General features: G+C 31.2%; 60 protein-coding genes and 1 riboswitch (2 of these 61 cut by a window edge). Of the genes, 49 read left to right on the forward strand and 11 right to left on the reverse strand.

Going from position 1 to position 57671, the window contains the following annotated elements; genetic code table 11:
* Nucleotides 1-229 carry the end of a DnaD domain protein gene (locus DP68_RS14750; RefSeq protein WP_052085829.1) on the forward strand. It extends 563 nt beyond the left edge of the window, so 229 of the gene's 792 nt are visible here — the last part of the coding sequence; the start codon falls outside the window, past its left edge; it ends in the stop codon at nt 227-229.
* 64 nt (nt 230-293) lie between these two features.
* Here the strand turns inward: DP68_RS14750 and DP68_RS14755 are convergent, their stop codons facing one another.
* A complete protein-coding gene (locus DP68_RS14755; protein ID WP_035310809.1) occupies nt 294-1088 on the reverse strand; it encodes a TIGR00266 family protein in 795 nt (264 codons plus the stop codon).
* Between the two features lie 88 nt (nt 1089-1176).
* Entirely contained in the window at nt 1177-1779 is a 603-nt protein-coding gene (locus DP68_RS14760) for a DUF1836 domain-containing protein (RefSeq protein ID WP_035310810.1), read from the reverse strand.
* A gap of 341 nt (nt 1780-2120) precedes the next feature.
* Between DP68_RS14760 and DP68_RS14765 the strand changes: the two genes are divergently transcribed.
* The gene (locus DP68_RS14765; RefSeq protein ID WP_035310812.1) at nt 2121-2771 is read left to right on the forward strand and encodes a hemolysin III family protein; all 651 of its coding nucleotides are present in this window, start codon (nt 2121-2123) and stop codon (nt 2769-2771) included.
* Nucleotides 2772-2878: 107 nt separating this feature from the next.
* Here DP68_RS14765 and DP68_RS14770 read toward each other — a convergent pair whose 3' ends face one another.
* Nucleotides 2879-3958, reverse strand: coding sequence for a hypothetical protein (locus tag DP68_RS14770; protein ID WP_035310814.1), 1080 nt, complete (start codon nt 3956-3958; stop codon nt 2879-2881).
* 278 nt (nt 3959-4236) lie between these two features.
* On the opposite strand from DP68_RS14770, the gene DP68_RS14775 reads away from it, so the two are divergent.
* Both DP68_RS14775 and DP68_RS14780 read left to right on the forward strand, forming a co-directional pair.
* Nucleotides 4237-4866, forward strand: coding sequence for a bifunctional 4-hydroxy-2-oxoglutarate aldolase/2-dehydro-3-deoxy-phosphogluconate aldolase (locus tag DP68_RS14775; RefSeq protein WP_035310815.1), 630 nt, complete (start codon nt 4237-4239; stop codon nt 4864-4866).
* 528 nt (nt 4867-5394) lie between these two features.
* On the forward strand, nt 5395-6627 hold the full coding sequence (locus DP68_RS14780; RefSeq protein ID WP_035310818.1) for a Zn-dependent hydrolase: 1233 nt from the start codon (nt 5395-5397) through the stop codon (nt 6625-6627).
* A gap of 102 nt (nt 6628-6729) precedes the next feature.
* Here the strand turns inward: DP68_RS14780 and DP68_RS14785 are convergent, their stop codons facing one another.
* Nucleotides 6730-8157, reverse strand: a complete 1428-nt coding sequence (locus DP68_RS14785; RefSeq protein WP_035310820.1) for a cation:proton antiporter — start codon at nt 8155-8157, stop codon at nt 6730-6732.
* A gap of 112 nt (nt 8158-8269) precedes the next feature.
* Nucleotides 8270-8446 (reverse strand): hypothetical protein, encoded by a 177-nt coding sequence (locus tag DP68_RS19725; protein ID WP_291549539.1) that lies wholly within the window; start codon nt 8444-8446, stop codon nt 8270-8272.
* A 123-nt stretch (nt 8447-8569) separates the two neighbouring features.
* Between DP68_RS19725 and DP68_RS14790 the strand changes: the two genes are divergently transcribed.
* Nucleotides 8570-9349 (forward strand): hypothetical protein, encoded by a 780-nt coding sequence (locus DP68_RS14790; protein WP_035310821.1) that lies wholly within the window; start codon nt 8570-8572, stop codon nt 9347-9349.
* Between the two features lie 69 nt (nt 9350-9418).
* Here the strand turns inward: DP68_RS14790 and DP68_RS19730 are convergent, their stop codons facing one another.
* On the reverse strand, nt 9419-9556 hold the full coding sequence (locus DP68_RS19730; protein WP_291549543.1) for a hypothetical protein: 138 nt from the start codon (nt 9554-9556) through the stop codon (nt 9419-9421).
* A gap of 207 nt (nt 9557-9763) precedes the next feature.
* On the opposite strand from DP68_RS19730, the gene DP68_RS19035 reads away from it, so the two are divergent.
* The 3 genes from DP68_RS19035 to DP68_RS14805 all read left to right on the forward strand — a co-directional run bounded on the left by DP68_RS19035 (nt 9764) and on the right by DP68_RS14805 (nt 13297).
* Nucleotides 9764-10435 (forward strand): FHA domain-containing protein, encoded by a 672-nt coding sequence (locus DP68_RS19035; protein ID WP_052085830.1) that lies wholly within the window; start codon nt 9764-9766, stop codon nt 10433-10435.
* A gap of 219 nt (nt 10436-10654) precedes the next feature.
* The gene (locus DP68_RS14800; protein ID WP_035310823.1) at nt 10655-12727 is read left to right on the forward strand and encodes a methyl-accepting chemotaxis protein; all 2073 of its coding nucleotides are present in this window, start codon (nt 10655-10657) and stop codon (nt 12725-12727) included.
* Between the two features lie 234 nt (nt 12728-12961).
* Nucleotides 12962-13297, forward strand: coding sequence for a hypothetical protein (locus DP68_RS14805; protein ID WP_035310826.1), 336 nt, complete (start codon nt 12962-12964; stop codon nt 13295-13297).
* Nucleotides 13298-13383: 86 nt separating this feature from the next.
* Here the strand turns inward: DP68_RS14805 and greA are convergent, their stop codons facing one another.
* On the reverse strand, nt 13384-13848 hold the full coding sequence (gene greA, locus DP68_RS14810) for a transcription elongation factor GreA (protein ID WP_035310829.1): 465 nt from the start codon (nt 13846-13848) through the stop codon (nt 13384-13386).
* A 236-nt stretch (nt 13849-14084) separates the two neighbouring features.
* A riboswitch (THF riboswitch) is annotated at nt 14085-14196 on the forward strand.
* 53 nt (nt 14197-14249) lie between these two features.
* On the opposite strand from greA, the gene DP68_RS14815 reads away from it, so the two are divergent.
* The 3 genes from DP68_RS14815 (at nt 14250) to DP68_RS14820 (ending at nt 16941) form a co-directional block, all read left to right on the forward strand.
* On the forward strand, nt 14250-14765 hold the full coding sequence (locus DP68_RS14815) for a folate family ECF transporter S component (RefSeq protein WP_035310831.1): 516 nt from the start codon (nt 14250-14252) through the stop codon (nt 14763-14765).
* A gap of 67 nt (nt 14766-14832) precedes the next feature.
* Entirely contained in the window at nt 14833-14967 is a 135-nt protein-coding gene (locus tag DP68_RS19735; RefSeq protein WP_278281162.1) for a hypothetical protein, read from the forward strand.
* Between the two features lie 228 nt (nt 14968-15195).
* A complete protein-coding gene (locus DP68_RS14820; protein ID WP_035310833.1) occupies nt 15196-16941 on the forward strand; it encodes a 5'-nucleotidase C-terminal domain-containing protein in 1746 nt (581 codons plus the stop codon).
* A 46-nt stretch (nt 16942-16987) separates the two neighbouring features.
* On the opposite strand, the gene DP68_RS14825 is transcribed toward DP68_RS14820, so the two are convergent.
* Nucleotides 16988-17851 carry a formate/nitrite transporter family protein gene (locus DP68_RS14825; protein ID WP_052085831.1) on the reverse strand — a complete coding sequence of 288 codons (864 nt, stop codon included), beginning with the start codon at nt 17849-17851 and terminating at the stop codon, nt 16988-16990.
* A gap of 340 nt (nt 17852-18191) precedes the next feature.
* Here DP68_RS14825 and ssb point away from each other — a divergent pair, with 340 nt between their 5' ends.
* From ssb to DP68_RS14975, 31 genes are all read left to right on the forward strand, one after another.
* Nucleotides 18192-18533, forward strand: a complete 342-nt coding sequence (gene ssb / locus DP68_RS14830; protein ID WP_035310835.1) for a single-stranded DNA-binding protein — start codon at nt 18192-18194, stop codon at nt 18531-18533.
* A gap of 75 nt (nt 18534-18608) precedes the next feature.
* Complete coding sequence (locus DP68_RS14835; protein ID WP_035310837.1) at nt 18609-19274, forward strand: TVP38/TMEM64 family protein; 666 nt, start codon at nt 18609-18611, stop codon at nt 19272-19274.
* A gap of 71 nt (nt 19275-19345) precedes the next feature.
* Nucleotides 19346-20209 (forward strand): flagellin, encoded by an 864-nt coding sequence (locus DP68_RS14840; RefSeq protein ID WP_035310840.1) that lies wholly within the window; start codon nt 19346-19348, stop codon nt 20207-20209.
* Between the two features lie 420 nt (nt 20210-20629).
* Nucleotides 20630-21031 (forward strand): flagellar basal body rod protein FlgB, encoded by a 402-nt coding sequence (gene flgB / locus DP68_RS14845; RefSeq protein WP_035310844.1) that lies wholly within the window; start codon nt 20630-20632, stop codon nt 21029-21031.
* 77 nt (nt 21032-21108) lie between these two features.
* Nucleotides 21109-21540, forward strand: a complete 432-nt coding sequence (gene flgC / locus DP68_RS14850) for a flagellar basal body rod protein FlgC (RefSeq protein WP_291549555.1) — start codon at nt 21109-21111, stop codon at nt 21538-21540.
* Between the two features lie 10 nt (nt 21541-21550).
* Nucleotides 21551-21859, forward strand: a complete 309-nt coding sequence (fliE, locus tag DP68_RS14855) for a flagellar hook-basal body complex protein FliE (protein ID WP_035310848.1) — start codon at nt 21551-21553, stop codon at nt 21857-21859.
* Nucleotides 21860-21875: 16 nt separating this feature from the next.
* A complete protein-coding gene (gene fliF, locus DP68_RS14860) occupies nt 21876-23441 on the forward strand; it encodes a flagellar basal-body MS-ring/collar protein FliF (RefSeq protein ID WP_035310850.1) in 1566 nt (521 codons plus the stop codon).
* Between the two features lie 5 nt (nt 23442-23446).
* Nucleotides 23447-24469 carry a flagellar motor switch protein FliG gene (fliG, locus tag DP68_RS14865; protein ID WP_035310852.1) on the forward strand — a complete coding sequence of 341 codons (1023 nt, stop codon included), beginning with the start codon at nt 23447-23449 and terminating at the stop codon, nt 24467-24469.
* Entirely contained in the window at nt 24453-25250 is a 798-nt protein-coding gene (locus DP68_RS14870; protein WP_035310854.1) for a hypothetical protein, read from the forward strand. The genes fliG and DP68_RS14870 overlap by 17 nt, the downstream gene beginning before the upstream one ends.
* Nucleotides 25251-25273: 23 nt before the next feature.
* A complete protein-coding gene (fliI, locus tag DP68_RS14875) occupies nt 25274-26581 on the forward strand; it encodes a flagellar protein export ATPase FliI (protein ID WP_035310855.1) in 1308 nt (435 codons plus the stop codon).
* A 25-nt stretch (nt 26582-26606) separates the two neighbouring features.
* Nucleotides 26607-27044 (forward strand): flagellar export protein FliJ, encoded by a 438-nt coding sequence (fliJ, locus tag DP68_RS14880; RefSeq protein ID WP_035310856.1) that lies wholly within the window; start codon nt 26607-26609, stop codon nt 27042-27044.
* 5 nt (nt 27045-27049) lie between these two features.
* Nucleotides 27050-28420, forward strand: a complete 1371-nt coding sequence (locus DP68_RS14885; RefSeq protein WP_035310857.1) for a flagellar hook-length control protein FliK — start codon at nt 27050-27052, stop codon at nt 28418-28420.
* 12 nt (nt 28421-28432) lie between these two features.
* Nucleotides 28433-28963: a flagellar hook capping FlgD N-terminal domain-containing protein gene (locus DP68_RS14890; protein ID WP_052085832.1), complete on the forward strand. Its 531-nt coding sequence runs from the start codon at nt 28433-28435 to the stop codon at nt 28961-28963.
* A gap of 35 nt (nt 28964-28998) precedes the next feature.
* On the forward strand, nt 28999-30003 hold the full coding sequence (locus DP68_RS14895; protein ID WP_035310859.1) for a flagellar hook-basal body complex protein: 1005 nt from the start codon (nt 28999-29001) through the stop codon (nt 30001-30003).
* A 123-nt stretch (nt 30004-30126) separates the two neighbouring features.
* Nucleotides 30127-30336, forward strand: a complete 210-nt coding sequence (locus DP68_RS14900; protein WP_035310861.1) for a flagellar FlbD family protein — start codon at nt 30127-30129, stop codon at nt 30334-30336.
* The gene (locus DP68_RS14905) at nt 30333-31160 is read left to right on the forward strand and encodes a motility protein A (RefSeq protein WP_035310863.1); all 828 of its coding nucleotides are present in this window, start codon (nt 30333-30335) and stop codon (nt 31158-31160) included. The genes DP68_RS14900 and DP68_RS14905 overlap by 4 nt, the downstream gene beginning before the upstream one ends.
* Nucleotides 31153-31893: a flagellar motor protein MotB gene (locus tag DP68_RS14910; RefSeq protein WP_035310866.1), complete on the forward strand. Its 741-nt coding sequence runs from the start codon at nt 31153-31155 to the stop codon at nt 31891-31893. Before DP68_RS14905 ends, DP68_RS14910 begins: the two co-directional genes overlap by 8 nt.
* Complete coding sequence (locus DP68_RS14915) at nt 31890-32420, forward strand: flagellar basal body-associated FliL family protein (protein WP_035310868.1); 531 nt, start codon at nt 31890-31892, stop codon at nt 32418-32420. Before DP68_RS14910 ends, DP68_RS14915 begins: the two co-directional genes overlap by 4 nt.
* 26 nt (nt 32421-32446) lie before the next feature.
* Complete coding sequence (locus DP68_RS14920; protein ID WP_035310869.1) at nt 32447-32815, forward strand: flagellar biosynthetic protein FliO; 369 nt, start codon at nt 32447-32449, stop codon at nt 32813-32815.
* A complete protein-coding gene (gene fliP, locus DP68_RS14925) occupies nt 32796-33581 on the forward strand; it encodes a flagellar type III secretion system pore protein FliP (protein WP_035310870.1) in 786 nt (261 codons plus the stop codon). Before DP68_RS14920 ends, fliP begins: the two co-directional genes overlap by 20 nt.
* A 12-nt stretch (nt 33582-33593) precedes the next feature.
* Nucleotides 33594-33863: a flagellar biosynthesis protein FliQ gene (gene fliQ / locus DP68_RS14930; RefSeq protein ID WP_035310872.1), complete on the forward strand. Its 270-nt coding sequence runs from the start codon at nt 33594-33596 to the stop codon at nt 33861-33863.
* 18 nt (nt 33864-33881) lie between these two features.
* Nucleotides 33882-35714 carry a fused FliR family export protein/FlhB family type III secretion system protein gene (locus DP68_RS14935; RefSeq protein ID WP_035310874.1) on the forward strand — a complete coding sequence of 611 codons (1833 nt, stop codon included), beginning with the start codon at nt 33882-33884 and terminating at the stop codon, nt 35712-35714.
* A gap of 42 nt (nt 35715-35756) precedes the next feature.
* Entirely contained in the window at nt 35757-37820 is a 2064-nt protein-coding gene (gene flhA / locus DP68_RS14940) for a flagellar biosynthesis protein FlhA (RefSeq protein ID WP_035310875.1), read from the forward strand.
* Nucleotide 37821: 1 nt separating this feature from the next.
* Complete coding sequence (gene flhF / locus DP68_RS14945; RefSeq protein WP_035310877.1) at nt 37822-38940, forward strand: flagellar biosynthesis protein FlhF; 1119 nt, start codon at nt 37822-37824, stop codon at nt 38938-38940.
* Nucleotides 38934-39806, forward strand: a complete 873-nt coding sequence (locus tag DP68_RS14950) for a MinD/ParA family protein (protein ID WP_035310879.1) — start codon at nt 38934-38936, stop codon at nt 39804-39806. Before flhF ends, DP68_RS14950 begins: the two co-directional genes overlap by 7 nt.
* A 30-nt stretch (nt 39807-39836) precedes the next feature.
* Entirely contained in the window at nt 39837-40496 is a 660-nt protein-coding gene (locus DP68_RS14955; protein ID WP_035310881.1) for a flagellar brake domain-containing protein, read from the forward strand.
* 4 nt (nt 40497-40500) lie between these two features.
* Entirely contained in the window at nt 40501-41235 is a 735-nt protein-coding gene (locus DP68_RS14960; RefSeq protein ID WP_035310882.1) for a FliA/WhiG family RNA polymerase sigma factor, read from the forward strand.
* A gap of 27 nt (nt 41236-41262) precedes the next feature.
* The gene (locus DP68_RS14965; RefSeq protein ID WP_035310883.1) at nt 41263-41772 is read left to right on the forward strand and encodes a hypothetical protein; all 510 of its coding nucleotides are present in this window, start codon (nt 41263-41265) and stop codon (nt 41770-41772) included.
* Nucleotides 41773-41849: 77 nt separating this feature from the next.
* A complete protein-coding gene (locus DP68_RS19740) occupies nt 41850-41972 on the forward strand; it encodes a hypothetical protein (RefSeq protein WP_278281164.1) in 123 nt (40 codons plus the stop codon).
* Entirely contained in the window at nt 41969-42709 is a 741-nt protein-coding gene (locus DP68_RS14970) for a flagellar hook-basal body complex protein (protein ID WP_035310885.1), read from the forward strand. Before DP68_RS19740 ends, DP68_RS14970 begins: the two co-directional genes overlap by 4 nt.
* A gap of 92 nt (nt 42710-42801) precedes the next feature.
* Nucleotides 42802-43575, forward strand: a complete 774-nt coding sequence (locus DP68_RS14975; protein ID WP_035311035.1) for a flagellar hook-basal body complex protein — start codon at nt 42802-42804, stop codon at nt 43573-43575.
* A gap of 67 nt (nt 43576-43642) precedes the next feature.
* Here the strand turns inward: DP68_RS14975 and DP68_RS14980 are convergent, their stop codons facing one another.
* Both DP68_RS14980 and DP68_RS14985 read right to left on the reverse strand, forming a co-directional pair.
* A complete protein-coding gene (locus DP68_RS14980) occupies nt 43643-44410 on the reverse strand; it encodes a hypothetical protein (protein ID WP_035310888.1) in 768 nt (255 codons plus the stop codon).
* A 132-nt stretch (nt 44411-44542) separates the two neighbouring features.
* A complete protein-coding gene (locus DP68_RS14985) occupies nt 44543-44782 on the reverse strand; it encodes a hypothetical protein (RefSeq protein ID WP_035310889.1) in 240 nt (79 codons plus the stop codon).
* A gap of 215 nt (nt 44783-44997) precedes the next feature.
* On the opposite strand from DP68_RS14985, the gene DP68_RS14990 reads away from it, so the two are divergent.
* Nucleotides 44998-46992 carry a carbohydrate-binding domain-containing protein gene (locus tag DP68_RS14990; protein WP_035310890.1) on the forward strand — a complete coding sequence of 665 codons (1995 nt, stop codon included), beginning with the start codon at nt 44998-45000 and terminating at the stop codon, nt 46990-46992.
* A 95-nt stretch (nt 46993-47087) separates the two neighbouring features.
* On the opposite strand, the gene DP68_RS14995 is transcribed toward DP68_RS14990, so the two are convergent.
* Nucleotides 47088-48725 (reverse strand): putative manganese-dependent inorganic diphosphatase, encoded by a 1638-nt coding sequence (locus tag DP68_RS14995; protein WP_035310893.1) that lies wholly within the window; start codon nt 48723-48725, stop codon nt 47088-47090.
* Between the two features lie 198 nt (nt 48726-48923).
* On the opposite strand from DP68_RS14995, the gene DP68_RS15000 reads away from it, so the two are divergent.
* From DP68_RS15000 to DP68_RS15025, 6 genes are all read left to right on the forward strand, one after another.
* Nucleotides 48924-51479: a calcium-translocating P-type ATPase, PMCA-type gene (locus DP68_RS15000; RefSeq protein ID WP_035310895.1), complete on the forward strand. Its 2556-nt coding sequence runs from the start codon at nt 48924-48926 to the stop codon at nt 51477-51479.
* 221 nt (nt 51480-51700) lie between these two features.
* Nucleotides 51701-53422: a sigma-54-dependent Fis family transcriptional regulator gene (locus DP68_RS15005; RefSeq protein ID WP_052085833.1), complete on the forward strand. Its 1722-nt coding sequence runs from the start codon at nt 51701-51703 to the stop codon at nt 53420-53422.
* A gap of 281 nt (nt 53423-53703) precedes the next feature.
* Nucleotides 53704-55413, forward strand: coding sequence for a urocanate hydratase (locus tag DP68_RS15010; protein WP_035310897.1), 1710 nt, complete (start codon nt 53704-53706; stop codon nt 55411-55413).
* Between the two features lie 104 nt (nt 55414-55517).
* Nucleotides 55518-56819, forward strand: a complete 1302-nt coding sequence (gene hutI / locus DP68_RS15015; protein ID WP_035310899.1) for an imidazolonepropionase — start codon at nt 55518-55520, stop codon at nt 56817-56819.
* 1 nt (nt 56820) lies between these two features.
* Nucleotides 56821-57408 carry a cyclodeaminase/cyclohydrolase family protein gene (locus tag DP68_RS15020; protein WP_035310900.1) on the forward strand — a complete coding sequence of 196 codons (588 nt, stop codon included), beginning with the start codon at nt 56821-56823 and terminating at the stop codon, nt 57406-57408.
* A 12-nt stretch (nt 57409-57420) separates the two neighbouring features.
* On the forward strand, nt 57421-57671 hold the 5' end (the start) of the coding sequence (locus DP68_RS15025; protein WP_035310902.1) for an SLC13 family permease. 1057 nt of this gene lie beyond the right edge of the window; only the first 251 of its 1308 coding nucleotides appear in the window; the start codon lies at nt 57421-57423; the stop codon falls past the right edge of the window.

A 57671-nucleotide genomic window follows, 5' to 3' on the forward strand; every position in this document is an offset into this window, starting at 1 on the left:
TGATGTTTATAGGGATTCAGTTGATGAAGTGGAAGATGCAGGCATCAGTGAAGTTGTAGAGGTGTTCAATAACAATATGCACCCAATAACTCCTATAGAGTTTGAAAGTCTTCAGGATTGGAGTCAGGATATGAGCTGTAATTCCATAATTTTGGAAATTAAAGAGGCAGCCTATCATAATGCTCGAAGCATGAAATACATAGATTCAGGGGGGATAACCAGAAACTAGGTATACCAGCTGCTGGTTATTATATTTCTTATCAGAAAATATTACAAAATAAAGAAGAGTTTATTTAATTATCACCATCAAAGAAGTTGCCAAGACCACCTAAAATACTTCCTTCTTCTTTTCTTCCACCAGTATGAGGGGAAGCTGCAAATACACGCTCTGCAAGTCTGCTAAATGGAAGAGATTGAATCCATACACTGCCAGGGCCTGTTACAGTAGCGAAAAATACACCTTCACCGCCAAAGAGGGTATTTTTAATTCCGCCTACAAATTCTATATTGTAGCGTACATCTCTTGTCATAGCAACTAGACAACCGGTATCTACTCTTAAAGTTTCACCAGGAAGTAAATCTTTTTTTACTAGTGCACCACAGGAGTGGATAAATGCTAGGCCATCTCCCTCTAGCTTTTGAAGTATAAATCCTTCGCCGCCGAAGAAACCAACACTTAATTTTTTTCTAAAATCTATGCCTACAGAAACTCCCTTTGCTGCACATAGGAAAGAATCCTTTTGGCATATAAGTTTTCCACCAAGCATACTTAAATCCATAGGAAGTATTTTACCAATGTATGGTGAGGCAAAACTGACCTTTTGTTTTCCATAACCTACGTTAGTAAAGGCTGTCATAAATAAGCTTTCACCTGTTAGAATTCTCTTTCCAGCTCCAAAGAGCTTATCCATAAATCCTCCCGCAGATTGAGATGAACCATCTCCAAATATTGTTTCCATTTGAATGCTCATATCCATCATCATCATGCTTCCGGCTTCAGCTACCACAGTTTCTCTAGGGTCAAGTTCTATTTCAACGAATTGGGTATCGTCTCCATAAATCTGATAATCAATTTTATGTGAACTCATAAATTATCCTCCATTCCATAATTTTATTTTTAGTATATTCAATATACAATATAATTATTTTACTCTAAGTGCGTAGATTTTTCCATTTTTATTTAAATTCATAATTAGTAAAGAAGTTATCAATAATTTTTTCTGATAACCTTTTGTAGGTGTTTGCTTCGTTTATAAGAGTAAGAACAGTTATAAGCATCTGTGAAAATTCTAGGTTTTCAGGTGGCAAGTTTTTTGTATTCTGGAGTACTAAATTAACCTTTTTATTTAAATCCTCCTGTAAAGTACTTGAGTCAGCTTTTTTTACATGTAAAAAAGACTGATATATCTTTTCAATTTCTAAGCTTTCATTCTTTGTAGATTCCACGGTTTTAATCATATCTTTAAATAATAAACTTATGTCACTTATAGATAAGTTTTGCTTTAGATAATATATAAGTATCAACAAAATAATATGATCTTTTGAGTACTTCTTTTTAGTAGAAGGCATAAGTATTTTAGCCTTAGTGTAGTTATTTATCATAGTCTTAGTTAAAATCTTATCTTCTTCATTTCGTCTTAGATGAGATAACTTGCTATCAAATAAAGTGATAACTTGATCCATATACAAATCTAAGTTTGGAATATCTGAAAGTTCAATATCTTCATAGGAAGAAATCCCTTCAATTAATGAACCTAATTTATGTATATCAAATTCCATTTACAGCACCTCTAATTGTAGTTATTTAAGAAAATGTTACCACATGTATATTGGTATTTCAACATAAAGTATACAAAACTAGATTATAAGGTGAGTTAAATGCTAAGTTAGATAAATTTAGCAAATTAAAGAAAAAATAGATATGATTTATAAAACTTAGGGAATACTTAAGAATATGGGTAAAAATCATTCCGTAAAGCAGTTATAATTTATTTAAAATTGTGGTATTATAATAACATGATATAAAGTAGTTTTAAAAACTACATAACATAGTTATAGATAAGTAATGTATCCTTATAAGATGCATAGATAAATAAATTATTAAAATGGAGTGATGATATATGCTTACAAAATTTAGGGAACCTATAAGTGGATTAACTCATTTAATTGGAGCTGTAATTTCTCTTGTAGGAATGATACTGCTTATCTTACGTGAAAGTACGGTTCCAAAACCTGAACCATTGGCTTATGTTGCTATAGCTATGTTTGGGTTAAGCTTAATACTTCTGTACACAGCAAGTACGGTATACCATTTAGTAAGAGCTTCAGAAAGGGTAATAAAGTTTTTAAGAAAACTGGATCATTCAATGATTTTTGTTCTAATAGCAGGAACATATACTCCTATATGCTTGATAGCCTTGCATGGGACTTTAAGATGGGCAATGTTTATAGGTATTTGGGCTTGTGCTATCATGGGTATTGTATTTAAGATGGTATGGTTTAATGCTCCAAGATGGATATCTACTTTGTCTTATGTACTTATAGGATGGATTTCCGTATTTCTAATTCCAGCTCTTTCAAAGACCATGATGGCAGGAGGAATTGTTTTATTGTTTCTCGGTGGTGTTTCCTATACTTTAGGTGCAGTTATATATGCCACAAAATGGCCAAGAATAAAATCTAATGTATTTGGATTTCATGAGATATTTCATTTGTTTGTTTTACTAGGAAGTTTTTTTCACTATTTTATGGTATTCAAGTATATAGTATAGTTATGCGAGGGAAATAAAATTAAAAAATTATATAAAAATAGCATAATAGATAAAATCATATTTATCTATTATGCTATTTCTGCTTAATTAATTGTTAAATTATAAAATTACAGGCTTCCAGGAATTGAAGGTTCTAATTTTCCATTAAACATAGATATCAAATCTACTAAGTCAATGGATTTAACATCTTCTTTATTTGGAACTTTTATATCTATCTTTTTATTGATATCAAATACATCATAACTAAGATTAAAGGTTATTGAATCTTTTTCAGCTATAAGGTCTGCATTTATTTTTTGCTGAACTATATAACCATCTTTAACGGCAAAGCTTATTAGTAATCCGTTTTTCCCAAATATGTCTTCCATTTCATCAATTTCCTTATTTAATTCTTCAATATTAATTTTTTCATTTTCTTTAGAACCTTCAGGCGCTAAAGCTGTAAAATAATCTTGAAGTTCTTTAACTCTTTTTTCATCTTTTACATAAGCTTTTAAAAGTTTTTTAAGTCCTTCGTTATTTAACTTAATTTCATAAGTTTCAAGTTTTTCTTCAGCTTCATTAATTGTTATAGGATTCTTACCTGTGTATTTTATCAAGTCCTTACCATCTTTTTTTGTATAATCCTTTAAGAATAATAATGAGGATTTTTGAATATTTGCAGCATTTGCAGCAATTTTATTCATATCAATATTTTGTGAAGTTTTTGCATCTGGATTTTGTGCCTTTTCCATCTGTTGTAGTTTTTCAAGACCCTTTGAGTCAATATAAATATAGTCAGTATTTTGAAACATAGGGCCAGCTTGAGCTTTCAACATTTCAGGTACTTCTAAAAGCATTTTAAGGTCTGCATTATCCTTATCTAGTGATATCTGCTGAATTAAATCTAAATCAGTACTTACACCCATAACTCCAACTTTTATATTTGCTTGGGATTTAGCTAAGGTTTTGCCTTCTGTAACAGATTTACCAGTTAGCTCTAAGTTAAATCCACTAAATCCACCCATTTCTTGAGCTGCTTGGCCGCTAAACTTAAAATCCGCATTAGCCTTATAGCTTAATGACTTGATAGTGCTGGTTTTTTCTAGTGCTTTTATTAGCTTGTCCTCTTTTGAAACACATCCTGTCAAAGAGAATAAGCTAATACCAATTAATAATGTACCAATAAGTCCTTTGAATTTTTTCATGTTTTCCTCCTATGTAATAAACTATGATTAGTCCTGTTCTTATCAGAAAATAGGACCATATAAAATTAATTATATGTATATTTTAAGTTAAACACAATGGGGTTAATTGGCAGAAAAAGAGCAAATACTTTTTATGATTATAATTAACAGGGGTTAGATTTTTAACATATATGAGGGGTATAGCTATAAATTTTTCGTTTCATATTTAAAGCTGATTCTTCATATATCTGTATAAAGGCGCAGAATTTATACAGATGAAGGAGGAGATGACTAATATTATGGATAAAAGAGATATTAAAAATAGATTCAAAAACAATATAGTGACAGTAATAAGAGAAAAGGATTTAGATTTTGCTGAAGTACTTTGTAAAAATATAATATCTTCAGGTATAGATATAGTTGAGGTTACTTGTATAGTCAAGGAAGCACCAATACTTATAGACAGACTTAAACGTAAATATCCAAATACTCTTATTGGGGCAGGAACTATAGTAGACAAAATACAATTAAAGCAAGTTTTAAATAGTGGAGCAGATTTTATTGTATCTCCATGCATAATAGAAGATGTGGGAAAGTACTGTAAATCCCATGGAATATTTTTTTCACTAGGGGTTGCCACTCCAACAGAGGCATTTAAAGCATATAGCTTAGGCTCAGACATCATAAAGGTGTTTCCAGGAGAATCGCTAGGTCCAGAATTTATCAAAGCTTTAAAGGGACCATTTCCATACATGGATTTAATGCCAACAGGAGGAGTAAGAGATGATAATATGGAGAAGTGGTTTGAAGCAGGGGCCTATACATTAGGAGTAGATGAAACTTTAGTTCAAGACATAACAGCAGATAATTTAGATGAACTAAGAAATAGATGCGATAGACTAGTGAGAGCAGCTTGTGAATTTATGTAGAAATAAAATGATGTTGCGACATTTTTAATGTTGAACGGGTCGTAAGAAATTAAATACTCTATTTTTCATCAGAAATCTTTTATTGTGCTACCTTATCTTTAACTTGTAAATTTCTTTATTTATTTAGTGTAAGTTCTTGTAACGTTAAGGACTGCCGTCCTAAAAGATCTTAGAAATTCAGTTATCTGAATTTCTTCCTTCAGCAGTTAACATGAAGAACTTTTTAATGCTCTGGGAGTATAGAATTTTCATCGTAGAAGACATTGAATAAGCTTTAAAAGGGCTTTATTTATAAATTTAAAATTCCGTTAAGAACCTCCTACTGTCTGAGCGGCAGCGAGTTTAGGAGGTTTAGGAATTTTTAATTTATAAATATTAGCCGTTTTTAGCGAAATGAACGTCTTCCTAGATGAAAATTCTATGCAACACAGAGCATTAAAAACCGTCGAAATATTTCTGTATTTTGAAGGATAATGTGTATAGTAGTAGAATATATAAAGTTAATAAAAAGCAAGGGGGCTAATTTTTATGAATACAAATCTTGAAAGAATTAAAAGAGACATTGAAGCATTAGGGGAATTTACATCTACACCAGGGGCAGGAAATACTCGTCTTTCATTTAGTGAGGAAGACAGAAAAGCTAGGGAATATATAAAGGGGCAAATGAAAGAAGCAGGACTTCAGGTTTATGAAGATGCAGCAGGAACTATAGTTGGCAGACTTGAAGGAGAACTTAAAGATGCACCAGTAGTTATGATAGGTTCGCATTATGACTCAGTTAAAAATGGAGGCATATTTGATGGACCAGCTGGAGTAGTTACTGCGCTTGAATCAGCAAGAGTATTTAAGGAAAATAATATAAAGCCTAAATATCCTGTAGAGTTTATTGCAATGATAGAAGAGGAAGGCTGTAGATTTGGGGGAGGTCTTTTTGCAAGTAGAGCAATGGCTGGAAAAGTAACAAGAGAAGAACTTGATAAATATAAAGATACACAAGGAATAAGCATAGCACAGGCTATGAGAGAGTTTGGGTTTAATCCAGATGAAATAAGTAAAGCAGTAAGAGATCCTAAAGATATAAAGGCGTTTTTAGAACTTCACATTGAACAAGGACCTATCCTTGAATCTAATAATAAAGATTTAGGAATAGTTCAATATGTAGTTGGTATAAGAGAATTTGAAGTTATAATTAAGGGAAGAGCTGATCATGCAGGAACAACTCCTATGGATATGAGATTAGATGCTTTAGATGCTGCAGCATCAGTAATATCAAAGATAAGTGAATTTGCAAAAGAAGCAGGAGAAGGAACTGTAGCTACTATAGGGAAATTTCAATTGCTTCCAGGAGCTGCAAATATAGTTCCGGAAGAGGTTAAATTTACTGTGGATATAAGATCAAAGAGTCAAAATCTTATAAATGAAGTTTCAAATAAAATAAGTAAACAGCTTCAAAATATGGCTGAAACTAAGGGTGTTAAATATGAAATTACAGACAAGCTTAATGTAAATCCAGTAAAGCTTTCAGAAAATATAATAAGCATAATGAAAAGCAAAGCAGATAATATAGGTTTTACAACAGAAGATATGTTGAGTGGAGCAGGACACGACGCTATGATTATGGCTGGAGTTACAGAGGTAGGCCTTTTATTTGTGCCAAGCAAAAATGGAAGAAGTCATTGTCCAGAAGAATGGACTGATTATGACAAGCTTCAAAAGGGCGTAGAAATCATGTGTGGAACACTTGAAGAACTTTGTAAGTAGGTACTAGGTTTAAGGCAATAGGTACTAGGAGTGGGTGAAATTTTGCTTAGGCAAAATTTCTACATTTTCTAGATCCTAGCACCTTTAGCCTAGTACTTATTACTATATGGATTCATTTACAAGATGAAGCATTTGGCTTTCAAATTCTTTAACTCCTGCAAGAAGAAGTATGTCTCCAGGTTGTAATATTGTATTACCATTAGGAATTATTTCTTCATCATTACGGATGAGTAATACTATTCTGCAGCCTTCAGGAAAATTTATTTCCTTTAAAGATTTATGATACAATGATTCATTATTTACTACAGTCTCTCTTATAGATATTTTATTTAAAGCTGAAGTCTTCTTTTTAGCTATTCCTTCTGAATTAAAAGTTTTATCAAAAAGTATAGGAAATAAAAGACAAGAAATTATGGTGGTTATTATTAAAATTGAATATGTAGAGGTATCCATAAGTTTTAAATTATATCCAATTTGAGAGCCTACTATCATTAAGCTAAGTTGGCTTGAAAGTACAAAGGAAGAGGAAATTGCTTTGTTAAAGCCAAAGGTCTTCCATAAAACCAAAGAAGCAGGGAATTTTGATACGTAAAAAATTATCAAAAGCACGGGAATCAAAGCTAATGCTTTAGGGTTTTCATATATGGATTTTACATCTAAGTTCACACCAACTTGTATAAAAAATATAGGAATTAAAAAACCATATCCTATTGTATCCAATTTATATTTTAAATCTTCTTTAGCTTTATGAAATATAAGGGAGAAAATAAGCCCCGCCAAAAAAGAACCTAAAACTATTTCTGATTTTACTGCATGAGATAGAGCTGATAATACTAAAATAAGTGCAAAAGCTGCTCTAACTTCTATATGCAGATTTTTAAATTCTACAGCATTTAAATCAAATACTTTAATAAATCCCTTTGATAAAAAGTAAAGTGCTATGGAAGCTAATAAAACTACTATAAATAAGAAGTTCTTATAACTAAAGCCTCCTGTAACAGTAGAGGAGATAATAGTAATACTTATAAGACACACAAACTCTGCTATTAGACAGTATACTAAGAGCAATTGACCAAAGTCTGTAGATAAAAGATCTCGTTCCTTTAAAAGGGGAACTAAAAGACCTGGCGCAGAAGATGCAAATAAAATTGTGAAAAATAAAGTGTTATTTATAATGCCTAAATAATTTAAAGTGATTACTATTCCAAAGCATATGAAAAGGGAAGCTAAAAACATGAAAGCACCCTTGAAAAATCGCATGGATCCCTGCTCATCTCTTGCAAAAAGTTCTTCTACATCTATCTCAAGTCCGCTTAAAAACATAAGATAAGCAAGGCCGAGACTTGATAAGAAGATTATCCATACATCATCTTTAATTAAATTTAAAAAGCTTTTCCCAACTATCAAGCCTACAAATATCTCTCCAACTACATAGGGGATTTTCACTTTTTTAAAACTGCTTAAAAAAATGGGCGTTGCAAAAGCCAATAATGATATGATAAGTAGAGATTCAAAACTAATATCTTCCATTGTTTAAATCAGTCCTTTCTCTATTGTATTATTGTTATCCAATGTTGAATATTATATGTTAGTTTAAAATAATTCCAAGTGCAATGAATATGATACCATTTATTTTGTATTTTTACCATATTCCATACATAAGAACCTTCTTTATGGTAAAGTTTTCATCGGGATTTACCATGTGGCTTTTTATAGCAATTTCAAGATTACTCAAGTTATTGCATTGATTTCCAAGATAATAATTTTTACTTAAATCTTGTTCTATGGTAATATTATCATTATTATCATAAATACTCATAGCAGTTACCTTAAAGTGAATTGAGAACATTAGGTATGTTGACAGCATGTATGTTATATATTTAAAGTTTTTTTCATAAATTTTCTCCTTTAAGGTTATTCTAAATTTATAGAGGTGATTTTAATGAAGGTATTATGTATTGTTCAGCCAGAAACCGTTTGTAATGGGAATATGGAGCTTTTGACAAGGTCTATTTCTGGAAAGCCAGTTATAGTACATACCTTACAAAGGCTAATGAAGGCAAGACTTATAGATGAAGTTATTGTAGCAGCGTCTAATAATATTAAAGATTCTTCTTTGGTCAGTGCACTTCAGGAAACCGAGTTTCATGTATTTACAGGGAACAAAGAAAATATGTTAAAAAGATTTAAGGAAGCTTCTGGTAGACATTTTGGGGACATAATAGTGAGAATAAAAGGGAATTGTCCTTTTATATCCCCTGATATTGTGGACAATGTTATATCTTATTTCAAAATGTATAATTATGACTATGTGCATTTAGATGTACCAAACTCCTTTCCGGAGGGCTTAGAAGTAGAAGTTTTTTCAAAAGAAGCATTAGATAGATGTCTGCAAAAGGTTATTAAGAGCTCAGGAATAAATACTATATCTATAAGGGAAGCTATGTATTCAAATGAGTGCTCTCCTTGTAAATACTATGAAGGAGTAACAAATTATATATTGAAACATCCTAGGGAATTTAAGATAGGAACAGTAAAAGGTGAAGAAACATACAATAGGAGATACAAGCTCTCTGTTGATACAAAGGAAGATTTTAAGCTTATAAGTAACATTTATAGGCACTTTGATACTGACTTTCCAAATGCTAAGGAAGTTATAAGATTCTTAGATGAGAATCCAGAAATTGCAGAGATAAATCAAAAGCAAAAAAGTCAGCCCTAGGCTGACTTAAAGCATTATCTCAGTTTATTTCCGTGGTTTCATATTTATAAAACTTATTGTAAATTATTATCACTTCTTATTATTATTTTGTTCATTTTCTGATGAATTTACATTAGGTGAATTTTGTTCTATTTCATCCAATCTTTTTTCAATCAGTTCTATTTCTTTCCTGATTTCTTGAAGTAAATCATATATTTCCTTTTGCATAATAATCCTCCATTCATTTTATCTATACATATAGTTTACAAAATTAGAATTATTATTCAATATAGTATGTATAATCTTTTATGTATTGACTATTTTTCATTAAAGCTTTAAAATTTAGCTAAGAATTGAAATAAAAAAATGGAAAGTCAAGGATAGATTTTTCCATAAGTTAATGGATTTGCAGAGTAATAAGGGAGGAATACATTTATGACAATTGGAATTATACTTGTGCTTATAGGAATAGTAGGTATAGGCACGGTTGTGGGTTTTTTAGTACTTAGAAAATATGATGAGGATGATTTTATAGAAGACGACGATTTTGATGAAGATGATGATATGGAAGAAAATAAAAGTGAAAATGGTATGATAGATAAAAAAGCTGAAGAAGAAAATGCTAAGGAAATAATAAATGAAGAAAATGCTAATATTGAAAGGCGTACTCATAAGGACAGTAAAAGCAGTGAAAAAAATCATTTATTAGTTGAAAAACAAGCTACAGAATTTGATGTAAAGAGAGAAAAAAATTCAACTATTTCAACTATAAGTGATGATACTATAATTTTAAGCAATTTTTATAACAATATAATTGCATTTTTAGTGCAGTTAAATGGAGTAAAGAGAGGAACAAATTATGAGATTAAACCTGGAGAAAGTCATATAGGCAGAAGTGATGATAATGATATAATACTTGAAGATATGTATGTAAGTGGGAATCATGCAATTATAAAGCAGCAAGAAGACAAGATGTATATATATGACTTAGGTTCAAAAAATGGAGTTTTTGTAAATGGAGAAAAAATAGAAGAGTCAAAGGAATTAAATAATAACGATACCCTAATAATAGGAGAGACAAAATTAAGGTTTGTGATAATACAGTAAAAATCATGTTAATCTTAATAATTGCATTAGGAAGTCTAAAAATATAGACTTCCTAATTTTATGCGTTTCATATGCAATTTGAATAAAGTGTTAAAATGGATTACAAATTTATGAAAAAATTTTAAAGTTTTATTATAACTTGTCGATAAATGAGGATGTTGGTATAATATTGCTGTGACAATATAATAAAACAAGTAATTTGCATAAGGGGAAGATGATATGGAAAAATTATCAAGCAACAAGAGAAAGCGAAGAAGTATAAAAAACAAGCTACTGCCACTTATAGTTATTGCTATGGTATTACCTCTTTTAATACTTAGTATATTGAATTATGGAATTTCAAATAAAGTTCTTTTAGATAGCTTTAAAAATAATTCAAAAGAAATGGCTTATCAAATGAATAGAAACTTAAATGATATGTTTATGGAAATAGAAGCAACTATAAATTTTTTGTCTGTGGATGAAAATATGAAAGATTTAGTTAGTCTAGAAGAGAAAATGAATAGCAATGATGATGCAAAAGAAAAAATAAAAGAAGAACTAGATAGAACTAAATACTTTTCTAGAAAGATGATAGACAATAAGGTGAAAACTGGTAATGGTTTATTTTCTATATATGTAGGGAGTAGAAATAAGACATTTTTCGCAAACTCAACTAATAAAGCAGGGGATATGGCAGGGTACGATCCTACACAGAGGCCTTGGTACAAAAAAGCAATGGAAAACCCAGATAAGGTTGTATATATAGATCCGTATGTAAGTCCAAGCACAGGAAAGCTTATGTTTACTATGGCAAAGACTTTAAAGGGCAATAATGGAGAAATACTTGGAGTAATAGGAGCAGATATTACTCTTGATAATTTTGCAACAAAGTATAAAGATGTTAGTATGGGACATAGTGGAGTGCTATTTGTTATGAGTCCCGATGGTATAGTACTTTCTCACCCTGATGAAAAATTAATTGGTCAAAGTGTTAAAGATCAAGAAGTTTTTAAAGTAATTAATTCTGAAAAAGAAGGTTTTAAAGAATATACATTTGAAGGGAAACATAAATATACATCATTTATAACTAATGATAAAACTTCATGGAAGATTGCATTAAGCTTTAATACAAATGAGACGGCAAATGAGCTAAATACTATAAACAAAACTAATATACTAATTGCCTTATTGAGTTCAATAATGGGAATCATATTTGCATTATATATATCTAGGATGATAACTAAGCCTTTAAAAGTATTAGAAGATGGAATAAACAAAGCAGCTTCAGGAGATTTAACTGAGGACATAAATATAAACTCTAAGGATGAGTTTGGAAATATAGGAAATGCCTTTAATCAAATGACGGCTAATTTAAAATCTCTTATAGGTGAGATAGTATCATCAGCTAAAGTAGTATCAGAAAATTCTATGTCACTAAGAGATATGTCGGGTCAAACTTCTAGTGCCACAACAGAAGTTGCGTATACTATAGGGGAAATAGCAAAAACTGCTACATCACAAGCTGTACAAACTCAAAGAGGTATGGAAAAATCAGAACAGCTTTCAGAAAGTATTGATGAAATTTCAAAAGCAATACACACTGTAAAGGAAGTTTATGATAATGTTACAAAGTTAAATTCAAATGGTATGAAAGAAATAGAGGATTTAACAAGTAAAACTGCCCTTGTAAATTCTGAGACAGAAAAGCTTAATGAGGTTATAGTAGCTATGGATACAAGTTCTCAAAAGATAGGAGAAATAATAGAAACTATTAAATCTATTGCAGATCAAACTAATCTTTTAGCTTTAAATGCATCAATTGAGGCAGCTCGTGCAGGAGAAGCGGGGCGTGGTTTTTCTGTGGTAGCAGAGGAAATTAGAAAACTTTCAGAAAGTACAGCATATTCAACAGAAGAAATAAATAAGCTTATTATTGACATACAAAAAAGATCCTCCAACGCTGTAACTTCTATAAGTGCTACAAAGGATACGCTTGGAAAACAGATTGGTGCAGTGAATGGAACGCGTGAAGTATTTGGAGAAATGTACAAGTCCATAGTTGAGGTTTCTAACTATATGAAGCATATAGAAGCATTAAATAAAACTATGATTATTAATAAAGAAGATATAGTGGAAGCTATAACAGAGATATCAGGTGCTTCTGAAGAGACATCAGCTTCCACAGAAGAGGTTTCTGCAAGTGCAGAAGAAATACTTGCTATTATAGAAGATCTTTCAGCAAGTACAAATAAGTTGTCAGAGTTAGCTGAAAATCTTTTACAAGAGGTAAACAGTTTTAAGGTGGAATAGATAATTCCTAATAAATTACTGAAAATAAGGACGAGATAGTGCAAGACATTTTAAATGATAGATTATTTTTTTAAAATGTTTTGTACTTTTTCATTTTGTGCTGCACTAAGGAAAAATATTAGAAAATACGTCATATAATATAGTATGATTATAGTATATTGGATTTTTAAAATGAAAATAAAGTTTAAGTTAGGAATTATAAAAAAATTAGATAGTACATAAAGGGGTGGAATAATGGGAGATGATAAAATAGTTGTTTCTAAAGATATACTCATAAAGATAAAGTCAAGAGCTCAAACTATTAAATCATTATGTAAGGACAAGGTGTTAGTTAAAGAAGCAGATGAAATATTAGATTTAGTAAGTAAAGAACTAAATAAAGACACGGAAACCGTGCTAGAAAAAATCGAGAAAAAAATGAAAGAAACTAGGAATGTAAATCCGGACTTAAATGCAAATTTATATATACTTCATAGAAATCTCGTGAAGAATAAAATAACTGAGGAAGATGCTTTAGCGTTATATACAATGTACTTAGAATCCGAAGTTTTCGACAAGAAAATTTACTAGGTAAATATAGAGGGGTACTAAAAATTAAAGTTTTATATACTCTCTAATCGTTAGTACCCAGTATATGATGATTTTTAATATATGTATTAAAGTACCTTTATAACTTCAACTTCATAGTCTCCATCAGGGGAAATTACTTTGGCCTTTTTGCCTGTAGTAAGCTTATATAAAGTTTTTCCTAAAGGAGAATCTATACTTATTTTCATATTTCTTGGGTCAGCTTCTACAGAACTTACTAATGTTACTTCTTCCTCTTCGTCCATATCGTAAAATTTAACTATTGCAGTTTTGTTGATGTCAAATATGTTTGCATCATTAGAACTTTCTACTATTACTGCATTTCTTAATTGATTTTCCAGCTCAAGTATTCTAGTTTCATTCATAGATTGATCATCCTTTGCAGCAGAATAATCGGCATTTTCACTTAGATCTCCTTGAGAACGAGCATATTTTAATGCTTCCTTAATTTCAACTCTTTTAACAGTTTTTAAATATTCTAATTCTGACTCTATCTTTTTTTTAGCTGTTTCAGTTAAAATAATTTTATCCATAAACAAATTCACCTTCCTAGTAATTTATTATTGACAGTCAATAAAATTTTAAACAATGTATGAAAATCCTTTAGTATTTTCCCATAATGCCATTTTATCATCAATATATTAGTATAATCAACAATGAATATTTAACAATGATAATTTGTTTGAAAAATCAAAATAATTGCAAAAAGTTTCCGAAATTTATCTTGTTATGTAATAAATCATTGTATATAATATAAATAGATTTGCTTGTTAGAGTAGGTGATTGCGCGTGAAGTGCTAGATGGACAGGAAGTTGCCACTAGACGAAGAGATTTTAATGTTATTTAAAGTTTCGCGATGCAGTTGCCGCATTCCGCTAACATTTTTTAGCGTCACTTTCTCTATTGGCAAATACTATGAAGGGAGGCGCCATTATGAAGAATACAAGAAAGATGGTATTTTTAGGTTTGTTTATTTCATTACAGGTCATACTTACAAGGTTTTTAGGAGTTGAAACACCAATTATTAGAGTAAGCTTTGGATTTTTGCCATTAGCTTTATGCGGTATGTTATTTGGTCCTTTGTATGGAGGAATATGTGGAGCGATAGCAGATATTTTAGGTATGTTAATATTTCCTAAAGGAGCGTATTTTCCGGGTTTTACATTAAGCACGGCTTTATCAGGAGTAGTATATGGAATATTTCTATATAAAAGACCTAAATCTATGATTAATATAATTTTAGCTGTCTTAATCATAACGATTTTTATAAATTTGGGACTTAATACTATATGGCTTTCTATGATTACCGGTAAAGCAGTATATGCTATAATAGTTCCTAGAATAATAAAAAATCTTATAGAAATTCCGGTAAAAGTACCAATTATATACATGTGCTGGAAAGCAATTGGACATTATATGGACAAATCCTTCCGTAATGTGGCAGTTTAAATTAAGTATAAATTTATGTTCTGCATGGCAAAATATAATCAAATATATGTAGAAAGGAAGGATATCTATGAGACCTTTTAGAGGAGATAAACATCAAAAGGGTGGCAAAAATGATGGTGTAAAGCCTGTAGATAGAGCAAGAAAAAGGAATGAAAAGAATCCTCCAACTTATGAAACCTTTGATGGAGAAAAGATATACTAATATAATACAATAATAAAAAAGTAAAAGTTTAAAATATAATCTAGGAAGTTTGCTTGCAAACTTCCTATTTTTATATAATTATTTAATTACTGTTATATAAAAATTATTAATATTTGCAACTAATTATTATTATGATTATAGAGAATAATACTTGGATAAAAGTAATATATTTCAAATGTAGAATATGTTAAAAGGTTATATAAGTTGTATTAAAAAGGGGGATGGAAAATGACTTATCATTTTCAATGCAAAAAAACTATTGCATTATTTCTATCAATATTTATGGTTTTATGTATGATTTTTTCAGGAAATGCATTTGCAGCTTCAGAAGATATTAAGACTATAAATATATTGTCCTTTAACGACTATCATGGACAGGTTTTGGAGGGGAAAAAGGAGCCTGGAATATCGAAATTTACAAAGGCTATAAAGGATTTTAAGTACAAGAATAAAAACACTATAGTAGTTGCAGCTGGAGATCTTTATCAAGGCTCCGCCATATCTAATTTGAACGAAGGTGCTCCAATAAATGAAATGATGAATAATTTAGAAGTGATTGCTTCAGCCATAGGTAATCATGAATTTGACTGGGGAATAGATAAAATTGAAAAATGGTCTAAAGAAGGAAATTTTGAATGGCTAGCTTCAAATATATATGATAAAAATACATTTAAGCCTGTAGCTTTTGCAAAACCATATAAAATTGTAGAAGTAGATGGTGTAAAAATAGGATTTATAGGACTTTCAACTCCAGAAACTACCTATAAAACAAAGGCAGCTTATATAAAAGATTTAGAGTTTAAAGATCCTATTAGCTCAGCTAAGGAATGGGCTCAAAAGCTTAAGAGTGGAGAATTGAAAGAAGGAAAAGCCGATATAGTTATAGCCCTTACTCACCTAGGTGCTTTTCAAAATAAGGATAGTAAAGTTATAACAGGAGAGGCAGCAGATTTTGCTAAAGCAAGTACCTACGTAGATGCTGTAATAGCAGCACATACACATCAAACTGTTTCGGGGAAAGTGGAACAAATTCCTGTTGTTTCAGCATATTACAATGGAAGGGCTTATGAAAGGTTAGAAATAAAATATAATTTAAATACTAAAAAAGCAGAAATAACACCATATGCTGTTGATTTAATAGCTTCACTAAGTGAATTGGAGGAAGATGCAGAAGCTAAAGCTATAGCTGAAAAATATGAAAAGTTATCAGGACCAAAGCTTAATGAAATATTAGCAGTTACAGAGAAGGATTTAGTTCATAATAAATTAAGCGGTGCTTCAATACTTGGTGAATGGATATGCGAGGTTATGGCGAAGGTTACTAATTCTCAAATAGCTATAACTAATGGAGGAGGAATAAGAACTTCATTAAACAAAGGAAATATAACTATGGGTAATTTATATGAAGTTATGCCATTTGATAATACATTATTTACTATGGAGCTTACAGGAGCAGATATAAAGAAAGTTATCGAAAATGGTATAGGGAATGACAAGATTGGTTGGGTTCAGGTTTCAGGATTAAAGATAAAATATGATTTGGACAGGGCATTTGGAAATAGAGTAATTGAAATGAATCTTATGAATGGAACAAAGCTCAATATGAGCAAATATTATAAGGTAGTAACTAATGACTTTATGGCTTCTAATGGGGATGAATATGATTTTTCAAAGGGCAAAAATAAGTTAGATACAAATATCCCAGTAAGAGATGCATTAGTAAATGAATTAAAGGCTTGTAAAGAACTTTCATTAGTTAAAAAGAATTATCTAGAGCAAGAGAAAAAGATAGAAGGCCCAACTATACCGGTAATACCACAAAAATCAGTTATATATACTGTAAAGTTAGGAGATACGTTATACTCTATAGGAGCAAAATATAATGTTGATTATAAGGAAATAGGAGAAATTAATAATATAAAAAACTTCAATTTAATTTTTGTTGGGCAAAAACTTGTTATTCCTCAAAATTAAAGTAATAAAGGAACTTGAACAATGTATTCAAGTTCCTTTATTACTTTTATCCTAAATTTCTAGAAGATGAACTTGCCACATAGGTATTACTCTTAGATTGAGTATATACTACCCAGTACAAGAATCCAACGAGAACTGAGCCGCCGATTATATTTCCAGCTGTTACCCAAAATAAATTATGAAATATATTTGAAATATTTATGGCCGAAATAGCTGAAGATTTAAGGCCTGAAGCTCCTATATAAACAATGTTTCCTTTAGATAATAATCCCACAAATAAATAATACATATTAGCCACGCAGTGTTCAAAGCCACCCACTATAAAAGCCATTATAGGAAACCATATGATGAAGATTTTTCCTATTATATCTTTAGCAGCATAAGCTCCCCATACTGCTAAACTTACCATGAAGTTACAAAGTATTCCGCTGGATAATGCCTTCATAGCAGTTAGTGAGCTTTTAGTATAAGCAACCTTTAGTGCATAGCCTCCTAGCTTTCCTCCGTTCATATCAAAGGATCCACTAAGAATAAGCAAAACTACTATTAAAAGAGCACCTAAAAAATTTCCTAAGTATACTATAATCCAATTTTTAGCCATAGCTTTTAAACTAATTTTGTTTTCAAGTATACCAGTAATCATAAGAGAGTTTCCTGTAAAAAGTTCTCCACCGCATATTATAACTAGTATAAGGCCAACGGGGAAAACAGCTCCTGCCATAAATTTGGAAAGTGAAACATTCGATATACTGTGAGAAGCTACTGCAGCAGCAAAGCCTCCCATAGCTATAAATGCACCTGCAAGTATTCCGAGTATAAGAGTTTTAATAAATGTAGAGTTCGCTTTTCCTGTAGCTGTAGTTATTGCTTCAGGGCATAATTCTGACCATTTTAACATATGTTTGTCCATAACATATCCCCCTGTTAATTTTGTGATTAATAGCCCAAAATTAGTAACTAACCAGAGTCATCTAGAGACAATAAGTTAATGATTACATGATGCGTTAGTGACTAATAAATGACTATTTTTGCAATTAAGTAAATTATTATAATTTTATTATACTGTAAAAGCATCTATAAAACGTCTATATACATTCAGTAGTATTTAGAAATTTTGAAAAATTCAATGTATTAGTGAGATGTTTACAGTTTTTATTCTGAGGTTAAAATGTTTGTAATTTTTAACAAAATTGATTAATACGTTCTAATTTGGGTATAATCAATAAAAAATAAATATAGAAGGTGAAGAAATGAATAAGGTTTTGTTAATAGGAAGGCTAGCTAAGGACTGTGAATTGAGATATGTAGGAGAAGATAAAACTGCGGTTTTAAATTTTACATTGGCTGTACAAAAGCCTTTTTTAAACAAAGATGGAGAAAAAGATGCTGATTTCATTCCAATAGTGTATTGGAAAAAAGCAAGTGAAGCATTAGCCCCTTATCTTAAAAAGGGCAAGGTTATAAGTGTAATGGGAAGAATAAATATTAGAGCTTATACTAAAGAAAATGGTGAAAAGAAATATTCTGCTCAAGTAGTAGCGGAACAAATACAATTTGTAGATTTATTCAAACATAAGGAAAAAGCAGAATAAATATATTGACCATTATTATATCTCCCTATAATATAAGAATGTAGAAGATAAATATATTATAGGGAGAAATAAATTATGATATATAAAAAGTGCGTTAACTGTAAATTTGTAATTAAAATTGTAGTAATTTGCATCCTAATAATTCAAGTGTGTTTTTTAATGAAATATAGGACAACTCTTCTAGGGATAAATAAGGAATACTTGGAAAACGTTATAAGAAATCAGGGCGCTTTGTCGAAATTTGTATTTGTAATTATATTTGCATTAAAACCACTTATAATAGTTATACCTGCCATGCTGATGACTATAGTTGGGGGGAGTTTGTTTGGTCCTCTGCAGGGATTATTATTGAGTTTAATTGGATTTTTTTTATCAGGAACGTTAGCTTTTTTTATTGCAAGACTTTTAGGGGAATCTTTTGTGGACAAGATAATTAAAGGAAAAGGCATGAAAATGGATAAAGTAATAAATAGAAATGGTGTTTTCATGATAGCGCTTATAAGATTTATACCTGTATTTCATTACGATATAGTAAGCTATACCTTAGGGCTTACGAAAATAAAATATAAAGATTATATTATAGGATCTATATTAGGTGTAGTTGTAGAAACCGCAGCTTATGCATACCTAGGACAAAATATATTTAAGCCTCATTCTCCTGAATTCATAATATCTGTATTAGTAATAATTATTTTAGGAGTTTTAGGTTGGTTTTTGGCGAAAAAGAGATCTTTTAAATAAAGTAATATGGTTTAATGCCGATAAATAAAGTATTGATTTATATTTATAATTTGATTTTGGAGTGATAATTTATGAGATTAATGCAAAATATGTCTTCGCAAAGAATATATAGGCAATATCAAAAGTCTTTGGTAAATCAAAGCAAAGCATTAAAGCATATATCTTCTGGAGAAAAGTTTACAAAGGCCGGAGAAGCGCCAAATGAAATTGCTAAAAGTGAAAGAATGAGACTTCAAATAAGAGGATTTCAAATGGCTCAAAAAAATGCACAAGATGGAATAAGTATGATGCAAACCGCAGATGGAGCATTAGATTCTATGACAAACACTATGCAAAGAGTAAGAGAACTTTTGGTCCAAGCAGGAAATGGAGCAAATAATACTGAAGATAAAGAAACTATATTAAATGAAGTAAAACAAATGATAGCTGGGTATGATGATATAGCAAAAAATAGTGAATTTAATGGTGTATCTCTATTTGATCCACAAGATGGTGCAAATAATGTGAAAATGCAAATAGGAGCTAATGCCTATGAAAATGTAAAAATAGAGTTTTATGATTTAAGAGCAGAAGATTTAAAGGATTTAGAAACTGGAGACAGCTTGAATTTAAATCTTATAATTGAGTCAGTAAAAGATAATGATTTAGGTAGCGCTATTGATCAAATGGATTCGGTAATAAAAAACTTAAGCGATGTGAGAAGCAAATATGGAGCATTAGCTAACAAGTTTGAAGAATGTTTTGAAGGTTTAGGAGAATTTGAAATGGCAACTCAGGCTGCAGAAAGCTCCATTAGAGATACAGATATAGCAGAAGAAATGATGGAATTTACTAAAAATAATATACTCATAGAGTCTGGTAATGCGATGATGGTTCAATCTAATAAGTTGCCACAGGAAATACTAAGAATACTAGAAAATGTAAGAAGTAGGTAAGAGATATAGGTAATCAGTATAGATATAAAAGCTGATTGCCTATTATTTTTTTTATTATATTAAATAAAATTTAATTTAATAAAAAATAAAATGTATTTAAAATTAGATGAAAAATAGTAAAAAATGTAGTATAATTGCATAGTATAGGAAAAAAATGTTTTAAATTGTTAATTTAATAACAGTATTTAACAAGATATAATGGACTAAAATTGTATCATAATAGCACCATTTACATTAATTTTACTAAAAAACTTTCGAACTATTAAAAAAAGTTAAAAAAGTTTATAATTTATTTAAATATTTTAAAAAAAGTAAATATTAATACTATACAAAAGCTTGTTTTTATTGTAAAATTGAAGCGTATTTTGAATTTAATGTAATAATATTAGAAAAATATAGAAAAAAATGGGAGATGATAATTTGAGAATTTCTAATCTTTCGCAAGATCAATTTACATATGAAATTATAAAAAAAGGGCTAGACGCTTCTTCTGAACGAAGTAAGGTTATAGCTAATAATATTTCAAATATAAATACAGGAAATTATAAGAGAAGATATGTAAGTTTTGAGGAAAGTTTAAAACAAAATGAAACAGAACTAAATTTAAAAGTTTCTAACAAAAGACATTTTAATGATGGTGCTTCTTTAGGAGAAATTACTGTAAAGGAAGATAAGACAAGCAGTATGAGGGATGATGGTAATAATGTTAATTTAGATTTGGAAAAGGTTAATCAAGCTGCAAATACTCTTATGTACAATGCAATGATTGCTCAGCTGAATAATAGAATTTCACAAAAGAGGATTGTTATTAGTGGGAAATGATGATTAATAGCATACGTATCATTAATGAAACTAATAAATAATAAATATTTAAAATAATGACAACGAGGTGAAATATTGTGAAAGCGTTTAATAATTTAAGAATAAGTGCCAGCGGACTATCAGCTGAAAGGTTGAGAATGGATACCATTGCGTCTAATATAGCAAATGCTTCAACTACAAGAGGGAAAGATGGAGAGCCTTATAGAAGAAAAATTGCATTATTTCAGGAAAACTTAACAAGAGAGATGGATAAATCTACTGGAAAAGAAAAGGAGAGACTTTTAGGTGTAAAGGCAGTAAAGGTAGCTCAAGATCCAACGGAGCTTAGAAGAGTATATGATCCAACTCATCCTGATGCGGATGAAAGTGGATATGTATTGATGCCAAATGTAAATATATTAAATGAGATGGCTGATATGATAGCTGCAACTAGAGCCTATGAAGCTAATGTAGATGCAATAAATTCCCAAAAATCAATGTTTTCTAAGGCGTTAGAAATAGGAAGGTAGGTGAAAAATATTGAGAATAAATGAATTTACTCCATTAAGTTCTATGTTTGAAGATATGAAAATATATGGAGGAGTGGAAAACAAATCAAATGAAAAAGAGAGTGGTTTTTTCTCAGTTCTTAAAGATAAGTTAGATGGAATAAATGAAAAACAAATAACATCAGAAAATACAACAAGTGCTTTTATAAGCGGAGAGGAAGTAGATGTACATAAGGTCATGTTAGATGCGGAAGAAGCTAAGCTATCTTTGGAGTTGGCAGTACAGATGAGAAATAAGATAGTTGAAGCATACCAAGAAATTAATAGAATGCAATTATAGTAAGGAGTGCTAGTGAATGAACAAGCTATCCCAATGGATTAGCAACCTAAGGACAAAATTATTTGAATTGAGCACAAAAAAGAAGATAGCTTATGGAATTATTTTAGTAAGTATTATTGGAGTTTTAATATATGGTGTTATTTCAGTAAGTTCCACTAAATATGCTGTTCTTTTTCAAAATGTAGATTCTGACGATGCAGGAGCAATTTATACTAAACTTAAAGAAAAAAAAGAGGATTTTAAAGTAGAGGGCAATACTATATTAGTTCCTACAGATAAGGTTGATTCCTTAAGAATGGAAGTGTTAGCTGAAGTGCCTATGACTAATGGAAGTCAAGGATTTGAGCTTTTAGATAAAAGTAAATTTGGAAGCACAGATGCAGAAATGAAAATAAACTATCAAAGGGCACTTCAAGGAGAAATTGAAAGGACTATAAAAGCCTTTCCTGAAATAGAAAATGCCAGAGTGCATCTAGTACTTCCTGAAGATAGTGTTTTTGTTAAGGATTCTGCACCAGCAAAAGCGTCGATTACATTGAAAATGAAATCTGGCAAAAGGCTTACAAATGATCAAGTAAAGGCTATAGTTTCTTTGACATCTGGTAGCGTGAAAAATTTACCAAAAGAAAATGTTGAAATAAATGATACAAAAGGCAGCTTAACGCAAAACCTTTTTGAAGATAGTGAATTTGAAGCATCTTCTTCAGCGGAAAAACAGCAAGTATTGGAAAAGGATTATGAAAAAAAGCTTGAAAACAAAGTTACTGATATGCTTTCGGCTGTCTATGGGAAAGATAAGGTAAGGGTTATTGTAAATGCTGACCTAAATTTCGATGCTCAAGAAACTGATAAAATAACTTATGACCCTAAGAATGTGGTGGTAAGTGAGAAAAATTCAAAAACCACTGAAAAGGGTTCAGAAGGTGAAGTGACAGGAAGTCCTGTAGATGACAATATGAATAATGAAATTGAGACTAATGCTGATGGTAGCGTAACAACTCATGAGGAAAACACTAAAAATTATCAAATATCTGAAAGTAAGGAAAAGATAATAAAAGCACCAGGAGATGTTAATAGACTTACAGTTTCTGTGATTCTAGATGGCACTATGGATAATGCTACAAGAGCATCTGTTAGCAATAGTGTTATGTCAGCTGTAGGATACAATCAAGCTAGAGGAGACAGTATCAGCGTAGAAGGATTAGCCTTTGATAAAGAGTCAGAAAATAAGATTAAAGATGATTTAGAAGCAATGGAAAAGGAACAAGAAAGAGCAGCTCTTATGAAGAAATATGGATTAATAGGAATTGGAGTAATTTTATTATTAACATTAGTAATAGGAATGATTTTAAGAAGAAGAAGCCATAAAAAAGAAGAAGAGGAAGTTTTACAGCTAGATCATATAGATACTATTATAGATGATGAAGTTGAACTCGAACAAAAACCTAAATTTAAACCTATAGAATTGGAAACAGAAACTGAAATTAGTCATACAGAAAATGAAATAAGAAAATATGCTATAGATAAACCAGATCAAGTTTCAGAAATAATAAAATCTTGGTTGGCAGAAGATGAGAGGTGATTTAAATGTATAACGGGGTAGATGGCGAAAAATTGACTGGAGTACAAAAGGCAGCAATACTTTTTATAACTTTAGGACCAGAGGCTTCTGCTGGAATTATAAAGAAACTTCCTGAATCAGAAATACAAAAGATTACCTATGAGATTGCTAATATTAGTGCGGTAAAATCAGAACAAAAGCAAAGTATTTTTGAAGAGTTTATTCAAATGAATAAAGCAAAGGATTATCTTATAGAAGGAGGTTTAGATTACGCTAAAACCCTTCTATCTAAGGCATTAGGAAGCCAAAGAGCAATAGAAATATTAGATAAGGTAACAGAGGCTACTCAGCAGTTTAGACCATTTGCTATTGCTAGAAAAGCAGATGCAAATCAGCTTTTAAATATTATATCTAATGAACATCCTCAAACTATAGCTCTTATACTTTGCCATCTTCAGTCAGATAAGGCAGGACAAATTTTATCTGAGTTATCCGAAGAAGTACAGGGAGACGTAGCTTATAGAATTGCAACTATGAATAATACTTCTCCTATGGTATTAAAGGAAATAGAAAAGGTGCTGGATAGTAAATTATCTTCTGTAGTAAAATCTGAAATGAAAGCTATGGGTGGGGTTCCAACTATAGTTGATATATTAAATCAAGTAGATAGAACTACAGAAAAGAATATAACAGAGGCTCTAGAAAGAGAAAATCCTGAACTTGCAGAAAAGGTTAAGTCATCTATGTTTGTATTTGAAGATATTATTACATTAGATGATGTATCAATACAAAGAGTATTAAGAGAAGTAGAGACGAAAGAACTTTCACTGGCACTCAAGGGAGCTTCAGAGGAAGTAGCCAATGCTATATTTAAAAATCAATCTAAAAGAGCTGCTGCTTCATTGAAAGAAGACATGGAATTCTTAGGGCCTGTAAGACTTATGGATGTTGAAAAGGCACAGCAAAAAATTGTTGGAATTATAAGAAGACTTGACGAGGCTGGCGAAATAGTAATTGCAAGAGGTGGAGAAGATGCAATCATCGTATAAAGTAATAAAAGGAGAAAGCCTAGTTAATCAAGGTAAAAGAGAAATAATAACTGAATATATTCCTAAAGTTTATAAGGAATTCGCTGAAGAAAGTTATGTTAAAGATAGAAGTGAAGGAGTTTGCACTAAAGGTATAGTTGAAAGTTATGAAGCTTTAAGTAATTCCATATTAAAGCAGGCTAGGGCTAAAAGGGAAGATATATTAATTCAAACTTATAAAGAAGCAGATATAATAAGAAATGAAGCATACAACGAAGCATATAAAAAAGGATATGAAGAAGGAAAAAATAAGGGATACAGTGATGCATACGAAGAAGGATATGAAAAAAATATCAAAAAAGCAGAAGCAGAAAGGGAAGCACTATTAAAGGAAGCACAAAATACTTCAAGTAAAATTGTAGAAAGTGCTAAGGCTGAATATTTAAGATATCTTGATGAAAAAAAAGATGAAATGGTGAGGACTATTAAAAATATAGTAGAAGTTGTATTTAAAAGAGAAATTAAAGAAGAAGATAGTTTGAATGATATGGTATTGGATGTTTTGCAGTTAGCTAAGGGAGCCAAATCGGTAATAATAAGATGTAATCCTATATATGAACAGGAGTTAAAAAACACCATAGATATTTGGAAAACTCGTGAGGTGTTTAAAGGAGAAATATTTATCATACTAGACGAGACAATATCTGAAGGGAATTTATTAATAGAAAAAGATAATGGTAAAATACTCATAAGTACAGAGAAGGCCTTAGAAAAAATAGAGGAAATACTTCTTTCGGAATAATGGAGTAAATAAGAGGGTACAGTATGGAAGCATTAAAGTTTCAGCTTATAAATAAAAGAATTAAAGAAACTAACTTTTATCATATAGAGGGCATTGTTAAAAAAGTAATAGGGCTTACTATTGAAGCAGAAGGAATAAAATCTTTTGTTGGTGAAGTTTGTATTATATACAATGAAAGGAATAATCCTATAGATTGTGAAGTTGTTGGTTTTAAGGAAAAAGATGTGATACTAATGCCGCTTGGAGAACTTATAGGTATATCACCTGGTTGTAGAGTAGTGCCGACTGGAAAACCTTTAAGCGTAAAATGTTCTGAAGAACTATTTGGGAAAGTTTTGGATGGACTGGGAAGACCGCTAGAGGGTGAAGAAGTAAGGTGTGGGGTTTACTATCCCCTAGATACAGCACCTCCAGATCCTATGAAGAGAAAAAGAATAAAGGATATAATTCCAACAGGAGTTAGAGCCATAGATGGTTTTATAACCTGTGGTGAAGGGCAGAGAATAGGAATATTTGCAGGAAGTGGTGTTGGAAAAAGTACAACCTTAGGGATGATAGCAAAATATGCTGACGCAGATGTAAATGTCATATGCCTTATTGGTGAAAGAGGAAGAGAAGTTTTAGATTTTATAGAACGAGATTTAGGACCTGAGGGTATGAAAAAAAGCATAGTAATATGTGCAACTTCTGATAGACCAGCTCTGGTGAGGATTAAGGGAGCATTTACAGCAACAGCTATAGCAGAATACTTTAGAGATAAGGGAAAAAAAGTAATTCTAATGATGGATTCTGTAACTAGATTTGCAATGGCTCAAAGAGAAGTTGGACTTGCTATAGGTGAACCTCCAGCAACTAAAGGCTATACTCCTTCAGTGTTTGCAATGCTTCCAAGGCTTATGGAAAGGTCAGGAATGTCTGATAAAGGTTCTATAACAGCATTTTACACAGTGCTTGTAGATGGGGATGATTTTAATGAACCTATTGCTGATGCAGTAAGAGGTATATTGGATGGACATATAGTACTTTCTCGTGCGTTAGCAGCTAAAAATCATTATCCCGCCATAGATGTACTAAATAGCATTAGTAGACTTATGAGTGAAATTGCAGAAGAAGAGCACAAAAAGGTTGCAGCAATTTCAAGGGATCTTATGGCAACTCATAAGGAATCTGAAGACTTAATAAACATAGGTGCTTATGTTAAGGGAAGTAACAATAAGGTTGATATGGCTATACATTACATTGATAGTATAAATAAATTTCTTACACAAAGGGTAGAGGAACAGACAGCATTTAATGATACTATAAATTGGCTTAAATCAATGTTTAAATGATTGACAATTGAGAAGAGGGAGTTATATGGAAAACTATAAATTTAGGCTTCAGAAACTTTTAAACATAAGAACGGATAAAGAAGATGAATCAAAGAGAAAATTTAAAGAAGTTCAAAAAGAAAAGATAGAGGTTGAAAATAAATTAATTTATCTTCAGGAAAATTACAAGAAATACTCAAGCTTATGTGATAATCAAAGTATAGTAGAGCAAAAAATAAAATATCGATATTTATCAGCATTAAATGTAGGAATAAATCAGACTTCAAGGGAACTTGAAAATAAGGAAAAGCTTTTAAATAATGCACGCCAAGAATTGAAGCAAAAGCAAATAGAGAGAAAAACTGTAGAAATATTGAAAGAAAAAGGATATGAAACGTTTATAAAAGAACAAAATTTAATTGAACAAAAGGCTAATGATGAATTTGCACTTTATGCTCACATAAGAGCTATGCGAGGGAGGTAAAGTAATTGAATGTAGCATTAGGAGAAATTAAACCTAATTTTAATGTAAAAAATATAGAAACTCCTAAAAAGTCAGAAGATACTAAATTTAAGGATGACTTTTCTAAAACTTTAGAAAATAAGTGTAAGTTGTCCTCTAAGGAAATTAAAAAAGATAATTTAAAAGAAACAAGAAGTAAAAGTGAAGGCAAAGAAATAGATAACAATTCCAGTTTGGACATTAATAACATAAAAGATAAACTAAAGGAAGCAGGAATAAGTGAAGAAAAACTAAATAATATAAACTCAATTGAAGATTTAGAACAACTTATAAAAGATGATATATTAAGTGCACAGGAAAGTAACGTTTTACCGAATGAAGCTATTTCAATAATGGGGGTTTTAATATTAAATTCCTTAAATAACATTACTTCTAAAGACGAAGTAAGTCGATTAAAGGAAGTAATAATGTCCAATGTGAAACTTTTAATTGATAATGTTAATTTAGATGATAGCTACTTCAAGAATAAGCTTAATTCATTATTGGGAAATATTGATGAAAATATTTTAGATAATAAGTTACATATTAATTCTCCAGAATCTTTTAAACAAAGTTTACAGGAAGAACTTACATCACTTGTAAAAGAAGCTAAGGAAAGTTTAAATAAATCTTCAAATAAAAATGGAGTTATATTTGAAAAGCATGAAGTAACTTTAAACAAAGATGTTAATGTAGTATCTAACAATATTAAGCAGGATAAAGATATTAATGTAATATCTGACATTACTAAACAAGATAAAGAGAGTTTTTTTAGTTTAAAAGATAACAAGCTCTCACAAGAAGAAAATATACTTAAAAATTTATCTAAGGACTCTTTAAAAGATAACAAGATTGAAAATGCTGTTAACTTTATCAATCATTTAAAGACAACTGTAGAAAATATACAAGTCCCAGCAGAAGAAAATATAGTTATAAATAAAGATACTTTTGTAAATGACATACTAAAAACAGTAAAATATATGGAAGTAAGCAATCTTAAGGACTTAACTGTCAAAATTAATCCTAAAGAACTAGGAGAAATAATAATTAAAGTAACTACAGAAGGAGGCGTTATGAAGGCTAACATTATGGCTCAAAATAAGGAAACCTTCAACTTATTAAACGCTCATCTTTCAGAGTTAAATGATAAATTACAACAAAATAATATACGTATTGAAAGCCTTAACATAAATATATACGAAGACACAACCTTTTTTAAGGGACAATCTGAACATGAAAATAGTGGGAAACAGCAAGAAAAAAAAAATAAATCGTCTACTACAGAAATTCAAGGACTTGATATAGATGAAGTAATCAGTCCAAATGAAGAACTAAATAATGTAAATTTGTTTGCTTAAGGAGGTGAGAAAATGGCAGAAACTACAGGCATTAATACTCAAAACCAAACATATTCATCTACAAAAACAAATAGAGGTACTAAGATAGTAAAAGCTGGAGGAGAATTAGACAAAAATGCCTTTTTACAAATACTAGCAGCAGAACTTACTAATCAAGACCCATTATCTGGTGGTAAAGACGGAACTGAATATGTAGCTCAAATGGCTCAATTTGCTAATTTGGAGCAGATGACAAATATGAATACTTCCATGAATTTTTCTGGAGCATCAGGTTTAATAGGTAAGACAGTAATGATAGATTCCTTAAATGATAAGGGGGAATATCATGTAGGTACAGTTACTGGAGTGTCTAAAGATGGAAGCGCAGTAAGAGTAAATGTTAATGTAGGAAAAATAAAGCTTGAAGATGGTACAGAAATAGATGATATAAGACAATTTATGTATAGCTCTATTATAGAAGTTGTAGCAACACCAAAGGATTCTAAAGATAATGTGGAATCACCAAATGGTTCCGAAGAGGATAGTAAAAGGGAAATTGTTTAGAATATAAAAATATTTCAAATTGGAGGTTATATGAAATGATACGTGCAATGTATTCAGGCATAAGTGGGCTTAAAGCAAATCAAACTAAGTTAGATGTAATAGGTAATAATATAGCAAATGTAGGTACTACTGCTTTTAAAAATCAAAGAATAAGATTTCAAGACATGTTAAGTCAAAATGTTAAGGAAGCAACAGGGCCAGGTAGAACTATAGGAGGTACGAATCCAAGTCAAGTAGGACTAGGGGTGCAGGTTGCTGGAATTGATACAACTATGACTCAAGGTAATATGCAGCCTACAGGAGGAATGCTTGATGTAGCTATAGATGGAGATGGATTCTTTATGGTAGGTAAGGGAGACATAGAAGGAAAAATTACTATTGACACTAGTGACGACAAATACATGACAATTAAAAGTGCTACGGATATGGAAACAATGTTCAGCCGTGATGGATCTTTTAAGTTAGACTACAATGGTAACTTAATAAATTCTGACGGATTGAGAGTATTAGGATATGCTTTTGAAGGATATGAGGTAGAAGATGGTAAAGTAAAAATGGCCTATGTGGATGCAGAAGATAAGGATTTAAAACCTGAGAATGAGGATGAGCTAGTACCTTTAGCTATACCAGATGAAATTGAGGGTGAAGATGGAGAAATGAAAAGAGTAAAGAGTTTTTCCATTGACAAAAATGGACTTATAAAGGCTGTTTTAAGTGATAATACAGTTACAGCAGTTGGTCAAATTGCCATGGCATCCTTTAAAAATCCTGAAGGTATGACTAAGGCAGGCAAAAATATATGGCAGAACTCAGCAAACTCTGGACCAGCGGTTATTAGAACAGCTGTTGGAACAGCTAAAGAGGATGCAAATGATGAGGGATATGGAGACTTGGCTCAAGGAATGCTTGAAATGTCAAATGTAGACTTAGCAGAACAGTTTTCAGAAATGATAGTTGCTTCTCGTGCTTTTCAGGCTAATGGAAAGATAATAACAACTAGTGATGAAATACTTCAGGAATTAGTCAATCTTAAGAGATAGTTTTAATTAGCAATTTTTATTATTAATATTAATCAAGTGTATAGAAGTTTCCTTATTAGCGCAAATTTCTTGCACTTGATTAAAACTTATAATTAAAACTATAGTGACAAGGAGGTCAAAGTAATGATCGAAGTTACGGGGTTAGATCGAAAAAAGTTTATACTTAATGCAGAACATATAGAAAAAATGGAGTCTGTGCCTGAAAGTCTTATAACTTTAGTAAATGGAAAAAGGTATTTAGTACGAGAATCTTTAGATGAGATTTTAGAGAGAGTTCTAATATACAAAAGAAGAATATTTTCCATGAACTCACAGGAGGCTACTAAGAAATGAAAAGAAGGGATATATTAACAGCAATAGGTATAACGTTAGGTTTTGGAATGATGCTATGGGGTATGGCCATGGTAAGTATTACAGAATATAGTATTGGGCAGCTTAAACTGTTTTGGGATATATCTTCTGTGATAATAACTATAGGTGGGTCATTTTGTGCCTTGCTAATAGCTTACCCATTTAATACATTTAAGAAATTATTTAAAATAATAATTCAGGCTTTTAGAGAAAGTGAAAAATCTGCACCAGATATAATAGGTGAATTTGTATCTCTTTCAAGAAAAGCAAGAAGGGGAGGACTTCTTTCTTTAGAAGATGAAATAAGCTCTATAGAGGAGGATTTTTTAAAGAAGGGACTTCAGATGGTAGTAGATGGTATTGAGCCAGAAACCATAAGAGAAATAATGGATTTAGAAATTTCTGAAATGGAAAGACGCCATAAAGAAGGAATAGAGATGCTAAGAACTTGGGGAGGATATGCACCAGCATTTGGTATGGCAGGTACGCTTATAGGACTTATACAAATGCTTGCCAATCTTTCGGATTCAAGTCAAATAGCATCAGGTATGGCAAAGGCACTTATAACTACATTTTATGGTTCATTAATGGCATACCTTATATTTAATCCTATGGCTGCAAATTTATCACTGAAAAGTGAACAAGAGGTAGTTATAAGAGATATGATGTTAGAAGGAATACTTTCTATTCAATCAGGTGTAAATCCAAGGATAGTTGAAGAAAAGCTTATGGCTTATTTATCACCTGAAGAGAGAAAGAATTATGCAGTATCTGCAAAAGCAGAAGGGGTGGCTGAAAATGGCTAGAAGAAAAAGAAGGGGTAGCGATGCAGGAGGAGCAAATAATGAATGGCTTGCAACTTATTCGGATACAGTTACCTTGCTTTTAACCTTTTTCGTCTTACTATATTCTTTTTCCAGTGTAGATGCTCAAAAATTTAAACAAATAGCCTCTGCATTTCAAAGTGTTTTATCTGGAGATAGTGGACAGACAATATTTGATTTTAACATGAAAAATGGAGATGTTCCTTTGGTAGGGGAAACGGTGGATTTAGGGTCTGATACTGGCGGAAAAGAAAATGAGCTTTATGATAAAGTCAGAGATTTTGTTGAACAAAACAAACTTCAAAATACTGTAAGCGTAAAATCAGATAGACGCGGAGTGCTATTAGAGTTAAAAGATAATGTGTTTTTTGAAACTGGACAAGGGGAAATAAAACCTTCTAGTTTACCAATACTTGATAAATTAAACAAGGTAATATTAAATTTACCTAATGAAATAGTGGTAGAAGGGCACACAGATAATGTGCCTATAAGCAATTATAAATATAACTCCAATTGGGAGCTATCAACAGCTAGAGCGGTAAATGTGGTAAGATACTTTGTTGAAACCAAGAAACATACTCCTTCTAGATTTACTGCGGCAGGATATGGAGAATATAAACCTTTATATTCTAATGATACAGAAGAACATAAAGCAAAAAATAGAAGAGTAAATATAGTAATTGTAGCATCAGAAAAGGAGAATGGTAGTAAATGAGTGAAAAGATAGCTAAAGAAGGAAAAGGGAAAAAAACTTTCAAAACTATAATAATTATAATTATCATAGTTTTAGCTATATCTGGAGGAGCTTTTGGAGGATATATGCTAGTCAATAAAAATAATAGTCAGGCAAGTGGTGGTAATACTCAAGTAGTAAATAACAATCTATCTACACAAGCACCTTCAACACAAATAATTGCAAACGGGACAATTCAGCCTGTAATAAGTGAGTTCACATTTGAACTTGGCGAATTTTTAGTAAATCTTTCAGATGAGGGAGAGAAAAGGTTTGTAAAAGCAAATATTTATATAGGGCACAGCAATAAAAAACTTGCAAAGGAACTTGAAGGTAAGACACCAATGCTTAGAGATGCAATTAATAGTGTACTAAGAGCAAAAAAAGCAAAGGATTTTACTCCTAAAGGAACAGAAGATATAAAGCTTGAAATACTAAATAGAATAAATCCAATGTTTAAAGAAGGCAGATGTGAAAGTATTTATTTTAATGAAATATTAGTTCAGTAAAACTAAAGAATAAAGGTAAGGTATATATGGATTTACAGTTTTTCGCAACTTTATTGAAGATAATAGTAGTCCTCCCCTTTGTACTAATGCTTATATATATATCAATAAAATATGGGGGAGGAAAGCTTCAAGATCTTCAAAAGGTAAAATATATGAAAGTATTAGATAGGCTTTCACTATCCAAAGAAAATAATATTTTAGTAGTAAAGATAGGAGAAAAGGCCTATGTAGTATCTAGCGTGCAAGGTAAAATAGAAATTCTTTTTGAAGTACCTAGCGAAGATATAATTAAAATTGAGTGCTCAAAGGAAATTCCAGAGTACCGTAACATAAAAGATTTAATTAATAAATTAAAATCTAAAAAGGAAGATAAAGATGAAGAAACTAAATATTAAAAATGCTAAAGTCTTAGTTGGAACAATATTAATAGCAGTATGTTGTGTGCTTATATTTTCATCTAAAATTTATGCAGCTCCTGCAAATGTGCCAATCCCAAGGGTTAATATATCTTTAGATGGAGCAGGAAACTCTAAAAATTATGTAGATAATATAAAGCTCCTTATAATGCTTACTATACTTACATTACTTCCTTCTTTTATTATAATGATGACTAGTTTTATAAGAATTACAGTGGTGTTTGGATTTTTAAGAAATGCTATAGGTACTCAGCAATCACCGCCAAACCAAGTATTTATAGGACTAGCACTGTTTTTAACAGTATTTATTATGACCCCTGTATATAATGAAATTAATTCTAAGGCCTTTACTCCATATATGGAAAATAAAATAAGTCAAGAACAAGCTATAGAAATTGGAGCAGCACCGCTAAGACAATTTATGCTAAAGCAAACTAGAAAAAAGGATTTGCAGCTTTTTGTAGAAGTGGGAAAGATAAATAAAGATGTGACAAGTGAAAAGATGCCTCTGTATATTGTAGTTCCAGCATTTATAATAAGTGAATTGAAAACAGCTTTTCAAATAGGATTTTTACTTTTTATTCCATTTTTAATTGTAGATCTTGTAGTAGCAAGTATACTTATGTCCATGGGTATGATGATGCTTCCACCAGTGATGATTTCATTGCCATTTAAACTTCTTTTGTTTGTAATGGTTGATGGATGGCACCTCCTAGTAAAATCTTTAATAATGAGTTTTAAATGAGGTGATTAATAAATGAGCGAAAATGTGGTAATAGGAATCGTAAAAGATGCCATACAAACAGGACTTATAGTAGCAGCACCAATACTTGGAATTTCAATAATTGTAGGTCTTATTGTAAGTATCTTTCAAGCAACAACACAAATACAGGAGCAAACACTGACATTTGTGCCAAAACTTATAGCTGTTGCAATAGTTGGACTTCTTACAGGAAGTTTTATGCTTCATCAGCTTGTAAACTTTACAGAAAGAATATTTGCATTGATTTCAAATATAATACAATAAATCGTTGGGGTGTTTTAGTTGATAGATATAGCATATTTTACAGCACTTATCTTAGTCTTTTTAAGACTTATTAGCTTTTTTACTGTAGCAACTGGACTTTTTCCCAAAGGAACACCGCCAATGGCAAAAATAGGTGTAGCCATTATATTATCGTACATTATTTTACCAGGTGTAGACCTTTCAAAAATAAATTCTGCTTCAAATATGATGATTTTTATGGGAAATGGTATAAGTGAAATTATCACAGGAATAATACTTGGATTTGCAGTGGAACTTTGTTTTATGGCAGCTAAATTTGCAGGAAGTATGATGGATATTCAATCAGGATTATCCATGGCAAGTATGTTTGATCCTAATTCAAATAGCAATGCTACTTTAATAGAAAGACTTTTATATTGGATAAGTCTTGTAATGTTTTTTATAGTAGATGGACATCATATTTTGTTATTGCAGCTTATTGAAAGCTTTAAATGGGTAACTCTTGGGAAACTTATACTATTCCAGGGATCCGCAGGAATTATAATAGAGGCATTCATAAGTTTCTTTATAATTGGCTTTAAAATGGCAATACCAATTATATTAATTGTAATAATAACAGATTTAGTTTTGGGACTTATGTCCAGAACTGTTCCTCAACTAAATGTTATGATACTAGGGCTTCCGATTAAAATACTTATGGTACTGGCAAGTTTTTTATTTGCAATGCCTATATTTTTAAACTTAATTGGGGAAGCATTTAGTTTAATGACAGAGGTTTTTAAAGGAATATTTAATACATTACCAATGATTCCTGTATTATTTATATTTGCTTCTGATGATAAAACTGAGGAAGCTACGCCTCATAAATTAAATGAAGCAAAAAAGAAGGGACAGGTAGCTAAGAGTAAGGAAGCAAGTTTAGCACTTACACTTTTAGCTTGTACATTAATTATAACAGCACTAGGAAATTATATAGTAGAAGGACTTAAAGACACTATAATTCATTTTTTAACTAATTTTTTATATATGGAATTATCTTATAATAATTTATTTTACATAACATTTATAACATTAACGAGAGTTGCAATGCTTGTATTACCTGTAATGATACCTATTATGATTATGGGAATAGCTGCAAATCTTATGCAAACTGGAATTATGTTTACAAAGGAGCCTATAAAACCTGATTTTAAAAAATTAAATCCCATAAGCGGGATTAAAAGGATGTTTTCTGTAAGAACTTTAGTAGAACTAGTAAAAGATGTGCTTTTAATAACAGTAGTTGGATATATAGGATATAAATTTATAATGGAAAACTACACGAAAATTTTAAATTTGTATAATTTAAGATTTTCAGTTCTTATAGAAGCTATAAAGGAATTGATTCAAAGTATATTTTTTAAAGTTACTTTAGTACTAGTAGCACTAGCACTAGGGGATTACATATTTCAAAGAAGACAATTTAAAAAAGATATGAGGATGACAAAACAAGAAATAAAAGAAGAATTTAAGCAGCAAGAAGGAGATCCTCAAGTAAAAGGAAAGATAAAACAAAAGCAAAGAGAAATGGCAATGAGTAGAATGATGCAAAGTATTCCAGATGCATCGGTGATTGTTACAAACCCAACTCATTTAGCTATAGCACTAAGATATAAACAAGGGAAAGATGAAGCTCCAAAGGTAATAGGAAAAGGAGCAGATTATATAGCATTAAAGATAAAAGAAAAGGCAAGGGAATATGAAATACCGATTATAGAAAATAAACCATTAGCTAGAATGATTTATGAAAAGGTTGAAATAGATGAAGAAATACCTGTAGAAATGTATCAAGCAGTGGCAGAAATATTGGCAGTTATAATGAAAAGCAAGTAGTTAATTATAAGGATTATTAACTAAAAAGTGAGGAGAATTAATGTGGAAAACACAGGCAAAAGGTTTAATATAAAAAATAATATAGACATTGTAATAGCTTTTGGAGTTATAGCCATAGTAATGATGATAATAATTCCACTTCCATCATGGTTTTTAGATGTGCTTTTAGCATTAAACATTACAATTTCAGTGGTAATAATGCTTTTGACTATGTTTACCACAGATGTACTACAATTTTCATCATTTCCAACCATGCTGTTGGTTACAACATTATTTAGATTAGGACTTAATATATCTTCTACAAGACTTATATTATCTGAAGGAAGTGCAGGAAGCGTAATAGAGGCCTTTGGAAGTTTCGTTGTAAGAGGAAATTATGTAGTTGGAATAATAATATTTTTAATAATAGTAATAGTTCAGTTTGTTGTAATAACAAGTGGTGCTTCAAGAGTTTCAGAGGTATCAGCAAGATTTACATTAGATGCTATGCCAGGTAAGCAAATGAGTATAGATGCAGATCTTAATTCGGGACTTATAGATGAAACTGGAGCAAGAGATAGAAGAAAAAAGCTTCAGCAGGAAGCAGATTTTTATGGATCTATGGATGGAGCATCTAAATTCGTAAAGGGAGATGCAGTAGCAGGACTTATAGTTACAGGTATAAATATCTTAGGTGGAATAATAATTGGAGTTTTAATGATGAATATGGATGCTGCAAAGGCAGCAGCAACTTTTACAAGACTTACTATAGGAGATGGACTTGTGAGTCAGATACCAGCGCTTTTGATATCAACAGCTTCTGGTATATTAGTTACTCGTTCAGGAAATGAAGAAAATTTTGGTTCGGTTGTAGGCAATCAGCTTACTGCATTTCCTAAGGTAATTGCTATGGCATCTGCAGTACTATTCTTTATGTTTTTAATACCGGGACTTCCAAAGCCACCATTTTTAATACTTTCTATAGCTTGTGGAGTATCATCATACATGCTTTATAAGGATGAACAAGCTAAGGTTATAGAGCAAATAGAATTGGAGAATCAAGAAATTACTGAAATACAAGCTAAGGAACCTGAAAATGTTATGAATCTTATTAGTGTTGAACCAATGGAAGTGGAAATAGGATATGGAATTATACCACTTGCAGATGAGGCATCAGGTGGAGATCTACTTCAAAGAATTACTTCAGTTAGAAGACAATGTGCTATTGAAATGGGAGTTGTAATACAGCCTATAAGAATAAGAGACAACCTTCAGCTTAAGACCAATGAATATGTGATAAAGATAAGAGGAACTATAATTGCAAAAGGAGAACTTATGCCTAGTATGCTTTTATGTATGGATCCTTCGGGAGAGGTAGAAATGCCGGGGATAAAGGCTATAGAGCCAGCATTTGGGCTTCCTGCTATATGGATTAATAATGATAAAAAAGAAGATGCAGAGATAAAAGGGCTTACAGTGGTAGATCCTACAACGGTTATGGTAACACATTTAACTGAAGTTATAAAATCCCATTCATATGAGCTTTTAGGAAGACAGGAAGTTAAGGTTATCATTGATTCAGTGAAGGAAAAATATAGTACAGTAGTAGAAGAACTTATACCAGATCTTATGACAATAGGTGAAATACAAAAGATTCTACAAAATCTATTAAAAGAGAGAGTATCTATAAGGGATATGGTAACTATACTTGAATCTTTAGCAGATAACTCAAGAACTACAAAAGATATAGAAGTATTAACAGAATATGCAAGATTTTCCCTTGCAAGAAGCATATGTAATTCTTTGATAGATGAAAATAACTCTATAACAGTTATAACTTTAGCACCACAAATAGAAGAAATAGTAGCAAATAATATACAAAAATCTATGCAAGGTTCCTTTCCGGCAGTTGATCCAGAAACAACAGGAAGAATTTTGAGCTCTTTAAGAAATACTATAGAAGGTACATTCTTCTATGAAGGTCAGCCTGTAATACTGGTATCTCCTAAAATAAGACCAGCTTTTAGAAAACTTACAGAAATGGTATTCCCCAACTTATGTGTACTTTCTATAAATGAAATACCAAATGATGTAGAAATTAAGGCCGAAGGAGTTGTAGCTGTATAAAATGATGATAAGAAAATATATTGTAAATAACATGAATGAGGCTATGAATAGAATAAAGTACGAACTAGGTCGAGAGGCAGTAATAATAAGTCAAAGAAGAGTAAAGAAGCCTGGATTTTTGGGATTTTTTCAAGGAAAAGTATTGGAAGTTACAGCAGCAGTAGACAACAGTGCTAAAGAAGTTCCTAAAAAAGAAGAGGATAGTTTTGAAGTTTTAAAAACATTAATTAAAGACAAAGCTTCATTAGGTATGAATCATAAAACTGCAGAATCAGAAGCCAATAGAACTCAAAATGAACTTTTAAAAGAATTTCATGAAATGAAAAGCATGATGAAAAATATGATGAATGTAACAGATGATAAGGAATCTTCACACAACAAATTAAAGCAAAAGCTTCAGGAAAATGACATAGAAATAAAAATAATTGAAGAAATATTTACAAAGCTTCCTAAAGAAGACGAGGAAAATATACAAGCTGTTAAGGAGATATTACATAAAAGTATTGAATTAAAAGAAAAAACACTAAATGATATAGTAGTTTTAGTAGGACCTACAGGAGTTGGGAAGACCACTACTATAGCAAAGCTTGCTGGAAGACTTGCACTTTTAGAGAAGAAAAAAGTGGGACTAATAACTATAGATACATATAGAATTGGAGCGGTAGAACAGCTTAAAACCTATGCAGATATAATGAATATACCTTTTAAGGTAGTTTTTTCCATAAAGGATATGGAAAGTGCAATAGAAGGCATGAAAGATTGTGATACCATTTTAGTTGACACCACAGGAAGAAGCTCTAAAAATGTAATGCAGATTTCAGAACTAAGAGCCTTTATAGATAGAATAAATACAAAAGATATTCATTTGGTTATAAGTGGAATAACAAAAAACAAGGATATACATACAATATTAGAAGGGTATAAAGTATTAGAATACAATTATATTATAGTAACAAAGTTAGATGAAACTACAACTTATGGGCCAATTTTAAATATACTAAATACTGCTAAAAAACCACTAAGTTTTATAACTACTGGCCAAAATGTTCCAGATGATATTAGAATTCCTTCTAAAGATGAAATAGTGAATTTAATTCTAGGAGAAGATAATGTATGCTAGATCAAGCGGCAAATTTAAGAAAGCTTATAGAACAAAGGCAGGAAAATAAAGCTGAAAAAGTTAAAAAGGGTCCACGTATAATTACTATCACATCTGGTAAGGGTGGAGTTGGTAAAAGTAATTTGGTAGTTAATTTAGGAATATCCCTTCAAAAGCAAGGATTTAAGGTAATGATATTTGATGCAGATGTAGGTATGGGGAATGATGATGTGCTAATGGGACACATAACTAAATATGATATATATGATGTTATATTTAAAGACATGAAGATAAGTGAAGTATTAGTAGAGGGCCCATTTGGGATAAAGCTTTTACCGGGAGGGAATGGATTTTCAAAGATAGATGAGATTTCAGATTCTCAAAGGGAAGAGTTTATAACCAAATTGAGGGAAATAGAAGACGTAGATTTCTTGCTTATGGATACAGGTGCAGGAGTAAATAGAGATGTATTAGCCTTTGTGGCATGTTCAGAGGAGCTCATACTTATAACTACTCCAGAACCTACATCCCTTACAGATGCATATAGTCTTTTAAAAGCTGTAAGACATTTTAAGTTAAAGGATACAGCATATGTGGTTATAAACAAGTCTTTTAACTTAAAGGAGTCTATAAGTACTTATGAGAGGTTTAAGAGTACTGTAAGTAGGTTTTTAAATATGGAATTAAGTTATTTGGGAGATATTCCTGAAGATAGAAAGCTTACAGAAGCAGTAAGAAAACAAGATCCAGTGGTAATAAGTGCACCTTATTCAGAATCAGCAAGAGCCATAGAAAAAATAGCAGAAAAGCTTGTAGGAACTAGTGTGTATAAGGACAATGTTTCTGTAAAAGGTTTATTTAAAAAGATTTTTGCTATATTTTCATAAAATATAAACTAGGGTAGGAGTGTTATGAGCATGAGTGAGAGGATAAATTTCAAAGTAAATGAGAAGATTGAAATTTTGATGGAAGACGGAATTTATAAGAGTAATATACAAGATTTAACCGATGAATATATTGCAATAAGCGTTCCTGTTAAGAGCGGAAGTTATTTACCTTTAAGAAAAGGTGAAATTATAGAAGGAATATATTACCAAGATAAATCTGTGTATAAATTTTTTACTCCTGTCTTAGGAAGAAAAATAGACAGAATAATGATGATAACTTTAAAGAAGCCTGAGAAGTTTACTAAAATACAAAGAAGAAATTTTGTAAGAGTATATTTTTTAAGCAATATATTATTTGCTGTCATAGGTAATAAAAATGGACTACTAGATATAAATGGGGATGAAATAACCTTTGATAGTGGATACGCACTGGACTTAAGTGCAGGAGGAATAAGGCTTAGCGCCACAAGGGATTTATATTTAGGGGACATAATCATGATGAATATTCCTGTTAAAGAGGAGAACTTAAGTTTAAAAGGGAAAGTTGTAAGGGTAGAAAAAGATGAAAATAATAAAGGCATATATGGAATATGTTTTATAGACATAGATAATAAAACTGTAGATAAAATAATGAGAATATTATTTCAAATAATGAGGGAACAAAGAAAACTTGGGATAGAAGGGGATTAAAATTATGGCAATAGCGATAGAAGGAAATTTTAAAGAGCAAATAATACAAAAATACATTCCACTAGTAAAATATATAGCATCAAGGGTTATTATAGGGAAAACAAAATATATTGAATATGAGGATTTGGTAAGTTATGGACTAATTGGACTTATGGATGCAATTAATAAATTTGATCCTTCTAAAGGTATGAAATTTTCAACTTATGCTTCTATAAGAATAAAAGGGTCAATGATAGATGAACTGCGTAAAATAAGCCCTATATCAAAGGGAGCAATGGATAAATTAAACAGATATAATGCTGCAGTAGAAAACTTGCAAAAGAGAGAGGGCAGGGAACCAAAGATATTTGAGATAGCAACTGAACTTGGAGTTTCAATACAAGATGTTTCTGAAGTGGAAAATTATATTAATTATATATCAGTGATCTCCTTAGAAAATTTAATATTCTCAGAAGATGATGATATGCCATTAATAGGTACAGTAGTAGATGAAAAAAGTCCAAGCCCTGAAAAAACCTTGGAAGAAAAAGAACTTTTAGAGTATTTAGCAAAGGCTTTAGATAATTTAAAAGAAAAGGATAAAACAGTTCTTTCATTATATTACTATGAGAAATTTACATTAAAGGAAATAGGCAGTGTACTTGGGGTATCTGAATCAAGAGTGTGTCAGCTTCATAGCAGAGCAATATTACATTTAAGAGATGAGCTTAAAAGATTAAAATATAATATAGAGAATTAATAAATTAATTCAAAAGGAGTATTATTAATGCCATATTTTTTAATAATAATTTCTTTAACACTTATAGTTTTGAATATTATATCCTTTAAAAAAGACAAAAATTCATTTAAACATATTTTAATAAATAAGGAAGAAAATATACAAAACTATGAAGTAGAAATAGGAAAACTCAGACGAGAGATGGGAGAAACCATATTAGATATACAAACGGAAATGAGAGAATTAAAAGAAAAAATAAATGCGTTAGAATATGCTATAAGAAAAGAAGAAAGTGTAAAGAAGCAATATAATATAATTCAGGAAGAAAGCCTTATAAATATAGAAGAAGTAAATAAAAATATAGAAATACATAATGAAGGAATTAAAGCTAAAAATTACGGGGCAGTGATCGATAATAAAGATGATAACAGAAATAGTGTTAAGTTGGAAGAAATAAAAAAGCTTATTGATAAAGGTATGAATGAGGAGGAAATTGCAGAAGTACTACATATAGGCAGGGGTGAAATGCTATTAATAAAAGAACTATACTTAAAATAAAAAAACTTATACTATTTTTAAGCGATAGAAAAATATTACTTGGAATAGGAATAGGAATATTTATAGGAACTATAGCAATGCTTGGCACTAAGATTAATTATCAAATGAGTGATTATCAAGTAGAAAAAAGGGCACGAAATATGGGCATGGAATATCCAGAAGAAGCAAAAGTTATATTGAATAAGGAAGTGAAAAAATGATAAGGGGATTATATACAGCAGTATCTGGAATGATAACACAGGAAGCAAAGCAAGATGTTGTAACAAATAATCTTGCAAATGTAAACACTGTAGGCTTTAAAGTAGATAATCTGGCTACTAAATCCTTTAACGAAGTACTTTTAAGTAATAGGGATAAAATAGTAAATGGTAAGAATGTAAAAGTGAACCTTGGAACAATAAATTTTGGAAGTAAAATTGATGAAGTCGCTACAAGCTTTACCCAAGGAACTTTAGACAAAACGGACAAGGAAACTGATTTTGCAATAAACGGAAGGGGGTTCTTTGTAGTAGAAAGAAATACTGGAATAAATGCTGAAAGATATTATACAAGGGATGGACATTTTCATGTAAATTCTCAAGGTTTTTTAGTTAATGATAATGGAGATAATGTAATTGGAATAAACACTGAAACAGGGGTAGAGGGACCTATAAACACAAATGTTAGTAGGTTAGACCAATTCAATATGATGCTTGTAGATTTTCAGGATTATAACTCCTTAACTAAAATTGGAGATAATATGTACAGTGGAGAAGGACAGCAGATAGCAGCTAATGGAGATATAAAACAATATTCTTTAGAAAAATCTAATGTAAATATAACCCGTGAAATGATTGAAATGATGACTGTTATGAGAACTTTTGAAACAAATCAAAAGATAATTCAATCATTAGATGAAACCTTAGGAAAAGCAGCAAATGAAATAGGAAGGGTATAATTTTAGTAATCAGTAGATAGTAACCAGATACCAGTAATGTCAGGAGTAAGGTGCTAGATACTATGAACTTATTAGAGTGGAGGTTAAGAGCAGTGTTTAGAGTTTTATGGAATGGTAGAAGTTCTATGATGGCACAGCAGGAAAAGTTAGATACTATATCAAATAATATAGCTAATTCTAATACTACTGGATATAAAAGAGAAGAAGTTTCATTTCAAGATTTGATGTATGAAACATTAGATAGAAGAGGATATCCTGTGAATAAAGGAGAAAATAAAAATCTCATAACTGGCACTGGCGTTAAAGCAGGGCAATGGATAAGAGATAATTCTCAAGGAAGTGTTGTAGACACAGGTAGTACAACAGATTTAGCCATAGATGGGCCAGGCTATTTTAGAGTTAGAGGATCTGAAGGTGACATGCTAACACGAGGTGGAAGTTTTAATATAAATGTCAATGGTAATTTAGTAGATAAAAATGGGAATTTGTTAGTAATAGAACCTTATGCAAATAATATTAATATACCCTTAACTAAAGATAACTTCTCAATAAAAGAAGATGGAGTAATAACAGTAAAACAAGGAAATGATTACATTGACATGGGGAAGATTAATATTTATAATACGGTAGGAGATAATGACCTTTTATCTGTAGGTGAAAATCTATACGTTCCTAAGGAAGGGGTTGAGCCTCAACCTGTTATTAATTCTAGCATAATGCAGGGATTTTTAGAAAATTCCAATGTAGATATGGCAAAAGAAATGTCTGATATGATAATTACACAAAGAGCATTTAGCTTTGGTTCTCGTGCGGTAACAACTGCAGATGAAATGTGGGGAATGGTTAATAATATTAGAGGGAAATAAAATAGAACACTTAAGAAATAGTCGCTAGTCTCAAGCATATAGAGATTGGCGACTAAATTTTTTCAGGTTAGGAAGTTAGAATAGTAATTAGAAAAAATATAATAAACCAAATCATACAAATTCCATAAGAAATGCCTATATAATCTCTTATACATATCTGATCAATTTTATTTTTGTATTCACCATAGCTTTTAAGATAGGATGTATTTTTCTTGGAAAAATAATGATAAAAATTAACTGATTCTACATAAGCAGCTAGAATATCTATATTTAACATGGGATTCATATAAGAATTTATAAAATAATCTCCCTTAAAATCTAATGAGAACTTCTTATTTCTAGTAACATAAATAATATATAAAAATCCTTGAGCTATAAATGCAGGAATAAAGGTAGATATATTAAAGCATATAGTTATAAAATTTAAGTTACTTATAATACGAAGATTACACGTTAATGTATAAATAATTGCAAAGCTATTGCCAAATAACATGATATAAAGGAAGGGAGCTATAAATCCACAAACTGTAGAACGTGAAATGATTGATATTGAATCATAAAAATGAACCTTTTCTCTTCTTTTTAAACTTTTACGTTCACTGTTACTTATATCTGTAACTAAAAATGCAGTTATGCCATTGAATATCTCTTTATTATTTATATCAGATAGCCAAATACATAATAATACGGCACACAAATAATAAAAAAATACAGGTATTACTGGATTTTTTACAACTTTTTTCAATGTATTATTTATTCTACGATATATTATTTGCCTATCTATTTTCCATAATAAAATGCTAAAAAAGCACCCTAGTACATAGCCCACTCCCATATATGTTACCCCCTTTGCATACTTTAATAGTGAATAGTTACCTTAAATGCTTAATATAATGTTGAAATTTCGAGGGATATCCCCTCGAAATTTCTTAAGAAGCAATAACTATTAAAATTAAGTATTATCGATTCAGTCTATTAAATCGTCAAGTTTTACGGTTTTCATCTTAATTTTGGGAATTTCATCATCTTGGCTTGATATGTTCTTAGTTTTAGGCATCATAAATTCATGACAAGGCATTACACGTTGATTCATATAGCACATATTCATCATAGGGCACATAAACATGCCTTTATTGTTAGGATTATTCATATTTTGATAAGGATTCATATGCATATAATTACACATGCACTTATTCATCTTACACATATAGATTTCCCCCTAAAAGATTATCAGTACTATTATATGAACGAAATTATTAAAACTTTACATAAGATTATAGAAAGTGGATAAGAAAATTATCTATAAACATCATATATGGAATTTAAGTTAAAATTAAGGTTCAGATGTTATTATATTTTTAAGAGTAATATATTGAAAAGTGATTTGTATAACTGGTATAGAAATTTCTAGGAGGAAAGTTTATGAATAAAAAACTTATGACTATGATAATTGGATTAGCTTTATGTACAGGCATAATGGGATGTACAAAGAAAAGTGATGCAACAACTTCATATTCTACTATAATTTCAAACATTACAATGTCTTCTGGTGAAAAGGAAGTTGTAGGAGAAGCAAATACCTTTATTGAATTAGCGGATACAATAACTGTAAATGGATCAGGGGCATCTGTAGATAAGAATAAAGTCACTATTACTTCTGGTGGAACATACAGCGTAAAAGGTTCTTTAACTGATGGACAAATAATAGTGAATGCAGGTGATAAGGATAAGGTGTATATTATTTTAAATGGGGTAAATATTGCTTGTTCTAATAATTCACCTATTTATGTTATGAATTCTGATAAAACAATTATTTCATTAGCGGATAATACAAAAAACTATGTAAAGGATGGAAAATCTTACGTACTTCAAGATGCATCTGCTGATGAGCCCAATGCAGCAATATTTAGTAAAGACGATCTTACCTTTACTGGGAAAGGTTCATTGACTGTTAATGCAAACTACAAAAATGGTATTAGAAGTAAAGATGATTTAAAAATAGAAGGGGGTACTATCAATATAACTTCTAAGGCAGATGGTATTAGAGGCAAGGATTCAGTTGTTATAACAGATGGAAATATAAAAGTTAACTCAGGTGAAGATGGGATAAAATCAGATAATGCTGAAGAGTTAGAAAAGGGCTATGTATTAATTGAAGCCGGGATACTTAATATTACTGCTGTACAGGATGGTATACAAGGTGAAACAAACACTCTAGTAAAAAATGGGAATATAACAATCAACTCAGGTGGCGGCAGTAAAAATGCAGTTGTAAAAAAAGGAGAACAATTTGGAGGCATGATGGGAGAAAGACCTGATTTCGGGGCTAAGCCTGGTGCTACCGATGAAGCTACTATTGCTGTTTCTAAAGCTGATACAAAACCCACTACTGAAACTGTTGAGGATGCAGAAAGCAACGAGTCAACTAGTGCTAAAGCTATAAAAGCAGGTATTAATATTGTAATAGAGAATGGAAGTTTTACCATTGACTCTTCTGAGGATGCTATGCACTCAAATAATAACTTAGTAATTAATAATGGCAATTTTGATATATCTTCAGGTGATGATGGTATACATGCTGATTCTACTTTAATAATAAATAAGGGAACTATAAATATTAAAAAGTCTTATGAAGGTATTGAAAGTGAAACTATAACAATTAATGATGGAAATATTAATGTTTTAGCAAATGATGATGGGTTGAATGCTGCTGGTGGCAATGATTCCTCAGGAATGGATGGAAATTCTGCCAAAAGTGATCATTCAAAAACAGAAGGTGCACCTGGTAGTTCCTCTGGCAATGGTATAATAAATATTAACGGCGGCTATATTAATGTAAATGCTGCTGGAGATGGTATTGATTCAAATGGTTCAATATATATGAAAAATGGTACAGTTATTGTAAATGGCCCTACAAATAATGGAAATGGATCCTTAGATTATGATAGAAAGTTTGAAGTGACAGGTGGCATTTTAGTTTCTGCTGGCAGCTTAGGAATGGCTCAAGCCCCTAGTTCAACTTCAACTCAAAATTGTGTGAAAGTAAATTTATCTTCACAAAGTGCTAATACCTTAGTTCGTATTGAAGGTGAAACCGGAGATAACATTATTACATTTGCACCATCAAAACAATATGCATCAGTTGTTGTATCCTCACCAAAGTTTAAAACTGGTTCCACATATAAAGTGTATATAGGTGGGAGTTCAACTGGTACGCCTACCAATGGATTATATTCCAATGGAATATATACAAAGGGAACGGAGGTTGGAAGTTTTACAATTTCAAGTACTGTAAGCGAAGTAACTCAAGAAGGTGTAACTATTAAAAATATGGGTAGAGGACAAGGTGGACCTGGAGGTCATGGCGGACAAAGAGGTAAAGGCGCTCCAGATGGCATGGAACCACCACAAAAATAAACTATACTAGGATAAAATTAATGAAAAAAGGTCGCTTTTGGGCGACTTTTTTTCATTAATTATAATTTGTTAACTTATATTTGATATCTAAAGTGTTATTCTGTAGCTGCAGCAGTTAGTGGCGGAATAACTTGTTTCTTTCTAGACATTATTCCTGGAACATACACGCTGTTGCCTTCAAACTGAACGTTAAACGCCTTGTTTATAAGATATTTTTCATTACCAACTACAAGGAAGTCAGAACCTTCTTTTAATAGGTCGGTTACTAAAAGAACTAAAAGATTAAAGTTTTCTTCTTGTTCCTTCTTTTCCATGTAAGTTATCATTTCATCTTTCATCTTAGCAAAACCTTCAGTATCCATGGTGTTTACCTGACCAACACCTACTTTTAAGGATCCTATTTTAAATACCTTAAAGTCCTGATTGAAGATTTCTTCAATAGTTTTTCCTTGGAGTGAAGTGCCAGCTTTAAACATTTCTTGCGCAAATTTTTCAGCATCTATGTTTGCAATTTCAGATAATCTTTTAAGCATTATTTTATCCATACTAGTAGAAGTAGGAGATTTAAATAATAAAGTATCAGATATTATAGCTGCACATAAAATACCCGCAATATTCTTTGAAGGCCTTATGCCGTTTTCAAAGAATATTGAAGCTACAATAGTTGCAGTGCATCCTACAGCTTCATTTCTGAAGTATATTGGATTACCAGTTTGTATGTCTCCGATTCTATGATGATCAATAACTTCTAATAATTCAGCATCTTCAAGACCAGGGATAGATTGACTTCTTTCATTATGGTCAACTAATATAACTTTTTTCTTGTTTTTAGAAATTAAGTGATATCTTGAAATACTTCCTATTACCTTATTATCATCATTAACTATTGGATAACTTCTATATCTTGTTTGAAGCATTGTTTCTTTTACATCATCTACTAAATCTGTTGGATTAAATACTAGTAAATTATCCTTAGTCATAACATAACTTACAGGCACACTCTGCGGTATAAGTCTTGCAGCAGTAAACGTATCGTAAGGAGTCATTATAATGGAACATCCCACTTCCTTTGCTTTTGCGAGTATTTCTTCGCGTACAATATGCTTGCCTGTAATTATCATAAGAGAAGCTTTTTTATCAAGTATTATTTCTTGAGCATCTTCTCTGTCACCGCAAATAACTACGTCGCCTTCTTCAATAAGCTCGCAGGCACTATCAGGCTTCATAGCAGTGACTACTATTTTACCACTAAACTTTTGAGCATTTTGAGCTACATATATAGATTCAGCAGAAAGAGTTTCTATTATATGTTCAAGTTTAACTCCACTTTTTGAAAGTATATTATTATCCCATATATCCATATAATTAGAAGTTATATTAGATACAGAAGCAAGACCTACAAGTTTTTCAGAGTTATCTACTACTGGAAGAGTTTTTATATTGTTTTTTGACATTATAGACCAAGCCATCTTTAAAGTTATATCAGGGTTTATTGGAGGAACTGTATCTATGTCTAAATCTTGAATTTGAGTCCTCACGGTTTCAACAAACTCGGGAGCCTTTACTCCGAAATAGTCCAGTGCAAATTGAGTTTCACGACTTAATTCACCAAGTCTTACTGGGATAGCCGGTATGTTTCCAGTTTTATTTTTAAAATCAGCATAAGCTATAGCGGAACATATAGAATCCGTATCAGGATTTTTATGTCCACTTATGTATATTAAATCCTTCATAAAAAAACCTCCTTTTATTTACCTTATTAATAATAGCAAAAAAATAAGGAAATTTAAAGTAACTTTAAGAAGAAGCAAGAAAAATGTACAATTAAGCATATTTTTAAAATTTAAAATATTTATAGCATTTAGCACATATATTTAATTAGTGAGAAAAAATTAAATACATATTTATGTTATACATAAGGGGGGATTATTATGGTAAATGAAAAAGAATTAATTCAAGGATTAGATTCCTTAGAGGCGCAAAGGAGGCTAACAAGATACGGGCCTAATAAACTTGAAAGTAAAGAAAAGATTTCACCTATAAAAATATTTTTACAACAGTTTAATGATTTTATAGTTTGGATATTAATTGCTGCAACTATAATATCTGGTATTATGGGGGAAAAGGCAGATGCTATAACAATACTTATAATTGTAATAATGAATGGCATATTAGGATTTATTCAAGAATTCAAAACAGAAAAATCCTTAGAAGCTTTGAATCAACTAGCATCACCTACTGCAAAGGTTATAAGAGATGGAGTTTTAAAAGTATTAAATGCTGAATTTCTAGTAATAGGAGATGTAATTTTAGTAGAAAGCGGAGATAGGGTACCTGCAGATGCAATAATTTTTGAGGACTCAAATTTGATGATAGATGAATCTCTTTTAACAGGGGAATCCGTAGGAGTTAATAAATCCTCTGCTAATAAATCTAGTTCTAATTTATATATGGGAACAATAGTTTTAAAGGGAAAAGGAAAGGCAAAGATAGTAAGCACAGGTATGCAAACTGAAATGGGAAAAATTGCAGGCATGCTTCAAAGTATAGAAAAGGAAAAATCACCTTTAAAAGAAAAGCTGAATTCATTAGGTAAAATAATGGTTTATATGTGCCTAATAATATGTGCTATAGTTACTGCCACAGGCATATTTAGAGGACAAGATGTTACTGAAATGTTCCTTTTAGGTGTAAGTCTTGCAGTAGCTGCTATTCCAGAGGGACTTGCAGCAATAGTGACAGTAGCTTTAGCACTAGGAGTTTCTAGAATGCTTAAGAAAAATGCATTAGTAAGAAAACTACCAGCAGTAGAAACCTTAGGATGTACATCTGTAATTTGTAGTGATAAAACAGGAACACTTACAGAAAATAAGATGACAGTAAAGGCAATGTATTTTAATAATAGTATGTATAATTTAGATAAGGAAAATGTACCTAGTAATGTACTTTTTAAAAAGACTGTGGCTTATTGCAATGATTGTAATATAGACCCAAATAAAAAGGAATTAGACAAAAGTCTTTTAGGTGATCCAACAGAAACTGCTCTTATTAAAGCATTTTTTAAGGAAACAGGAGAAGTAAAAAACTTTTTAGGCAAAGCATATAGGGCTAAAGATAATCCATTTACATCTGAAAGAAAAATGATGTCTGTAGTTATGAAGGAAAATTCTAAGTATACAGTATATTTAAAAGGGGCTCCAGAAAGAGTAGTTGAAAATTGTAAATACATTTTAATAAATGGAGAGGTAGTTCCTTTTACATCTATTTATAAAGAAAAAGTTTTAAAAGCAGTAGAAAGTATGTCCTTTAAGGCTTTAAGATGTATAGGCGCAGCTTATAAGGATATTTCAAATATTCATGAGAGTAACCTAGAAAAAGACCTAGTGTTTATAGGAATTGCAGGGATTATAGATCCTCCAAGGCGTGAAGTGAAAGATGCAGTATTTAAGTGTAAACTTGCAGGAATAAGACCTGTAATGATAACTGGAGATCATAAGAATACAGCTTATGCTATAGCAAAAGAGCTTGATATAGCTAAAGATGAAAGCGAAGTAATAACTGGGGAAGAATTAGATAAATTAAGCGACAAGGCACTAGAGAAGAAAGTAGAAAATATTAGAGTATTTGCAAGAGTAAGTCCAAATCATAAACTAAAAATAGTTAAGGCCTTTAAAAATAATGGAAATATAGTAGCAATGACAGGGGATGGAGTAAATGATGCACCAGCAGTTAAGGAAGCAGATATAGGAATTTCTATGGGTATTTCAGGAACAGATGTAACAAAGGAAGCATCTTCTATGATACTCTTAGATGATAACTTCAAAACAATTGTATCAGCTGTAGAAGAAGGTAGAGTAATTTATGATAATATAAGAAAGTTTATAAGATATCTGTTGTCTTGTAATTTAGGAGAAGTGCTAACTATGTTTTTAGCTTCAATTTTAGCACTACCTACACCGCTTCTTCCAATACAGATATTATTTGTAAATTTAGCTACTGATGGACTTCCAGCTATGGCACTTGGAGTAGATCCTGCAGATCCTGATATAATGGAGCAAAGGCCTCGTCCTAAGAGAGAAAGTATATTTGCAAGAGGACTTAAAGAAAAGATAGTGATTAGAGGAACTTTAATTGGAATATGTACTTTAATGGCATTTATGGCAGGTAAAATATATAATATGGGGCTTGAAACTTCTAGAACGTTAGCGCTTTGTACTTTAGTACTATCACAGCTTATACATGTTTTTGAATGCAGATCAGAAAGACATTCTATATTTGAAATAAAGTTTTATACTAATATGTACCTAGTAGCGGCGGTTTTAATATCTATAATAATGCTGAATTTAGTATTATATGTGCCATTTTTAAGTAACGTATTTCATACTGTACCTCTAGACCTTGGTAAGTGGTGTATAGTTATATTTTTCTCAGGAGTAATTGCATTTATAAATAGCACTTACTTGTATTTAACTACAAAAAGAAGGTAAATAAAAAAGTTATTTTTAGCATAGGGTCAGGCTGTTGATAAGCATATTTTGTCAACAGCCTTTTATATTTATTAAGTTTTAAACTTTATAAAGATTAAACTAACCTGCAAATCGTAAAATTTTAATAAAATATATATGCAAAGGAATAAAGGAGAAGGACTTTTAAAATAAGTGTTGAATATTATGAATATTCACCAAGGTAAAGGTATAGGGGGAATAAAATGAATTTAAGCATGTTGGGGAAGTTATTAACAGATTGCTTTTCAGGTATTATTATTCTTGATGAGGAAGAAAAGGTTATATGGAGCAACGATTTAATTGAAAAAATATGTAATGATAAAAGTCCAATAAATAAGAAGTTTTCTGAACTGTTCTCTATTAAATTATATGAAATTATAAAAGCACTTAAAATTATTAAGACACTGCCTGGTAATATATATAATCTAAAGGCACGGCATATTAAAGAAGAAAAAATATATATAGTATATATACAAGAAATTACAGATATTTATAATAAAGATATAAAGCTTTACTGTTTAGAAAAAATAATAGAATCTATAAATGATGGTATTATAATTAGTAATCATGAAGGACGTGTTGTATTATACAATAAAGCTCAGGAAAATTTAGAAGAACTATTAGCAGAAGAAGTGGTTGGGAAACATCTTTGGGAAGTTTACCAGTATAACCCTGAACACAATCCAGAAATGGCTGAACATAGAATGGTTTATAAAACTAGGGAGCCTATTATAGAAAAATATAGAGCTCATGCTTATAAAAATGGAATACCTAAATATGTATCATATAGCACATATCCTATAATAAAGGATGATGAAGTAATTGGTGTTTATTCTATAAGCAAGAATGAAACAAGTCTTCAATCCCTGCTTTCAGAAACCATAGAATTGAAAAGAAAATTATTTAGTAAAGGTGAAGCAAAAGAACAAAAATATAAAAATAATGGAACAACATATACATTTTCAGGTATTGTAGGGGATAGTGATGTGACTAAAAATATAATAAAAGAAGCACAAACTGTATCCTTATTAAGTAATACAGTACTTATCGTTGGGGAAACAGGGACTGGAAAAGAAGTTTTTGCACAAAGTATACATAACTTTGGCAAGAATAAAGATGAGCCTTTTGTAGCTATAAACTGTGCTGCAATACCTGAAAACTTATTAGAGAGTACGCTATTTGGTACTATAAAAGGAGCTTACACAGGAGCAATTACCCAAAGTGGTCTTTTTGAAGAAGCTAGAAATGGAACAATATTTCTGGATGAACTTAATTCTATGCCTATGTCAATGCAATCTAAGCTTTTAAGAGTATTACAGGAAAGAGTTGTACGTAGAGTTGGAGGGGCTGCGGTAACTCCAATACAATGTCGCGTAATAACTGCTATTAATGAGGAACCTTCAAAGCTTATAGAAGAAGGACGATTACGACAGGATCTTTTTTATAGAATATCGGGATTTTGTCTTTATATACCTCCATTGAGAGAAAGAAAGGAAGATGTAATATGTATTGGGGAGTTTTTTATAAAGAAATATAATAAGTTACTAAATAGAAATATAGAAACTTTCTCTACGAAACTAAGAGATATAATGTTAAGCTATAGGTGGTCTGGCAATATTAGAGAACTAGAACACTTTGTAGAAAATATGATGATTAAGGCTACAGAAAATCAAAGAGAACTTAATTATGAAGACATTCCAAGATATATAAAAAGTGAAATGTTAAATGAAGTAGCAGTAAATATTATAGAGGATAATGAAAAAACCTTGCCTGAATTTCTACGTTTTGAAGAAAAAAAGATAATTATAAATAGTTTAAACAAAAATTTATGGAACTTAACTAGAACGGCTAAAGACTTAGGTATTATACGTCAAAGTTTAGAGTATAGAATGAAAAAATTAGATATAAAGAGAGATATAAAATAGATATAAAATAGATATTATGAGAAATTTGCCTATCGCATAAAAATTATGCAATAGGCAAATTTTTTATGCAATAATTTTACAAGTGTTACAACGATAATTGCATAAAAACTATGCAATAGATACTTATAAGTCCTAATATTTACGTTGAACAAATACCCAAGTCCATTGTTTTAATGTAATATATTGAAAAAAGTTCCATTGGCATGGCATTTGCTATATATAATTGTGTAAAGAAGTTAATTAAATAAATAAAAACATATAAGATTAAGGGGGAAATAATTATGGAAAAACCAGAAATCCTATATTCAGTTAAAGCTCAGAGAGGTTCAGAATTAAGATGTAAGGGCTGGAAGCAAGAAACTATACTTAGAATGTTAGAAAACAATATGGAAAATGCAGAAATACCTGAATTACTAGTTATCTATGGTGGTAATGGTAAATGTGCTAGAAACTGGGAGTCATATCATGCAATAGTTAAATCACTTAAGGAATTAGAAGACGATGAAACTTTAGTTGTACAATCAGGTATGCCAGTAGCAATATTTAAAACTCATAAATATGCTCCAAGCGTTGTAATGGCTACCACAAATATAATGAAAGCTGATTGGCCAACATTTTATGATCTTCAGGACAAGAATTTAACTATGTTTGCTCAGTATACTGCTGCTCCTTGGGAGTATATAGGAACTCAAGGTGTTATAGAAGGAACATTTGAAACATTATCAGCTATAGCTATGCAAAAGTTTAATGGTGATTTATCTGGAAGAATTTACCTAACCGCTGGAGCAGGTGGAATGGGTGGAAATCAAAGCTGGGCAATGAAGATGCATGGTGGAGTTGCTATAGTAGTTGATGCTGATGAAAGAGTAATTAGAAGACGTATAGAAAAGGACTACATGGATACTATAGTATATTCTATGGATGAAGCTATAGAAATGGCTACAGCTGCAGCGGCTAAGAAAGAACCATTGTCTATAGGAGTTGTTGGAAATGCTGCTGACTTATTTGAGTATGCATATAATAAAGGATTTATGCCAGACATAATAAGTGAAATGTGTCCATGTCATGATCCAATTTCATATATACCATCTGGATATACTGGAGAAGAAGCAGACGCATTTAGAGCTGAAGATCGTGAACTTTATCTAGAAAAAGCTAGAGAGACTATGATAAGACAGTTACGTGCAATGAATGCATATTTTGCAAAGGGTGTTGAAGTATTTGAATATGGAACAAGTATAAGAAAAGAATGCCGCGATGCAGGAATGCCTAAAGAAGAAGCATTTACAATCCCAGGATTTGTTGCTAAGTATATTCGTCCTTTATTCTGTGAAGGTCGTGGACCATTTAGATGGACTTGTATATCAGGGGATCCAGAAGATCTTGCTAAAACAGATGCTCTTGCATTAGAGTTATTTAAAAATGACCCACTAGTAACAAGATGGATTACGCTTGCTCATAAACACCTTCCAATAGAAGGGCTTCCAGCAAGAGTTTGTTATATGGCATTTGGGGAACGTAAGAAATTTGCATTAGCTGTAAACGAACTTATCAAAAAGGGAGAAATTAAGGGACCTGTAGCCTTCTCAAGAGATAATTTAGACTGTGGTTCTATAGTTAACCCAACCTTTGAATCAGAAAATATGAAGGATGGTAGCGATTTGATTTCTGACTGGCCATATTTGAATGGATTGCTTAATGCTGTAGGAATGTGTGACTTAATAGCTATACAATCTAACTACTCCATGGGCGAAGCGGTTCATACAGGAGTTACAATGATTGCAGATGGTACTGATGAAGCAGCTATGAGACTTGAAGTTTGTATGGCAACAGACTCTGGAATAGGTATCATAAGACATGCTCAAGCTGGATATGAAACTTCAAGGGAAATTGCTGAAGGAAGAGGAAAATATACAACTGATAGTATTAAGGTTCCATTATGGTGGACACCAGAAGCAACATTTGGACCAAATGGAAAAGCTCCAAGATAATAGTTATCGAGCCATTAAAATATTAATATAACTCATAATTTTATTGCAGTTGTACCTCTTCAGAAATGGAGAGGTACAAATTACATTATTAGAGGAGAGCCTAAATGGAAAAAGAGAAATGTAAATCAAAAGTTGATTTACTTATTGAAGATTGTTCACAATTAGTAACTTGTAGGAAAGATTCTATAGATCAAATCGGACTAATTGAAAATGGATGGATTGCAGTAAAAGGAGAAAAAATCGTTGCAGTAGGGTCTAGAGAAGAAGTAATAGGGCAAGTGGATTGCAGTAAAGCAAGAATAATAAGTGCTAAAGGAAAAGTAGTAGTGCCTGGTTTTATTGATGCTCATACTCATTTGGTTTTTGGTGGATCCAGAGTTAAGGAGTATGCTGCTAGATTAACCACAGATGACTCAAAAGTATTACAGGGCATGGGAATTAAGACAGGGATAATGGTAACGGTGGAAATGACCAGAAATGCTTCAACAGAATCCTTATATAAGACAGCTGCAAGTAGACTATACAACATGCTAAGTTCTGGAACTACAACTGTAGAAAGCAAAAGTGGATATGGACTTACTACTGTAGATGAAATGAAAATGTTGAAAATCAACGAACAATTAAATGAAAGCTTGCCTATAGACATAGTTTCTACTTTTTTAGGAGCTCATGGTTGGCCGGATGATATGCCACGTGAAAAATATATAGATACACTAATAGAAGAAATGATACCCTGGGTGGCAAAGCTTGAGTTAGCGAAGTTCTGTGATATATGGTGTGATGATGGGCATTATACTGCAAAAGAATGCCAAAGAATACTTCAAGCTGCAAGAGATGTCGGTATTGAACCTAAGATACACACGGATGCTTATTCTTATATAGGAGGGTCCGACTTAGCAGCTGATATGAAAATGATTTCAGCAGATCATCTAAATTACACACCAAAGTCTGTACTAAATAAATTAGCAAAAGCTAATGTGCCAGGAGTACTGCTTCCAGCAATTGATTTTGCTGTAAATCATCCAAAACCCTTTGATCCAAGGTCAATGATAGAAGAAGGCATGACTATAGCATTAGCTACTAATTGCTGTCCAGGCTGTTGGAACGAATCAATGCAGTTTGTCATGGCTCTTGCCTGTAGAAGACATAGGATGAGTGCAGCAGAAGCATTAAGGGCTGCTACATTAGGTGGAGCAATTGCTTTGGGGTTAGAATATGATAGGGGAACACTTGAGGTTGGAAAGCTTGCAGATATTCAAATATGGGATGTTGACACCTATGAAGATGTGGTATATCGTTTGGGCGGAAATGTAGTTGAAAAAGTTATAAAGAGGGGAAAAGTTGTAATAGAAAATAACTTATCAGGGTTTTCTTTTATTAACAATACTGTGAAAAAGGATGATTAATATGAATTATATTGATACACTAAATAAAATTATCGATTCCAGAGATTTTACAGTAGGTGGAGGATCAGCAGCAGCTTTAGCAGGAGCAATGGCTGCAGGACTTATCGGTATGGTAGCTAGATTATCTACTAAAAAGGAATATGGACTTTCAGCTGAGAAGTATATTTGTATTGCTGATAAGTTAGATGAAATCGGTAAAAATTTACTTGATGGGGCAGTAAATGATACGGATTCATTTAAAAAAATAATAGAAGCTTATGCTATGCCTAAGGAAACTGAAGATGAGAAATTAGCTCGCAGTCAAGCTGTTCAAGAGGCTGCAATAGGGGCAGCTACTGTTCCATTAAACAATGGAAAACTTTGCAGAGAAATTTTTGATTTTTATATTTTAATAGAAGGTAAGTGTAATCCTAATGCTGCTTCGGATTTAGAGGAAGGAAAGTTACTTTTAAATGCAGCAATTTTAGGTTGTGTGCTAAATATAGAAGCTAATCTTTCATTGATTAGAAATGTAGATATTAAATCGAAATTTCAAAAGGAGATTGATTATCTGAACTGTATATCACAAAAGGAACATTTTAAATATTAAGGGGGATATTATATGTTAACAAATCCTGTAATACTATCAGTTTTAGTGATGTCAATACTGTGTCTTTTAAAGTTAAATGTTCTCATTGCTTTAATACTTGCAGCTCTAGTAGGTGGAACTGCAGCGGGCATGCCTATTTCTAAAACTATGGAAGTATTAATTGGAGGTATGGGAGGAAACTCTCAAACAGCACTAAGTTATATTTTGCTTGGAGCATTAGCAGCGGCCATACACAAAACGGGAGCAGCAGAAGTTCTCTCTAT

Origin of the sequence: Clostridium sp. HMP27, from assembly GCF_000765165.1 — a bacterium.
GTDB lineage: Bacteria > Bacillota > Clostridia > Clostridiales > Clostridiaceae > Clostridium_AK.

Coding starts and splice junctions, on each gene's coding strand:
- DP68_RS14755 (WP_035310809.1), bottom strand. CDS start 1,088: ATGAGTTCACATAAAATTGATTATCAGATTTATGGAGACGATACCCAA.
- DP68_RS14760 (WP_035310810.1), bottom strand. CDS start 1,779: ATGGAATTTGATATACATAAATTAGGTTCATTAATTGAAGGGATTTCT.
- DP68_RS14765 (WP_035310812.1), top strand. CDS start 2,121: ATGCTTACAAAATTTAGGGAACCTATAAGTGGATTAACTCATTTAATT.
- DP68_RS14770 (WP_035310814.1), bottom strand. CDS start 3,958: ATGAAAAAATTCAAAGGACTTATTGGTACATTATTAATTGGTATTAGC.
- DP68_RS14775 (WP_035310815.1), top strand. CDS start 4,237: ATGGATAAAAGAGATATTAAAAATAGATTCAAAAACAATATAGTGACA.
- DP68_RS14780 (WP_035310818.1), top strand. CDS start 5,395: ATGAATACAAATCTTGAAAGAATTAAAAGAGACATTGAAGCATTAGGG.
- DP68_RS14785 (WP_035310820.1), bottom strand. CDS start 8,157: ATGGAAGATATTAGTTTTGAATCTCTACTTATCATATCATTATTGGCT.
- DP68_RS19725 (WP_291549539.1), bottom strand. CDS start 8,446: ATGAGTATTTATGATAATAATGATAATATTACCATAGAACAAGATTTA.
- DP68_RS14790 (WP_035310821.1), top strand. CDS start 8,570: ATGAAGGTATTATGTATTGTTCAGCCAGAAACCGTTTGTAATGGGAAT.
- DP68_RS19730 (WP_291549543.1), bottom strand. CDS start 9,556: ATGCAAAAGGAAATATATGATTTACTTCAAGAAATCAGGAAAGAAATA.
- DP68_RS19035 (WP_052085830.1), top strand. CDS start 9,764: ATGACAATTGGAATTATACTTGTGCTTATAGGAATAGTAGGTATAGGC.
- DP68_RS14800 (WP_035310823.1), top strand. CDS start 10,655: ATGGAAAAATTATCAAGCAACAAGAGAAAGCGAAGAAGTATAAAAAAC.
- DP68_RS14805 (WP_035310826.1), top strand. CDS start 12,962: ATGGGAGATGATAAAATAGTTGTTTCTAAAGATATACTCATAAAGATA.
- greA (WP_035310829.1), bottom strand. CDS start 13,848: ATGGATAAAATTATTTTAACTGAAACAGCTAAAAAAAAGATAGAGTCA.
- DP68_RS14815 (WP_035310831.1), top strand. CDS start 14,250: ATGAAGAATACAAGAAAGATGGTATTTTTAGGTTTGTTTATTTCATTA.
- DP68_RS19735 (WP_278281162.1), top strand. CDS start 14,833: ATGAGACCTTTTAGAGGAGATAAACATCAAAAGGGTGGCAAAAATGAT.
- DP68_RS14820 (WP_035310833.1), top strand. CDS start 15,196: ATGACTTATCATTTTCAATGCAAAAAAACTATTGCATTATTTCTATCA.
- DP68_RS14825 (WP_052085831.1), bottom strand. CDS start 17,851: ATGGACAAACATATGTTAAAATGGTCAGAATTATGCCCTGAAGCAATA.
- ssb (WP_035310835.1), top strand. CDS start 18,192: ATGAATAAGGTTTTGTTAATAGGAAGGCTAGCTAAGGACTGTGAATTG.
- DP68_RS14835 (WP_035310837.1), top strand. CDS start 18,609: ATGATATATAAAAAGTGCGTTAACTGTAAATTTGTAATTAAAATTGTA.
- DP68_RS14840 (WP_035310840.1), top strand. CDS start 19,346: ATGAGATTAATGCAAAATATGTCTTCGCAAAGAATATATAGGCAATAT.
- fliF (WP_035310850.1), top strand. CDS start 21,876: ATGAACAAGCTATCCCAATGGATTAGCAACCTAAGGACAAAATTATTT.
- fliG (WP_035310852.1), top strand. CDS start 23,447: ATGTATAACGGGGTAGATGGCGAAAAATTGACTGGAGTACAAAAGGCA.
- DP68_RS14870 (WP_035310854.1), top strand. CDS start 24,453: ATGCAATCATCGTATAAAGTAATAAAAGGAGAAAGCCTAGTTAATCAA.
- fliI (WP_035310855.1), top strand. CDS start 25,274: ATGGAAGCATTAAAGTTTCAGCTTATAAATAAAAGAATTAAAGAAACT.
- fliJ (WP_035310856.1), top strand. CDS start 26,607: ATGGAAAACTATAAATTTAGGCTTCAGAAACTTTTAAACATAAGAACG.
- DP68_RS14890 (WP_052085832.1), top strand. CDS start 28,433: ATGGCAGAAACTACAGGCATTAATACTCAAAACCAAACATATTCATCT.
- DP68_RS14895 (WP_035310859.1), top strand. CDS start 28,999: ATGATACGTGCAATGTATTCAGGCATAAGTGGGCTTAAAGCAAATCAA.
- DP68_RS14900 (WP_035310861.1), top strand. CDS start 30,127: ATGATCGAAGTTACGGGGTTAGATCGAAAAAAGTTTATACTTAATGCA.
- DP68_RS14905 (WP_035310863.1), top strand. CDS start 30,333: ATGAAAAGAAGGGATATATTAACAGCAATAGGTATAACGTTAGGTTTT.
- DP68_RS14910 (WP_035310866.1), top strand. CDS start 31,153: ATGGCTAGAAGAAAAAGAAGGGGTAGCGATGCAGGAGGAGCAAATAAT.
- DP68_RS14915 (WP_035310868.1), top strand. CDS start 31,890: ATGAGTGAAAAGATAGCTAAAGAAGGAAAAGGGAAAAAAACTTTCAAA.
- DP68_RS14920 (WP_035310869.1), top strand. CDS start 32,447: ATGGATTTACAGTTTTTCGCAACTTTATTGAAGATAATAGTAGTCCTC.
- fliP (WP_035310870.1), top strand. CDS start 32,796: ATGAAGAAACTAAATATTAAAAATGCTAAAGTCTTAGTTGGAACAATA.
- fliQ (WP_035310872.1), top strand. CDS start 33,594: ATGAGCGAAAATGTGGTAATAGGAATCGTAAAAGATGCCATACAAACA.
- flhF (WP_035310877.1), top strand. CDS start 37,822: ATGATGATAAGAAAATATATTGTAAATAACATGAATGAGGCTATGAAT.
- DP68_RS14950 (WP_035310879.1), top strand. CDS start 38,934: ATGCTAGATCAAGCGGCAAATTTAAGAAAGCTTATAGAACAAAGGCAG.
- DP68_RS14955 (WP_035310881.1), top strand. CDS start 39,837: ATGAGTGAGAGGATAAATTTCAAAGTAAATGAGAAGATTGAAATTTTG.
- DP68_RS14960 (WP_035310882.1), top strand. CDS start 40,501: ATGGCAATAGCGATAGAAGGAAATTTTAAAGAGCAAATAATACAAAAA.
- DP68_RS14965 (WP_035310883.1), top strand. CDS start 41,263: ATGCCATATTTTTTAATAATAATTTCTTTAACACTTATAGTTTTGAAT.
- DP68_RS19740 (WP_278281164.1), top strand. CDS start 41,850: ATGCTTGGCACTAAGATTAATTATCAAATGAGTGATTATCAAGTAGAA.
- DP68_RS14970 (WP_035310885.1), top strand. CDS start 41,969: ATGATAAGGGGATTATATACAGCAGTATCTGGAATGATAACACAGGAA.
- DP68_RS14980 (WP_035310888.1), bottom strand. CDS start 44,410: ATGGGAGTGGGCTATGTACTAGGGTGCTTTTTTAGCATTTTATTATGG.
- DP68_RS14985 (WP_035310889.1), bottom strand. CDS start 44,782: ATGTGTAAGATGAATAAGTGCATGTGTAATTATATGCATATGAATCCT.
- DP68_RS14990 (WP_035310890.1), top strand. CDS start 44,998: ATGAATAAAAAACTTATGACTATGATAATTGGATTAGCTTTATGTACA.
- DP68_RS14995 (WP_035310893.1), bottom strand. CDS start 48,725: ATGAAGGATTTAATATACATAAGTGGACATAAAAATCCTGATACGGAT.
- DP68_RS15000 (WP_035310895.1), top strand. CDS start 48,924: ATGGTAAATGAAAAAGAATTAATTCAAGGATTAGATTCCTTAGAGGCG.
- DP68_RS15005 (WP_052085833.1), top strand. CDS start 51,701: ATGAATTTAAGCATGTTGGGGAAGTTATTAACAGATTGCTTTTCAGGT.
- DP68_RS15010 (WP_035310897.1), top strand. CDS start 53,704: ATGGAAAAACCAGAAATCCTATATTCAGTTAAAGCTCAGAGAGGTTCA.
- hutI (WP_035310899.1), top strand. CDS start 55,518: ATGGAAAAAGAGAAATGTAAATCAAAAGTTGATTTACTTATTGAAGAT.
- DP68_RS15020 (WP_035310900.1), top strand. CDS start 56,821: ATGAATTATATTGATACACTAAATAAAATTATCGATTCCAGAGATTTT.